59 protein-coding genes (2 of these 59 cut by a window edge) are annotated in these 57019 nt (G+C 54.1%); 26 read left to right on the top strand and 33 right to left on the bottom strand.

What is annotated here, in order from left to right; all coding sequences use genetic code 11:
• A protein-coding gene (locus DFR30_RS04860) for an acetate/propionate family kinase (protein WP_132971596.1) crosses the window boundary here: on the top strand, nucleotides 1–442 show its end. The gene continues 746 nt to the left of window position 1, outside the view; the window shows 442 of its 1188 coding nt (coding positions 747–1188); its start codon lies beyond the left edge, outside the window; it ends in the stop codon at nucleotides 440–442.
• A gap of 58 nt (nucleotides 443–500) precedes the next feature.
• On the opposite strand, the gene DFR30_RS04855 is transcribed toward DFR30_RS04860, so the two are convergent.
• Nucleotides 501–1004 (bottom strand): DUF1269 domain-containing protein, encoded by a 504-nt coding sequence (locus tag DFR30_RS04855; protein ID WP_132971595.1) that lies wholly within the window; start codon nucleotides 1002–1004, stop codon nucleotides 501–503.
• A gap of 181 nt (nucleotides 1005–1185) precedes the next feature.
• On the opposite strand from DFR30_RS04855, the gene DFR30_RS04850 reads away from it, so the two are divergent.
• From DFR30_RS04850 to DFR30_RS04820, 7 genes are all read left to right on the top strand, one after another.
• Nucleotides 1186–3567: a phosphoketolase family protein gene (locus tag DFR30_RS04850; RefSeq protein ID WP_132971594.1), complete on the top strand. Its 2382-nt coding sequence runs from the start codon at nucleotides 1186–1188 to the stop codon at nucleotides 3565–3567.
• A 12-nt stretch (nucleotides 3568–3579) separates the two neighbouring features.
• A complete protein-coding gene (locus tag DFR30_RS04845) occupies nucleotides 3580–4287 on the top strand; it encodes a 2,3-bisphosphoglycerate-dependent phosphoglycerate mutase (protein ID WP_132971593.1) in 708 nt (235 codons plus the stop codon).
• Nucleotides 4274–5212: a bifunctional enoyl-CoA hydratase/phosphate acetyltransferase gene (locus DFR30_RS04840; protein WP_132971592.1), complete on the top strand. Its 939-nt coding sequence runs from the start codon at nucleotides 4274–4276 to the stop codon at nucleotides 5210–5212. Before DFR30_RS04845 ends, DFR30_RS04840 begins: the two co-directional genes overlap by 14 nt.
• Before the next feature lie 45 nt (nucleotides 5213–5257).
• Complete coding sequence (locus tag DFR30_RS04835; RefSeq protein ID WP_132971591.1) at nucleotides 5258–6280, top strand: class I fructose-bisphosphate aldolase; 1023 nt, start codon at nucleotides 5258–5260, stop codon at nucleotides 6278–6280.
• 89 nt (nucleotides 6281–6369) lie between these two features.
• On the top strand, nucleotides 6370–6717 hold the full coding sequence (locus tag DFR30_RS04830; protein ID WP_132971590.1) for a carboxymuconolactone decarboxylase family protein: 348 nt from the start codon (nucleotides 6370–6372) through the stop codon (nucleotides 6715–6717).
• Nucleotide 6718: 1 nt separating this feature from the next.
• Entirely contained in the window at nucleotides 6719–7789 is a 1071-nt protein-coding gene (locus DFR30_RS04825; RefSeq protein ID WP_132971589.1) for a thiamine pyrophosphate-dependent enzyme, read from the top strand.
• Entirely contained in the window at nucleotides 7782–8777 is a 996-nt protein-coding gene (locus DFR30_RS04820) for an alpha-ketoacid dehydrogenase subunit beta (RefSeq protein ID WP_132971588.1), read from the top strand. Before DFR30_RS04825 ends, DFR30_RS04820 begins: the two co-directional genes overlap by 8 nt.
• Before the next feature lie 18 nt (nucleotides 8778–8795).
• Here the strand turns inward: DFR30_RS04820 and DFR30_RS04815 are convergent, their stop codons facing one another.
• The 9 genes from DFR30_RS04815 to DFR30_RS04770 all read right to left on the bottom strand — a co-directional run bounded on the left by DFR30_RS04815 (nucleotide 8796) and on the right by DFR30_RS04770 (nucleotide 17797).
• Nucleotides 8796–9566 (bottom strand): metal ABC transporter permease, encoded by a 771-nt coding sequence (locus tag DFR30_RS04815; protein ID WP_132971587.1) that lies wholly within the window; start codon nucleotides 9564–9566, stop codon nucleotides 8796–8798.
• Nucleotides 9563–10462, bottom strand: a complete 900-nt coding sequence (locus DFR30_RS04810) for a metal ABC transporter substrate-binding protein (protein ID WP_132971586.1) — start codon at nucleotides 10460–10462, stop codon at nucleotides 9563–9565. Before DFR30_RS04810 ends, DFR30_RS04815 begins: the two co-directional genes overlap by 4 nt.
• An 11-nt stretch (nucleotides 10463–10473) precedes the next feature.
• Entirely contained in the window at nucleotides 10474–11772 is a 1299-nt protein-coding gene (locus DFR30_RS04805) for a hypothetical protein (protein ID WP_132971585.1), read from the bottom strand.
• A gap of 484 nt (nucleotides 11773–12256) precedes the next feature.
• Nucleotides 12257–12904, bottom strand: coding sequence for a class I SAM-dependent methyltransferase (locus DFR30_RS04795; RefSeq protein WP_132971583.1), 648 nt, complete (start codon nucleotides 12902–12904; stop codon nucleotides 12257–12259).
• 13 nt (nucleotides 12905–12917) lie between these two features.
• Nucleotides 12918–14330 carry a dihydrolipoyl dehydrogenase family protein gene (locus DFR30_RS04790; RefSeq protein ID WP_132971582.1) on the bottom strand — a complete coding sequence of 471 codons (1413 nt, stop codon included), beginning with the start codon at nucleotides 14328–14330 and terminating at the stop codon, nucleotides 12918–12920.
• Nucleotides 14331–14348: 18 nt separating this feature from the next.
• The gene (locus tag DFR30_RS04785) at nucleotides 14349–15590 is read right to left on the bottom strand and encodes a hypothetical protein (RefSeq protein WP_132971581.1); all 1242 of its coding nucleotides are present in this window, start codon (nucleotides 15588–15590) and stop codon (nucleotides 14349–14351) included.
• A 96-nt stretch (nucleotides 15591–15686) separates the two neighbouring features.
• Nucleotides 15687–15929, bottom strand: coding sequence for an ATP-binding protein (locus DFR30_RS04780; protein ID WP_132971580.1), 243 nt, complete (start codon nucleotides 15927–15929; stop codon nucleotides 15687–15689).
• A 49-nt stretch (nucleotides 15930–15978) separates the two neighbouring features.
• The gene (locus DFR30_RS04775) at nucleotides 15979–16944 is read right to left on the bottom strand and encodes a VTT domain-containing protein (RefSeq protein WP_132971579.1); all 966 of its coding nucleotides are present in this window, start codon (nucleotides 16942–16944) and stop codon (nucleotides 15979–15981) included.
• Complete coding sequence (locus DFR30_RS04770; protein ID WP_132971578.1) at nucleotides 16937–17797, bottom strand: sterol desaturase family protein; 861 nt, start codon at nucleotides 17795–17797, stop codon at nucleotides 16937–16939. The genes DFR30_RS04775 and DFR30_RS04770 overlap by 8 nt, the downstream gene beginning before the upstream one ends.
• 116 nt (nucleotides 17798–17913) lie before the next feature.
• Here DFR30_RS04770 and DFR30_RS04765 point away from each other — a divergent pair, with 116 nt between their 5' ends.
• The 5 genes from DFR30_RS04765 to DFR30_RS04745 all read left to right on the top strand — a co-directional run bounded on the left by DFR30_RS04765 (nucleotide 17914) and on the right by DFR30_RS04745 (nucleotide 23158).
• Complete coding sequence (locus DFR30_RS04765; RefSeq protein ID WP_132971577.1) at nucleotides 17914–18582, top strand: ArsR/SmtB family transcription factor; 669 nt, start codon at nucleotides 17914–17916, stop codon at nucleotides 18580–18582.
• A gap of 109 nt (nucleotides 18583–18691) precedes the next feature.
• Nucleotides 18692–20224 carry a SulP family inorganic anion transporter gene (locus tag DFR30_RS04760; protein WP_132971576.1) on the top strand — a complete coding sequence of 511 codons (1533 nt, stop codon included), beginning with the start codon at nucleotides 18692–18694 and terminating at the stop codon, nucleotides 20222–20224.
• Between the two features lie 31 nt (nucleotides 20225–20255).
• A complete protein-coding gene (locus DFR30_RS04755) occupies nucleotides 20256–22079 on the top strand; it encodes a DEAD/DEAH box helicase (RefSeq protein WP_132971575.1) in 1824 nt (607 codons plus the stop codon).
• A gap of 195 nt (nucleotides 22080–22274) precedes the next feature.
• Nucleotides 22275–22874, top strand: a complete 600-nt coding sequence (locus DFR30_RS04750) for a sigma-70 family RNA polymerase sigma factor (protein ID WP_207891811.1) — start codon at nucleotides 22275–22277, stop codon at nucleotides 22872–22874.
• Nucleotides 22874–23158 (top strand): anti-sigma factor family protein, encoded by a 285-nt coding sequence (locus DFR30_RS04745; RefSeq protein ID WP_132971573.1) that lies wholly within the window; start codon nucleotides 22874–22876, stop codon nucleotides 23156–23158. Before DFR30_RS04750 ends, DFR30_RS04745 begins: the two co-directional genes overlap by 1 nt.
• Before the next feature lie 15 nt (nucleotides 23159–23173).
• On the opposite strand, the gene DFR30_RS04740 is transcribed toward DFR30_RS04745, so the two are convergent.
• Complete coding sequence (locus DFR30_RS04740) at nucleotides 23174–23653, bottom strand: DsrE family protein (protein WP_132971572.1); 480 nt, start codon at nucleotides 23651–23653, stop codon at nucleotides 23174–23176.
• A 282-nt stretch (nucleotides 23654–23935) separates the two neighbouring features.
• On the opposite strand from DFR30_RS04740, the gene DFR30_RS14245 reads away from it, so the two are divergent.
• Entirely contained in the window at nucleotides 23936–24127 is a 192-nt protein-coding gene (locus tag DFR30_RS14245) for a hypothetical protein (protein WP_165869093.1), read from the top strand.
• A 135-nt stretch (nucleotides 24128–24262) separates the two neighbouring features.
• Here DFR30_RS14245 and DFR30_RS04730 read toward each other — a convergent pair whose 3' ends face one another.
• Nucleotides 24263–25354, bottom strand: coding sequence for a lipid A deacylase LpxR family protein (locus DFR30_RS04730; RefSeq protein WP_165869092.1), 1092 nt, complete (start codon nucleotides 25352–25354; stop codon nucleotides 24263–24265).
• Between the two features lie 212 nt (nucleotides 25355–25566).
• On the opposite strand from DFR30_RS04730, the gene DFR30_RS04725 reads away from it, so the two are divergent.
• On the top strand, nucleotides 25567–26163 hold the full coding sequence (locus DFR30_RS04725; protein WP_207891810.1) for a cytochrome P460 family protein: 597 nt from the start codon (nucleotides 25567–25569) through the stop codon (nucleotides 26161–26163).
• Nucleotides 26164–26220: 57 nt separating this feature from the next.
• On the opposite strand, the gene DFR30_RS04720 is transcribed toward DFR30_RS04725, so the two are convergent.
• Nucleotides 26221–26640, bottom strand: a complete 420-nt coding sequence (locus DFR30_RS04720; protein ID WP_132971569.1) for a cytochrome P460 family protein — start codon at nucleotides 26638–26640, stop codon at nucleotides 26221–26223.
• A gap of 387 nt (nucleotides 26641–27027) precedes the next feature.
• Here DFR30_RS04720 and DFR30_RS04715 point away from each other — a divergent pair, with 387 nt between their 5' ends.
• From DFR30_RS04715 to DFR30_RS04700, 4 genes are all read left to right on the top strand, one after another.
• Nucleotides 27028–28656, top strand: coding sequence for an NAD-dependent malic enzyme (locus tag DFR30_RS04715; RefSeq protein WP_132971568.1), 1629 nt, complete (start codon nucleotides 27028–27030; stop codon nucleotides 28654–28656).
• Between the two features lie 19 nt (nucleotides 28657–28675).
• Entirely contained in the window at nucleotides 28676–29617 is a 942-nt protein-coding gene (locus DFR30_RS04710; protein WP_207891809.1) for an MBL fold metallo-hydrolase, read from the top strand.
• 75 nt (nucleotides 29618–29692) lie between these two features.
• Complete coding sequence (locus tag DFR30_RS04705) at nucleotides 29693–31333, top strand: acetolactate synthase large subunit (RefSeq protein ID WP_132971567.1); 1641 nt, start codon at nucleotides 29693–29695, stop codon at nucleotides 31331–31333.
• 36 nt (nucleotides 31334–31369) lie between these two features.
• Nucleotides 31370–32953 (top strand): FMN-binding glutamate synthase family protein, encoded by a 1584-nt coding sequence (locus DFR30_RS04700; RefSeq protein WP_132971566.1) that lies wholly within the window; start codon nucleotides 31370–31372, stop codon nucleotides 32951–32953.
• A gap of 9 nt (nucleotides 32954–32962) precedes the next feature.
• Here the strand turns inward: DFR30_RS04700 and DFR30_RS04695 are convergent, their stop codons facing one another.
• The 5 genes from DFR30_RS04695 to DFR30_RS04675 form a co-directional block, all read right to left on the bottom strand.
• A complete protein-coding gene (locus DFR30_RS04695) occupies nucleotides 32963–33673 on the bottom strand; it encodes an RNA polymerase sigma factor (RefSeq protein WP_132971565.1) in 711 nt (236 codons plus the stop codon).
• 124 nt (nucleotides 33674–33797) lie between these two features.
• Nucleotides 33798–34403 carry a ferritin-like domain-containing protein gene (locus DFR30_RS04690; RefSeq protein ID WP_132971564.1) on the bottom strand — a complete coding sequence of 202 codons (606 nt, stop codon included), beginning with the start codon at nucleotides 34401–34403 and terminating at the stop codon, nucleotides 33798–33800.
• Nucleotides 34404–34496: 93 nt separating this feature from the next.
• Nucleotides 34497–35633: an NAD(P)/FAD-dependent oxidoreductase gene (locus DFR30_RS04685; RefSeq protein ID WP_132971563.1), complete on the bottom strand. Its 1137-nt coding sequence runs from the start codon at nucleotides 35631–35633 to the stop codon at nucleotides 34497–34499.
• A 25-nt stretch (nucleotides 35634–35658) separates the two neighbouring features.
• A complete protein-coding gene (locus DFR30_RS04680; protein ID WP_207891808.1) occupies nucleotides 35659–36264 on the bottom strand; it encodes a Tll0287-like domain-containing protein in 606 nt (201 codons plus the stop codon).
• Nucleotides 36265–36404: 140 nt separating this feature from the next.
• The gene (locus DFR30_RS04675) at nucleotides 36405–37361 is read right to left on the bottom strand and encodes a hypothetical protein (protein ID WP_132971562.1); all 957 of its coding nucleotides are present in this window, start codon (nucleotides 37359–37361) and stop codon (nucleotides 36405–36407) included.
• Nucleotides 37362–37801: 440 nt separating this feature from the next.
• Between DFR30_RS04675 and DFR30_RS04670 the strand changes: the two genes are divergently transcribed.
• On the top strand, nucleotides 37802–38218 hold the full coding sequence (locus DFR30_RS04670) for a DUF4279 domain-containing protein (protein ID WP_165869091.1): 417 nt from the start codon (nucleotides 37802–37804) through the stop codon (nucleotides 38216–38218).
• A gap of 39 nt (nucleotides 38219–38257) precedes the next feature.
• On the opposite strand, the gene DFR30_RS14240 is transcribed toward DFR30_RS04670, so the two are convergent.
• The 8 genes from DFR30_RS14240 to DFR30_RS04635 form a co-directional block, all read right to left on the bottom strand.
• On the bottom strand, nucleotides 38258–38419 hold the full coding sequence (locus DFR30_RS14240) for a hypothetical protein (protein ID WP_165869090.1): 162 nt from the start codon (nucleotides 38417–38419) through the stop codon (nucleotides 38258–38260).
• Nucleotides 38420–38540: 121 nt separating this feature from the next.
• Nucleotides 38541–39563 carry a tetratricopeptide repeat protein gene (locus DFR30_RS04665; RefSeq protein WP_132971560.1) on the bottom strand — a complete coding sequence of 341 codons (1023 nt, stop codon included), beginning with the start codon at nucleotides 39561–39563 and terminating at the stop codon, nucleotides 38541–38543.
• On the bottom strand, nucleotides 39560–40069 hold the full coding sequence (locus DFR30_RS04660; RefSeq protein ID WP_132971559.1) for an FKBP-type peptidyl-prolyl cis-trans isomerase: 510 nt from the start codon (nucleotides 40067–40069) through the stop codon (nucleotides 39560–39562). Before DFR30_RS04660 ends, DFR30_RS04665 begins: the two co-directional genes overlap by 4 nt.
• 32 nt (nucleotides 40070–40101) lie before the next feature.
• A complete protein-coding gene (locus tag DFR30_RS04655) occupies nucleotides 40102–40455 on the bottom strand; it encodes a hypothetical protein (RefSeq protein WP_132971558.1) in 354 nt (117 codons plus the stop codon).
• Nucleotides 40456–40568: 113 nt separating this feature from the next.
• Nucleotides 40569–42434 carry an adenylyl-sulfate reductase subunit alpha gene (gene aprA / locus DFR30_RS04650; protein WP_132971557.1) on the bottom strand — a complete coding sequence of 622 codons (1866 nt, stop codon included), beginning with the start codon at nucleotides 42432–42434 and terminating at the stop codon, nucleotides 40569–40571.
• Nucleotides 42434–42916: an adenylyl-sulfate reductase subunit beta gene (gene aprB / locus DFR30_RS04645; RefSeq protein WP_132971556.1), complete on the bottom strand. Its 483-nt coding sequence runs from the start codon at nucleotides 42914–42916 to the stop codon at nucleotides 42434–42436. The genes aprA and aprB overlap by 1 nt, the downstream gene beginning before the upstream one ends.
• A 39-nt stretch (nucleotides 42917–42955) precedes the next feature.
• Nucleotides 42956–43807, bottom strand: a complete 852-nt coding sequence (locus DFR30_RS04640; protein WP_132971555.1) for an adenylyl-sulfate reductase — start codon at nucleotides 43805–43807, stop codon at nucleotides 42956–42958.
• Between the two features lie 589 nt (nucleotides 43808–44396).
• Nucleotides 44397–45119, bottom strand: coding sequence for an HPP family protein (locus DFR30_RS04635; protein WP_165869089.1), 723 nt, complete (start codon nucleotides 45117–45119; stop codon nucleotides 44397–44399).
• A 116-nt stretch (nucleotides 45120–45235) separates the two neighbouring features.
• Here DFR30_RS04635 and DFR30_RS04630 point away from each other — a divergent pair, with 116 nt between their 5' ends.
• Nucleotides 45236–46099 carry a LysR family transcriptional regulator gene (locus DFR30_RS04630; RefSeq protein ID WP_132971553.1) on the top strand — a complete coding sequence of 288 codons (864 nt, stop codon included), beginning with the start codon at nucleotides 45236–45238 and terminating at the stop codon, nucleotides 46097–46099.
• A 24-nt stretch (nucleotides 46100–46123) separates the two neighbouring features.
• Here the strand turns inward: DFR30_RS04630 and DFR30_RS04625 are convergent, their stop codons facing one another.
• The gene (locus tag DFR30_RS04625) at nucleotides 46124–46744 is read right to left on the bottom strand and encodes a TusE/DsrC/DsvC family sulfur relay protein (protein ID WP_243640679.1); all 621 of its coding nucleotides are present in this window, start codon (nucleotides 46742–46744) and stop codon (nucleotides 46124–46126) included.
• A gap of 403 nt (nucleotides 46745–47147) precedes the next feature.
• Here DFR30_RS04625 and DFR30_RS04620 point away from each other — a divergent pair, with 403 nt between their 5' ends.
• Nucleotides 47148–48077, top strand: a complete 930-nt coding sequence (locus DFR30_RS04620) for a hypothetical protein (RefSeq protein WP_243640678.1) — start codon at nucleotides 47148–47150, stop codon at nucleotides 48075–48077.
• A gap of 30 nt (nucleotides 48078–48107) precedes the next feature.
• Here the strand turns inward: DFR30_RS04620 and DFR30_RS14645 are convergent, their stop codons facing one another.
• Complete coding sequence (locus DFR30_RS14645; RefSeq protein WP_279386873.1) at nucleotides 48108–48239, bottom strand: hypothetical protein; 132 nt, start codon at nucleotides 48237–48239, stop codon at nucleotides 48108–48110.
• A 356-nt stretch (nucleotides 48240–48595) separates the two neighbouring features.
• Between DFR30_RS14645 and DFR30_RS04610 the strand changes: the two genes are divergently transcribed.
• From DFR30_RS04610 to DFR30_RS04600, 3 genes are read left to right on the top strand one after another with little or no spacing between them, the layout of a single operon-like run.
• The gene (locus DFR30_RS04610) at nucleotides 48596–50959 is read left to right on the top strand and encodes a hypothetical protein (RefSeq protein WP_132971551.1); all 2364 of its coding nucleotides are present in this window, start codon (nucleotides 48596–48598) and stop codon (nucleotides 50957–50959) included.
• 17 nt (nucleotides 50960–50976) lie between these two features.
• Entirely contained in the window at nucleotides 50977–51711 is a 735-nt protein-coding gene (locus DFR30_RS04605) for a hypothetical protein (protein ID WP_132971550.1), read from the top strand.
• 11 nt (nucleotides 51712–51722) lie between these two features.
• A complete protein-coding gene (locus DFR30_RS04600; RefSeq protein WP_132971549.1) occupies nucleotides 51723–52274 on the top strand; it encodes a hypothetical protein in 552 nt (183 codons plus the stop codon).
• 252 nt (nucleotides 52275–52526) lie between these two features.
• On the opposite strand, the gene DFR30_RS04590 is transcribed toward DFR30_RS04600, so the two are convergent.
• The 5 genes from DFR30_RS04590 to DFR30_RS04570 form a co-directional block, all read right to left on the bottom strand.
• Entirely contained in the window at nucleotides 52527–53060 is a 534-nt protein-coding gene (locus DFR30_RS04590; protein ID WP_132971548.1) for an HPP family protein, read from the bottom strand.
• Between the two features lie 49 nt (nucleotides 53061–53109).
• Complete coding sequence (locus DFR30_RS04585) at nucleotides 53110–53889, bottom strand: SDR family NAD(P)-dependent oxidoreductase (protein ID WP_132971547.1); 780 nt, start codon at nucleotides 53887–53889, stop codon at nucleotides 53110–53112.
• A 3-nt stretch (nucleotides 53890–53892) separates the two neighbouring features.
• Nucleotides 53893–54633, bottom strand: a complete 741-nt coding sequence (locus tag DFR30_RS04580; RefSeq protein ID WP_132971546.1) for a cysteine hydrolase family protein — start codon at nucleotides 54631–54633, stop codon at nucleotides 53893–53895.
• A gap of 109 nt (nucleotides 54634–54742) precedes the next feature.
• Complete coding sequence (locus DFR30_RS04575; protein WP_207891806.1) at nucleotides 54743–55735, bottom strand: alpha/beta fold hydrolase; 993 nt, start codon at nucleotides 55733–55735, stop codon at nucleotides 54743–54745.
• A gap of 94 nt (nucleotides 55736–55829) precedes the next feature.
• On the bottom strand, nucleotides 55830–56420 hold the full coding sequence (locus DFR30_RS04570) for an MlaC/ttg2D family ABC transporter substrate-binding protein (RefSeq protein WP_165869088.1): 591 nt from the start codon (nucleotides 56418–56420) through the stop codon (nucleotides 55830–55832).
• A gap of 268 nt (nucleotides 56421–56688) precedes the next feature.
• Here DFR30_RS04570 and DFR30_RS04565 point away from each other — a divergent pair, with 268 nt between their 5' ends.
• Nucleotides 56689–57019: the beginning of a sigma-54 interaction domain-containing protein gene (locus DFR30_RS04565; protein ID WP_207891805.1), read on the top strand. Its footprint extends 1163 nt past the window's final position; the window shows 331 of its 1494 coding nt (coding positions 1–331); the start codon lies at nucleotides 56689–56691; its stop codon lies beyond the right edge, outside the window.

The following is a 57019-nucleotide window of genomic DNA, read 5'->3' as shown; positions in this document are numbered from 1 at the left end:
ACTTTATCTCCTGCAACAGGGTATGACATCGCAGGCGATTTCTGACCTGCTCTACTTCGAGTCGGGTCTGCTGGGTGTATCCGGTATCAGCGACGACATGAGTACACTGCTCGACTCAAATGAAGCAAAAGCCCGCTTTGCAATTGATCTGTTTGTTCACCACACGGTACGCGCCATCGGTTCGCTGGCGGCGGCACTGGGGGGCATTGACGGGCTGGTATTCACTGCCGGTATCGGTGAACACAGCCCGAGGATACGTTCCGCCGTCGCTGCCGGTTGCAAGTGGCTAGGGCTGGAACTCGATGAAGCTGCCAATACCCGTGGCATATCATGTATCAATAAACCCGGGAGTCAGGTTGAAGCCCGTGTTATTCCCACCAATGAAGAACTGATGATTGCCCGGCATACACTTGCAACGCTGTCATTACAAGCCGGGAACTGATAGCCGAACTTGCACACCCGGGCCTGTATCGTCCTGCCGTCGCAGGGACGTACTGCTGTTACGGAAAAGCGGGGATTGTCGGCTCGGTGCCTTCGAAGTCAGCATCAGGATGGTGTTTCCTGACCAGTTCTTCAATTTCACTAACCCGGTCTTTTGGCACATCGACCATCATCAGCAGCTCGCCTTTTTCAATCGCTGACTGGAATTCCTTCACACGGGTATTATCTACATCCATACCAATCATACCACCCAGCCAGGCACCCATACCGGCACCCAGCAGGCTCATGGCCAGCAACGCACCGCCGGCAATCACGACACCTGGCATGGCAACTGCGGCCAGACCCGCCAGCACCCCGGTTGCCCCGCCCAGGGCCACACCTCGTTCCACAGCGGGAATAAAATCACTTTTTTGCAGCAGCGACGCCTCTGGCAGATCTCCCAGCGACACCCCTTCCGGTGCGATGACATGAATATGACGCTCCTCAACACGCGCCAGCAGCAATTCATCGACCACCTTATGCGCAACTTCCACATTGGGTAGAAGAAAATATAAACGTCTCATCACATGCACTCCTTTTCCGGGCTGTTTTAAAAATGTTTTTATGTATTACAGAATATACCACAGGTCGCCAACTATGCTATGGCTGTCACCCAGGTTACAGCCAGACGTAGCGGACGCGCGCAGAATTCCCGGGACGCGACAAGTGAGCGCAACTCACTACAGACAGACAGGGACATCCGGGATGATCGCATCGCATTTTACGCTAACGGACACACCACTCGACAGCCGTGAACTCGAGCTGATCGATGCCTGGTGGCGCGCCGCCAATTATCTTTCCATCGGGCAGATCTACCTGCTGGACAACCCGTTGCTCAAACAGCCCCTGTCACTTGAACACATCAAGCCCCGTCTGCTGGGGCACTGGGGCACCACGCCCGGTCTGAACATGATCTACGCCCACCTCAACCGGGTGATCCGTGTACGCGACCTGAACATGATTTATGTCACCGGCCCGGGTCACGGAGCACCGGGACTGGTAGCCAACACCTACCTAGAGGGAAGTTACAGCGAGCTGTATCCCAATATTACGCAGGACGAAGCCGGCATGAAGCGCCTGTTCAAGCAGTTCTCGTTTCCCGGCGGTATTCCCAGCCATACGGCACCGGAAACGCCCGGCTCGATCCATGAAGGGGGTGAACTGGGCTACTCATTAAGCCATGCCTACGGAGCGGCCTTTGATAACCCTGACCTGATCGTTACCTGCGTGGTCGGCGATGGTGAAGCAGAAACCGGCCCTGCCGCGACGGCCTGGCATTCCAATAAATTCCTGGATCCGCAGCGCGATGGTGCCGTACTCCCGATCCTGCATCTGAACGGCTACAAGATTGCCAACCCGACCGTCCTGGCGCGTATCAGTCGTGATGAATTGATGGACCTGTTCCGTGGCTACGGGTACACCCCGTACCTGATTGAAGGATCCGATCCTCATGCAGTACACCAGGCCATGTCTGCCACACTCGACAAGGTCATCGAGGACATCCACAGTATCCAGAAACAGGCACGTAGCGGCGACATCATGCCTCGTCCACGCTGGCCGATGATTATCCTGCGCACACCCAAGGGCTGGACCTGCCCGAAACAAGTCGATGGCCTGAAACTCGAAGACTACTGGCGTTCCCACCAGGTGCCTTTTGCACAACTGGCAGAAAAGCCGGAGCATATCCGTATCCTTGAACAGTGGATGAAAAGCTATCGACCTGAAGCCCTGTTTGACAGTAGCGGACGATTGATCGCGGAACTGGCCGACCTGTCCCCGCACGGTGAACGCCGCATGGGCAGTAACCCGCATGCCAATGGCGGACTGCTGCTACGTGATCTTAAAGTACCGGACTACCGTGATTACGCCTTTGACGTACCGACGCCCGGCGCCTCGACCGGTGAAGCCACCCGGCGTATGGGCGACTTCCTGCGCGATGTCATGACGCTGAATGCCGAACAAAACAACTTCCGCGTCATGGGACCGGATGAAACCGTTTCCAATCGTCTCGGCGCACTGCTTGAAGTCACGAACAGAACCTGGGAAGCAGAAACCTACGACTATGATGACCACCTGTCACCCGACGGCCGGGTGATGGAAATTCTTTCCGAACATACCTGCCAGGGCTGGCTGGAAGGTTATCTTCTGACCGGCAGGCACGGTCTGTTTTCCTGCTATGAGGCCTTTATCCATATTGTGGATTCCATGTTCAACCAGCATGCCAAGTGGCTCAAGGTCAGCAAGGAAATCCCGTGGCGGCGACCGATTGCTTCTCTGAACATCCTGCTTACCTCACATGTCTGGCGGCAGGATCATAACGGCTTCTCACACCAGGATCCTGGCTTTATCGACCACGTGGTGAACAAAAAGGCCGACATTGTACGTGTCTACCTGCCACCGGATGCCAATACCGCCCTGTGTATTACCCATCGTTGCCTGAACAGCCGCGACCTGGTCAACGTTATCATTGCCGGCAAGCAGCCCGAACCACAGTGGCTGAACATGGATGCCGCAATCCGGCACTGTCATGCCGGCATCGGCATCTGGGAATGGGCCAGCAATGATGCGGAAAGTAACCCCGATGTCATCATGGCCTGCGCCGGTGACGTACCGACGATAGAAACGCTTGCGGCCGTGAAGTTGCTGCGCGAACATCTTCCAGCGCTGAAGATTCGTGTCGTTAACGTCGTCGACCTGATGACATTGCAACCCAGAGAAGAACACCCGAACGGCCTCAGTGATTCCGACTTCGACACCCTGTTCAGCGCCGACAAACCGATTGTGTTCGCATTTCACGGCTATCCCTGGCTGATTCACCGCCTGACGTACCGTCGCACCAATCATCACAACCTGCACGTGCGCGGCTACAAGGAAGAAGGCACAACCACCACTCCGTTCGATATGGCCGTAATGAATGAGCTCGACCGCTTCCACCTGGTCGAGGATGTTGTCAACCGGGTCGAAGGGCTGGGTTCGAAAGGGGTCTATCTCAAACAACTCATGCGCGACAAATTGATCGAACACAAGCAGTACATTACCGATCACGGTCAGGACATGCCGGAAATCCGTAACTGGAGCTGGCAGTAGCCTGGAGATCCTGTGGGACGCCTGACACTCATACGCCATGGCCAGTCGATCTGGAACCAGCAAAACCGCTTTACCGGCTGGATCGATGTCGGGCTCAGCCAGCATGGTTCAGAGGAAGCACAGCAGGCTGCCGCGCGGCTGACCGACCAGCATTTTGACCTGGCATTCACCTCGGCACTGTTGCGCGCCCAGGACACACTGTATGAAATCCTGAAACTGAACCGGCACTGCAACCAGTATCTCCGTGTGCACGAGACAGGTAGCGAGTGGTACGAGCACTTCGTGCCGACAGAAGAGGAAAAAAAGGAATTAAAAATCTACGTCTCCGAAAAACTGAACGAACGTTATTATGGCGACCTGCAGGGACTGAACAAGGACAGGGCCCGCGAACAGTTCGGGCAGGAACAGGTACATATCTGGCGACGCAGTTATGACGTTCCGCCACCCAACGGCGAGAGCCTTGCCATGACGGCGGAACGTACACTCCCCTATTTCAATTCACATATCGTTCCGCACCTGCAACAGGGCCGGCATGTACTGGTGTCGGCGCACGGCAATTCGTTGCGCGCCATGATCATGCATATTGAAAAGATGACGCCGGCGCAGATCCTGGCTTACGAACTGAAGACCGGTACACCGCACTGTTATGATTTCGATGCGAACATGACGCTGCTTGAAAAACGCGTTCTTGAAGGAGATAACAGCCGTGAACACGCCTGAGCAGAACGCCTCGACCGGGGAACGACTGGAACGCTTTATCGAAAAGGCCAGAGCCTTCCCGCCATTAAGGACTGCGGTTGTGGATGCGGGTGAATCGCATGTCCTGGAAGGCATGCTGGAAGCACGTGAAAAGGGATTGATCGACCCGAGTCTTATCGGCCAGCCTGAGCGTATCCGGCAGATTTGCGAGACACTCGCATGCCCGCCACCGGATGAACGCGATATTCACCCGGTCAGCAGCGAGGAAGAAGCTGCCGCACTTGGCGTTGAGCTGGTATCACGCGGTGAAGCCGACGCCCTCGCCAAGGGCTGGATTCATACCGACACACTGATGCACCCGGTACTCAAAACGCTACGTGGCGGACAGCGGGTCAGTCATGTTTTTGTGGCTGATCTTCCCACCTACAGAAAGCTGCTTTTCATTACCGATGCGGCGATAAATATCACCCCGGGACTCATGGAAAAAGCTGACATTGTGCAAAACGCCGTGCACCTGGCGAGGCTGCTGGGTGTCGACACGCCAAAAGTCGCCGCCCTGTCCTCGGTTGAGGTGGTGAAACCTGCCATCCCCTCGACCATAGATGCCGCCTGCCTGAGCAAGATGGCCGAACGGGGTCAGATCCGGCACGCCATCGTGGATGGTCCGCTGGCGTTCGATAATGCCATTTCCCGGGACGCGGCCAATACCAAGCACATTGTCAGTGTCGTTGCAGGTGAGGCGGACATCCTGCTTGCACCCGATCTCGATGCCGGCAACATCCTCGCCAAGGATCTGGAGTACCTGGCCGGTGCAACACTCGCCGGTATTGTCGTCGGTGCCAGGGTGCCCATCATGCTGCCATCGCGTTCTGACCCGCCAGCGGCACGCCTGGCCTCGGCGGCTATTGCCGTACTCATGCACCACCACTGGCCAACGCCGGAATGACAGGAAACAGGTACTGATTTGAATATTGTGAACAGGAGACACGATATGGAATACCAGAGCGAACTTGAAAACACGATCAGGGATATGGTGCAAAAAGGTCGTGGCATCCTCGCCGCTGATGAAAGCTCACCGACCATTGCCAAGCGATTCAAGGCGATTAACGTTGAATCAACAGAAGAAACCCGGCGCGCCTGGCGCAGCCTGCTGGTGACAACCGAAGGCCTCGGTGAATACATCAGCGGAATCATTCTGTTTGAAGAAACCCTTGGACAGAACACACCAGACGGAAAAACCATACCGGAAGCGGCCTGGGCACAAAAGATCGTCCCCGGCATCAAGGTCGACAAGGGCAAGGTCCCGTTGGCGCTGTCACCCGGCGACCTCATCACCCAGGGGCTCGACGGTCTCGCTGATCGCCTGAAGACCTATAAAGCACAGGGTGCACGTTTCGCCAAGTGGCGCGAGGTCTACGCCATCGAAAAACATAACCCGTCACAACACGGCATCGAGGCCAACGCGGAAATGCTCGCGCGCTATGCCGCTGTCTGCCAGGCTGAGGGACTGGTGCCGATTGTCGAGCCGGAAGTCCTGATGGATGGTGATCACGACATCGACCGTCATGCGCAGGTCACAGAAGCCGTGCAACATGCGGTGTTCCACGCCCTGCACCGCCACCACGTGGCGCTTGAACTGATGATCCTGAAACCGAATATGGTACTGCCCGGCAAGGACTGCCGTCGTGCCGAGCCGGATGAAGTGGCCGAAGCCACCCTCAGGGTGCTGCGTCGCACCGTGCCGGCGGCCGTTCCAAGTATTAACTTCCTGTCCGGTGGACAGGGACCGGAAGAAGCTACCGCCAACCTGAATGCGCTGAACCGGCAAGGGGCTGACTCGCCCTGGCGGCTGAGCATTTCCTACGGACGTGCCCTGCAGCAAACGGCACTTCATGCCTGGTTGGGTAAACCGGAGAATGTCCCCGCCGCCCAGAAGGCGCTACTGGAACGCGCACGCCTGAATCACCTGGCCATGCTTGGCGAATACCGGCCCGACATGGAACCTGCCGCCTGAATCATGCGGCCGATTGTCACCCAGGTTGCATCACCGGCGCACTGCTTCACGCAGAATAACCGCTAACCGCTTTCCCGAGGAGAACCCCGATGGGCAGGATGCAGAACAAACTCGATGAGGTCATGGCGCTGACGAAATCCCTGCGCAAGGACTACCCGACTGAAACCAACGCCTTTCTTGGTTTCCTCAGCAAGGCAGAATCCGGCAAGGCACTGGGCATCCGCGACAAGGAGCTGATCAATGTTGCACTCGGCGTGGCGGCCCAGTGTGAATGGTGTATCGCCTTCCACGTCGAACAGGCCGCCAGGGCAGGTGCAAGCCGGGATGAAATCATGGAAGCCGGCTTTATGGCGGTTATCATGCACGGCGGGCCTGCCTACATGTACCTGACACCGCTGCTGGATGCGATTAATGAATTCCTGCCGGAAGCCAGCTGACATGGACAGAGATACCCTGCACCGCTTTTTATATGACATGCTACTGGCGCGTGCATTCGAAGAACGTGCTGCACAGGAATACAGCAATGGCAATATTGCCGGCTTTCTGCACCTGTACCCCGGTGAAGAAGCGGTAGCGGTCGGCGTCATCCATGCCGCAGAGCCCAGTGATTATCTGATCACCACCTACCGCGAACACGTACACGCGCTGGTGCGCGGTATCCCGGCTCGCCAGGTAATGGCGGAACTGTTCGGGCGCCGGGACGGTATCTGCAAAGGCATGGGGGGTTCCATGCACCTGTTCGACAAGCAGTGCCGCTTCATGGGGGGCTACGCTATCGTTGGCGAAACCTTCCCGGTTGCCACCGGCATAGGCTACAGCATTGCACTGCGTGATCTGCCCGAAGCTGTCATCTGCTTTTTCGGTGACGGCGCTGTCAACCAGGGCACATTCCATGAAGCACTGAACATGGCGTCACTGTGGAACCTGCCTGTGCTGTTCGTCTGTGAGAACAACCATTACCAGATCGGCACAGAAATTCATCGTCATTCCGCCGTGGTGGACGTCTACAAGCGTGCCTGCGCCTATAATATCCCGGCCGAAAAACTCGATGGCATGGATGTGATTAATGTCTACGAAGCCACACGGCACGCACTGGCAAAAATCCGTGCCGGCAATGGCCCCCAGTTGCTGGAATTTGAAACCTACCGTTTCCGCGGTCACTCGATGGCCGACGCAGGCAACTACCGACCGCGCTCGGAAGTCAGTTCCCAGGCCAGTCGCGACCCGGTAGAAACCGTTATCCATGAAGCCGGGATCGGATACCCCAGCCAGGCCGAAATTGCCGCTGCCGGGCCTGACCTGGTTGACCAGCTGGTGTGCCACGTCTCGGCCACCGGGCACTTCAATGAACAGCACATTGAAAATGTCCGGCGTGAAATCGATGACGTGGTAGAAGATGCCGTACAGTTTGCACTGTCCAGCCCGTCACCCACCCTGCAGGATGCCCGGGACAGTCTGTACTGCAATCGTCGACATGAAACCCTGCTGGAGGCATCACACCATGACTGAAAACCTGATGCTCTGGCAGGCGCTGAACCGGGCACTCGATATTGAAATGGCGAGTGATGAATCGGTGTTTACGCTCGGCGAAGACGTGGGCCTGTATGGTGGCTCCTACCGTGTAACCGAGGGACTGTATGCAAAATACGGTGAATGGCGTGTTCGCGACACACCGATCTCGGAAGGCGGGTTTACCGGCCTGGGTGTGGGTGCCGCACTCACCGGTATGCGGCCGGTGGTGGAAATCATGACCATCAACTTTGCACTACTGGCACTCGATGCCATTATCAACATGGCCGCCAAGATTCCCTTTATGTCCGGCGGACAGTTTCCCATGCCGCTGGTGATTCGTATGCCGGGCGGTGTTGCCCGGCAGCTTGCTGCACAACACTCACAGCGACTCGAGCACACCCTGATGAACGTCCCCGGCCTGCGCATTGTGGTACCCGCCACACCACAGGATGCCTGGTGGCAACTGCGCCAGGCCATTGCCAGTGATGACCCGGTCATCGTACTGGAACATGAGTTACTGTACTTTGAAAAAGGCAAACTGGATCCTGTTACACCGCCACCACCCATGCACCAGGCAATCGTACGTCGAGAAGGCACGGACCTGACCCTTGTCAGTTACTCAAGAATGGCCAACCTGGCTGTCGAGGCTGCGCAGCAACTGGCGGAACAGAACATCCAGGCCGAAGTGATCGATCTGCGCAGCCTGAGTCCGATTGACTGGGAGACTTGCGCCAGGTCGCTGCACAAGACACACAGGCTGGTGGTGGTCGAGGAAGACTGCCGGTTCGCCGGTGCAGGCGCAGAGATCGCTGCCGGCCTGACCGAACGCTGCTTTTTTGACCTGGATGCCGTACCGGTACGGGTTGCCGGACTGGACATGCCGACACCCTTCAATGCTGAACTGGAAGCGGCGAGTATTCCCCGGGTGGAGGATATTGTCTCGGCTGCGGTTCAATTGACAGGCACAGCATCCCGATCGGGTTGAAAATCATCACCCTTCCCTTCAGGCCGGCATCCGGCGCGACTGAAAGCGTGCGATAACAGCGCCGGATAACAGACCCGTGATGGCCAGCATCCACACCACGGTAGGCCCCGCCGGCCAATCGAATTTCAGCGAGCAGACCAGTCCACCGGCGTAGCCAAGCACACCCAGCAGGGTCCCCGCCACAACGGCCGGCAGGCCTTGCAATCGTCTGACCGCAACAGCCGGGATGATCAGGCTTGAAAACACCAGGTAAACACCCACCAGCTGCACCGAAGCTGTCACCGTAACGGCAAACAACAGATAGAAACGCAGACGCCCCGGTCCCAGCCAGTACCACAGCACAAGCACCGGCAGGTACACCAGGGCAACAAGCCTGAGCTGATCTATATCGACCCACAACAGTTGCCCGGTCAGCAGGTCTGCGACGTGCTCTGCACCGTGAGGATTACCGGATAACAACAGCAAGCCCCCGGTCGCCGCCATGGCAAAGGTGATACCGATCAGCGCTTCCTGCGTCTCCGGCCAGTAGCGCTCAAAACCCCGGATCAGAATGGCGCCGAGCAATGCACTGCCAGCCGCGACTGCCTGGGTTGCCCAGCCACCGACCTCCCAGCCCATCACGCCTGCCGCAATCACGCCCAGGCCGGCGATCTGTGCAACCGCGAGATCGATAAAAATGATACCGCGCTGCAACACCTCGCGCCCCAGCGGCACGTGAGTGGCGATAACCAGCACCCCTGCCAGCATCGGCATAACAATGACATCCAGATCCACCAGCGCCTGCATCATGGCACAACCGCCAGCAACCGCTGCAGCGTATCATCGTAGAGACCAAACAGATCATTGGCTTTTTCCGAGCCACCCACGGTAAACGGTAATGAAACCTCCGCAATACCGGTATGCCGGGACAACCACTTCGATGCGCGGTCGTCCTGGTAAGCGGCGTGCAGTATCGCGCTGGCCGGATGCTGCTCCAGTGTCCTGACCAGCCGCGCGAGATCGGCACTACTGGGTGGCACGCCAGGCTTCGGTTCAATCGTGGCCACCTGCTTCAGACCCAGCCACTGCTCAAGATACAGCCAGCTGTTGTGCTGCACGACAACCGCCATACCTTTAAGCGGTGCGGCCTGTTTCTCCCAGCGCGAGATAGCGGCCTGCCAACGCTGCAGGAAGTCATCGAGGTTGTTCCTGTACTGCCCGGCATGTTCCGGATCAACGACAGCGAGGCGTTGTGCAAGCAACCGGGCAACGGCTGTGAGGTTATTCGGGTTCATCTGGATATGCGGGTTACCCGAAGCATGAATATCGCCCTGGGCACGGTCCAGCCGCTGTGGTCGATCGAGTAACGTAACAGCTGACGACGCCTCCACGTACCCCGGCTGCCCGGGCAGAATCTGTGGATTATTTGCCCGCCGTAACAACAGCGGCAGCCAGCCGGCTTCGAGACCGGCGCCCGTGCATATCACCAGGTCGGCTTTACGCATACGCGAAATCAGGCTCGGTCGTGCCTGTATGTGATGCGGGTCTTGCAAGGCGTTGGTTGCCGATGACACCTTCACCTGTTCACCCGCGATCTCCCGGGTCAACGCGGCCCATTCGGGCTCGCAGGCAAACACGGAAATCGCAGCCATAACGGGGAGTGGCAAGCTGAACAGCACACCGAACCAGAGCATAAAACGCAACATGACCAACTCCTTCAGAATGGATGCGCGCCGTGCGCACCCATACTGTATATGTATTGAAGATAAAGACGATCCACCGCCCGAACATCCGAGTTGTCACGACTGTATTGCAGTCGCAATCGACTGAACTCGCTTCGCGACCAGTCCACCATCAACGACCAGGTATCCGGTGACTCGCCGAGCGGGTCCAGTGTCGTTCCGTCAAACGCCGCACCCGGGTTACCGGCGTTCAGCCACGAATAACGCAGGCCGGTGCGCCACTGCGGCATAAACTTGTAAACCGCATTGACATAACCGCCCGATTGGTCTTCGTCGTACGGCAGACTGCCGCCACCGGCAGGCCGAAAACGTCCGTCCTGGTTTTGCCAGAACAACGCACCTTCAAGTTTCGCACTGTGTCGATAGCTATTGCCGTTCGGCGCCCACTTCCAGACAGCATCGGCAATGGCCAGCCTCACATCACCATTGAACTGGCTGCCATCAACCGAGTCACGATCCTTCGCGCGCGCCGCCATCCATGAAATACCGGCCTTCCAGCTGTGACTGATACCCGCATCGCCACCGGCATGTGCAAACACATCCCAGACACCCCGGCCCTGGTGCCCCGCACCGGCGGCCGGGAAATTGTCGCCACGCAGATACTCGGCACCGAACTCCAGGAACGGGTCGGTCGGCGCCAGCCAGCGCAGCTGTACACCATCATCGAGGTATTGCCCGCCGAGAAACATGCGGTACGCCAGTGAACGATCGACAAAGTCATCGGCATGCGCATGAAACTCATTGCGGTAACCAACTGCAGAAAAGAAACGACCACCACGGAAAGTCAGATCGTAAGGTAATGCCAGACTCTGAAACCAGGCTTCTTCAACACCGACCTCGGTAGACTCGCTGGTATCCGACACCGCCAGCGTCAGGTTGCCCAGCCAGCGATCATCGATGTTGGCGGTGATATTCAGCTCGGACTCGCCGACCGAGAAACCCTCAACACCGGGATCAGACTCGCCGCCGGACATCATGCCGGGCACCCTCGCGTCATTATTTGAAGAAAAGTCTGCCAGGGTACCGGTCAACACCACACTGATAGCGGGATTGAAATCGTTGGCGCGTTCCTGCGCAACCGGAGCAACAGTAACAGGCGGTACGGAAGCCGCACTCTGCTGCTGCGTATTTTTCTCAAGTAATTCAATACGCGTTTCGAGTGCCTTGACGCGTGCCTCATAGGCTGCGCGTATATCCGATAGTTCCCGGTGCAACGCTTCAATGTCTTCTGGTGAAGCAGCCAGTACGCCAGACGCCGCAACGGCAAGCGCCATAAATACAACTCTCCTTGCAAGCATGATGGGTCTCCCAATACAAAAATCGATCAATCGCGTATGCAATGCGCCATGCGCTTACAACACGAAAAAGAAGAAACAGGAATTTGTACTAAACGACGGGAGGTGGCGCGCGGGAGCGGAAGGAAGACGAAATTTCCGGTATCGGAGAAATGTACGGTATCGTCACATCGAAGGAACACAAAACCACCACTGGAAGCACCATTCCAGTAGACGGAATAGCATGACTGGCATGAGTGGCATATACGCACAGGGCACAGTCATGACCGGACACCTGGCCGGCCTCATGCCGGTGCACAGATGCAAGCGACTGCGCACACAGGAACACCAGGATCAACGCCTGGTAAACCAGGCGGCGTCCAGCGCAGGTTTTTGCAAGTGCCATAATCATCGTCTGAATACTACACCAGTTTTTGAGTGCAAAACACAATACTACTGGCCAGCCACCGGAAGAAAGACGAGGTTATTTCCTCAACCCGACTGCCAGAAAACCACCCAGGAGAAGCGTATTCGGCGTCAATTGTTCACACCAGCGTGCTATAAGTGACCCTTGGGGAAGAAAAACAGCACTACGTAGAATAATTTCACCAGGTGTCGGTGCGAGCACAGGCACCCATGTCTTCAGAACCTCACCGGGTGTATCCCATCGAGCACCGGAATAACTGCCCTGCCCTTTTTTTCTCCGGTATAGCAGACTGTGACGGTTAAGCAACCCGAGTACACATGCACGACGGGTGACACGCCACATTTCCTGCAAGGCCGCTATCGGGTCATCAACAAAACACAGACTGGTCACGGCAGTCGTATAGTCAAATGCATTATCGGGAAATGGCAGCTCCAGAGCACTCCCTTGCAGGTAATGAACAGCTTCACCTTGCATCCCGGCAAATTCCAGTGCCTCGGGATCCGGGTCAATTCCGGTCACCGACAAACCCGGCCGGGATAAACGACGGCTAAAATAACCGGTTCCACAACCGACATCCAGCAGTGAAGCTCCAGCTTCGGGTCTGAGCAGGCTTTTCAGAAGCGTAAATTCACGTTCGGCAATCCATTGGCCACGTGGCGCGTGATACCAGGCTTCGTAGGCGGCCGGACCCGTAGTGCTTTTCATTGTGGCAACCTTTTCAGGGCACCAGGCGGTTAATCCACTTAACCAGTCGCCGGGTACCCGGGCTGAACAGTTTCTTTCCATAGAATGTATTGACTGTGCGCCGGTGGACCTGCGCCAGTGTCGGGTAGGCATGGATGGTGGCCGAAATGTCTCCGATATTGGCGCCGGTCTTCATGGCCAGCGCGATTTCATGAATCAGCTCCCCGGCATGCGGGCCGAGTATGGATGCACCGAGTATTTTTTTCTTGTGTACAACCAGCTTGGCAAGGCCGGCGGTTTCCCTGTCGGTAATCGCACGATCGATGTCCTGGAAAGGGAAGCGCAGTACTTCGGGTTCGATACCCGTGTCGCGCGCCTGCTGTTCTGTCATGCCCACCCGCGCCAGCTCAGGATCAGTATAGGTTACCCAGGGAACCACCCGGTAATCGGTTTTCTTCGGTACCCGGAAGATCGCGTTGCCGATTACGATACCGGCCTGGTATTCTGCCATGTGTGTCAGCGGGTATGGCCCGCACACATCACCGCAGGCATAGATATGTTTCTGTGAAGTCCGTTGTCGCCGGTCCACCGGAATACCCTTTTCTGTATGTACGACACCTGCCATGTCCAGACCCAGACCCTCGACCACGGGACGACGCCCGACCGCGACCAGTAATGCATCGGTTTCCAGTGTCAGCCCTTCACTGCATCCAACAAGCGTTGTATATCCGTCCCGGGAAACACGTTCGACTGTCGTAGCCACGTGTATAACCATCCCTTCCGACTCAAGCTGTGTCCGCAAGGCATCCGCCACTTCCGGGTCTTCCTGTGGCAGGAGATGTGGCAAACGTTCAACAACAGTAACCTGACTACCAAGACGCGCAAAAGCCTGCGCCATCTCCAGGCCAACCGGACCACCACCCAGCACGACCAGTCGCCGGGGCAGATCGCGTAAAGCGAACAGGTCTTCGTTGGTCAGGTAGCCCGCATCTTGCAGGCCCTCAATCGGTGGCACAAAGGGTTGTGATCCGGTTGCAATTACAAACCGCCTGCCCCGGATCACCTGGTCATTGACCTGTACCTTGCGGGGATTAATGAACGCGGCCATGCCAAACAGCACTTCGCAACCGTAACTTCTGAAACGTTCCGGGTCATCGTGTACCTGGATGCGCTCGATTACAGACTGCACATGATCGGCCACCTTACCAAGGTCCACATCCGCTTCGCAGGCCGGCAAGCCGAATTCGGGACCGCGACGCATCAGCGATGCAACCCGGGCGGCATGGATAAGTGTCTTGCTGGGCACACAGCCGTAGTGCAGGCAGTCGCCACCCAGCTTGTCGGCTTTTTCAATCAGTGTGACTTTCAGCCCGAGCTGCGCCGCTACGCTGGCAACCACAAGCCCGCCGGCGCCGCCGCCAAGAATAACCAGATCACGTGCTTTCATCCTTGTCCCCCTTGTGATTCAACCGGCGCCCGGAGAAAGTCTTTCGCGAAAGACTTCAAATTCGATTGGCTCGCTGTTCTTATAGCCGATTCGCTTGCGTCGACGTTCATTCAGCAAATGGTACCGCACAACAGCTTCAACAACTGCCGGTTTATGCTGACCGTCTTCGGGGACCGACAAGGTATAACTTCGGGGTTGCCAGCGCGGCAAACGGGTATCCCAAAGGTCAACAATGAAGGGGCGCCACATAACCGTGCGCTTGATTGTATGTTTTTCTACCTTCAAAACCCGGCTTGCAGTGTCCAGAACACGCAGCTCAATACTCAGGTAGCGGTCGGGTGTCCCGGTGGGAATATAGTGTGCCGCACCGGTATTGGTGATGGTCAAAACAAATTGTTGTTCACCGGCCTGTTTGTCCGCTTCTTCAAACCTGACCTCCAGCCCCTGCCTGACCATCGCCGGCTCATGGCCACCACGCCATAAATGCTGCCGTGTCGGGCGCACCTTCCCACCTTCCACCAGGGGGCGTTCAAGCAGTGGCATGTGGCACTGCACACAACCCAGCGAACGGGTATCGGTCATCGTCACCTCGCCGGTATTGCCAGTGATCTTATCTAGTGGCATTGACCTGGATTCCGCCGGCGTCAGTCCATTAAGGGTGCTGGAACGAATCTCGGCCACTGTTCCGCAAGGCGGGAAACGGAAGAAGGTATCCCAGCGATCACCTTCCACAATGTGACAACGCACACACACCTGATTTGGATCTTCCAGTTTCTTTACCGGGTGAGGTGCATCGGTATTCCCCAGTACACCCACGATTTTTCCCTCCCGATAATGACAGGCGGCACAGGTCACACCTTCGTGCTGAAGCCCGGGATCAAAATCTGCATTGTCCACCAAAACCGGATCCCACTTGTCCTTGTCGCGGTATCCCAATATCCGGTGCGGCTGCTGACGGTCGAGCGGCGTATGGCACAACCTGCAAATATGTTGCGATTCATCAAACTGCCAGTCAGCCTGGAAATAAGGATCAGTCCAGGCCTGGCTATGGATCGTGGTACGCCACTCCTCATGGAAAGCCGGATGACAAACGGCACAATCGCCTGCACTCAATGCGCCCAGCACCGGCGGTGCTTGTGTGGTATCGACCGGCCAGGCAAAGCGATCATCGACGACAAAGATATTCAGCGGCCGGATAAAGCGCCAGGCCAGGAAGATGGCCAGCAACAAAACCGGCAACACATAAAACGCTCTCTTCATAATTAAAAAACCCCGTCATTGCAATGCCTTGACCCGCAAGTGCAAGGTATCGTAATAACGGGTAGTAGAGACATTTTTGATGACGGCCAAATGCAACTAGAAGCTTGCCATGACTGCTTTCTCGTCACACTTCCTGATCTCCGCGAGTAATGATTGCGAGTTAACTGCCTCGGGGTTATACGCTACTACCAGGGCATGCGGATGGTCTTCCTCGTTAAAATGTACCGAGACCACACCGTCTTTTGCCCTCAGTCCTTCCTCGATCTGGCCTTTGCACTCAGGTGTCGCATCAGGATGCAGGTGAACCACAATGTCAGCAATGCTAATGTCAGTATTCATAACAACCTCCTTTGGATAACTCACACGACCTGCACACAGTCGCTTGTCGTCAAACCACGGGCAGGCCTGCATCTATCCACTTTGTCATGCCTCCGCGCACCACGTGCACGTCAGCAAAGCCTTCCTCTGCCAACAGCAGTTCCGCCTTTGCGGAACGTTTGTCGGTTCGGCATACAATGGCGACCGGGCGCTCAAGGTAATCACCCAGTTCATCCATACGCTGTTCAAGTTCTTCGACCGGGATATTGACGGCCCCCTCGATATGACCTTGCTCACCGACAAAATCACCGGCGGTCCGCACGTCGAGTACCAGCAAATCCTTGCGGGTATCACGCATCTGTTTGAAGGTTTCTGTGTCGATCATGGGACCACTGCGCAAACTGGCAATCAGGCGCGGTAAAAATGCAACGACGGCCAGCAAGGCCAGTGCCATGAGGCCTTTCTGGATCATTCCCTCGCCCCCGGCAACGGCTTCACGCCCGGCATAACCCAGGTAGGTGAAGGCAACCGCGGCCGGCAACATAAACACGGCCGTCGCCAGGATGTAATGTGACAATCGCAACCGCGTAAGGCCCAGTGCGTAATTCAACAGGTTGAACGGGAATAAAGGCACCAGGCGCACAAAGGCAACAAACCGCCAGCCCTCGCCTTCAACGCCGTTGATCAACTGTTTCACTCGACCGCCAGCTTTTTCAGCCACCCAGTCCGAAGCCAGGTAACGTGCAATCAGAAAGGCCAGGGTAGCACCGAGGGTGGCGCCTGCCAGGTTATAAACCGTACCCAGTACAGGACCAAATAATGCGCCACCCGCCAGGGTAAGCACCGAGCCGGGAAGAAACAGCACAGCAGCCAGCGCGTAAGCCAGCATGAACAACAAAGGTGCTACCGGCCCGGCGTCATGCACCCAGGCCTCCAGTGCTGCGCCATCGAAGCGGTCGCGGTAAATTACGGCCAGTGTAATCGCAGCAACAAGCCCGACAAACAGGGCAATGCGCATAAGGTGATTGTTATTCATGATTGTCTTTCCATTCGCGGCGATTGATTGCGTAACCCTGTACCTTGCCCACAAAGGGAATCGCCAGCATACCCGGCAGCCAGCTGCACCACTTGTCATCGCGGAAGGTACGGATGCCAATCGTCATACCTTCATGCCCGGCACGTGGCTGAGCGCGGTAAGTGCCGAACAAACGGTCCCACCAGGGCAGGTTGAAACCGAAATTACTGTTGGTTTCATCGTCTTCGACAGAATGATGTACGCGATGCATGTCCGGTGTAACAACGATAAGCCGAAGAAAACGATCAACTGTTTCAGGAAGGCGCACATTACCGTGATTAAACATGGCGGTGGCGTTCAACAGCACTTCAAAAACGACGACAGCCACGATCGGCGGTCCCAGTAGCATGATCACGGCAAACTTGATAAGCATGGAGAGCAGTATTTCGAGGGTATGGAAGCGTGCACCTGTGGTGACGTCATAATCCAGGTCGGCATGATGTACGCGGTGGAAACGCCACAGCAGCGGGACGGCATGCACCATCACATGCTGTAACCAGATAAAGAAATCCATCACCACCACGGAAGCCAGCACGGCCACCCAGAAAGGGGCATCGATATAGTTGAACAGACCCCAGCCCTGCTCACGGGCAAACACCGCCATGCCTACTGCCGCCGCAGGGAACACCAGACGCAGGATAAAGCTGTTGAAAAAAACCAGCCCCAGGTTATTGGCCCAGCGCACAGCTTTGGACGTCTTCAACTGCCGACGAGGTGAGATCATTTCCCACAACGCCATGACCGCGAAGATGCCGAGAAAGAAACCCAGCCGGATCGGTACTTCGTTGGCCATAATGAAATCGTTCAGATTCATGGACACTTGCCCTCTGGTCTTGCAGATTGCCCCCAACCGGCCACCTGCTATAATTCATTTTAGATGCAAACTATTCAATAGATTAGTTGAATAATATATTAATCGATGCCGGGATTATGTCAAGCCACAACTTCAAACATGATTTATTTGTCCAGTTCGCCCGGGTCGGCAAGGCTTTGAGCAATGCCAACCGACTGGAATTGCTGGAATATATTGCCCAAGGCGAGCGTAGCGTGGATGAACTGGCCAAAGTGTCGGGCCTGACCGTCGCCAACACCTCGCAGCACCTCCAGCAGCTACGCCAGGCGGGTCTGGTGCGCTGCCGCAAGGAAGGGCTGAAGGTGTTCTATACCCTGAGCGGCGATGACGTGATCGGCCTTCTCGATGCCCTGCGCGGTGTCGCTGAACGCCATGTGGCCGATGTGGAAAAACTGGTCAATACTTACCTGACCGTCAAGGATGAACTGGAACCCCTGCCCCGCCAGGAACTCCTCGAACGCGTGCGGGATGGCCTGGTCACGGTGCTGGATGTCCGGCCGCCCGAAGAATATGCCGCTGGACACGTTGCTGGCGCGATCAACGTTCCGCTCTCCGAGCTGGAAGATCACCTCATGGCGCTTAACCCTGACCAGGAAATTGTAGCCTATTGCCGTGGCCCGCACTGTGTACTCGCCTATGACGCCGTTGCGCGTTTAAGAGAGAGGGGTTTGAAGGCACGACGCCTGGAAGACGGTTACCCGGAATGGAAGACTGCTGGCCTGCCCGTCAAGACGGGCTCAAGCTGACCAGGGTCTGGAACATCCCATTCACGCCGGCTCTTTTGTTTAGCGGCTCTTAATATGCTAATATTGTCGGCTTTTCCGCCGTTGATTTCCCATGCCTTAGAGGGCGTCCATGCTTTTTAACTTCGAATGCACCGAAAGGGGCTGCCCCAAGAACGATATCCTGTCCGGCCTGACCGTCGCCCTGGCGCTGGTGCCCGAGGCGGTGGCATTTGCTTTTGTGGCCGGTGTCGCACCACTGGTCGGACTGTATGCGGCTTTCATGGTCGGACTGATTACCGCAGTGATTGGTGGCCGACCAGGGATGATCTCCGGTGCAACCGGTGCACTCGCCGTAGTCATGGTCAGCCTGGTGGCCCGGCATGGTGTCGAATACCTGTTCGCTGCTGTCGTGCTGATGGGCGTTATACAGATCAGCGTCGGTCTGTTAAGGCTCGGCAAGTTTATTCGTATCGTGCCGCACCCGGTCATGCTGGGTTTCGTCAACGGCCTTGCGATTGTCATTTTTCTTGCCCAGCTGAACAACTTCAAAATCGAGGATCAGGCCGGCAACCTTCAGTGGATGCAGGGTCCAGCACTGTGGATCATGCTGGGCCTGGTTGCGCTGACCATGCTCATCATCAAGTACCTGCCGAAACTGACCACGGCTGTACCTTCATCGCTGGCAGCCATTGTGACCGTTTCCCTGCTGGTAATCTTCGTCGGCCTGGATAGCCGCACCGTGGGTGACCTGGCGTCGATTGCCGGTAGCCTGCCGGAGTTTCACCTCCCGATGGTGCCGTTCAACCTGGAAACACTGAGAATTATTCTGCCCTACTCGGTTATTCTTGCTGCCATCGGCCTGATCGAATCCCTGCTGACCATGAGCCTGATCGACGAACTCACCGAAACCCGCGGCCAGGGCAACCGTGAGTGCATCGGCCAGGGCGTAGCCAACAGTGTCACGGGGCTGTTTGGTGGTATGGGCGGTTGCGCCATGATCGGCCAGAGCATTATCAATATTAATTCCGGGGGACGTGGCCGGCTGTCCGGCATCAGCGCCGCACTGTTCCTGTTGCTGTTTATCCTGTTTGCCTCGGGCCTGATCGAAAAAATCCCGCTTGCGGCCCTGACCGGTGTGATGTTCATGGTCGTTATCAGCACCTTTGAATGGTCAAGCCTGCGTATTATCCGCAAAATCCCGGCCAGTGATGCGTTTGTGCTGGTACTGGTATCCGCCGTCACCGTTATATCGGACCTGGCGATCGCTGTGGTTGTTGGCGTGATTGTGTCCGCGCTGGTGTTTGCCTGGGAACATGCCAAACACATACGCGTCGATAGCCATATTGACGAAAACGGCTCGAAAGTCTACGAACTGCATGGCCAGCTGTTTTTTGCCTCGGTCAAGAATTTCCAGGACTTTTTCAATATCAGGGAAGACCCTGATGACGTTATTATCGACTTCCAGCATTCGCGCGTCATGGATCACTCGGCAATCGATGCCATCGACTCGCTGGCCGAACGCTACCTGAATGCCGGAAAAACCCTTCACCTGCGCCACCTTAGCCCGGAATGTGTCAAGGTCCTGCACAAAGCCGGCGACCTGGTAGAAGTAAACGTTATGGAAGATCCGCGCTATCATATAGCGGTAGACGAACTCGCCTGACGCTTTCGACCGGACCACGGGAATACAGACAATGTCAGATTCAAAACACGCCACCAGTTTTTCCGAACTGGATCTTGCCCCCGCACTGCTCAAGGCCATTGAAGATGTGGGTTATGAGCAGCCCTCACCCATCCAGGCGGAAAGCATTCCGGTCCTCCTGGAAGGCAAGGACCTGCTCGGCCAGGCACAGACAGGTACGGGCAAAACCGCCGCCTTTGCACTGCCGCTACTGTCACGCCTGGACCTGAAGCGCCGTGAGCCACAGCTACTGGTTCTGGCGCCGACCCGCGAACTGGCCATACAGGTGGCGGAAGCTTTCCAGACCTACGCGCGCCACATGAAAGATTTCCACGTACTGCCGATCTACGGCGGCCAGTCGTATGAAATACAACTGCGTCAGCTACGCCGTGGCGTACACGTGGTCGTCGGCACCCCGGGGCGCGTGATGGACCACATGCGTAGCGGCAAGCTGAAACTCAACAGCCTGCAGGCCCTGGTGCTCGATGAAGCCGATGAAATGCTGCGCATGGGCTTTATCGATGATGTGAAATGGGTGCTGGAACAAACCCCGGACACCCGCCAGATCGCACTCTTCTCCGCCACCATGCCGAAGGAAATCCGCAAGGTTGCCGAACAGCACCTGAACAAGCCGACCATTATCAAGGTGGCACAGAAAACCGCAACGGCAGAAACCATCCGGCAGCGTTACTGGCCGGTCAGCGGCCTGCACAAGCTCGATGCGCTGACCCGTATACTGGAAGTCGAGAACTTCGACGCCATGCTGGTGTTCGTACGCACCAAGACCGCGACTGCAGAACTGGCTGAAAAGCTGGAAGCGCGTGGCCACGCCTGTGCCGCACTGAACGGTGATATCGCACAGAACATGCGTGAACGCATTGTCGAGCGCCTGAAGAAAGGCCAGCTCGATATTCTGGTTGCCACTGACGTGGTCGCACGTGGCCTTGACGTCAAGCGCATCAGCCATGTCATTAACTACGATATTCCTACCGATGTGGAAGCCTACATTCACCGCATCGGCCGAACCGGTCGTGCCGGCAAGACCGGCGATGCGATCCTGTTTGTATCGCAGCGCGAGAAACGCTTGCTGCGCTCCATCGAAAAGACCACGCGGCAGCCCATCGAACCGATGCAGATGCCAACGGCAAAAGACATCAACCAGCAGCGCATGCTGCGTTTCAAACAACGCGTTCGTGAAAGCCTTGCCGACGACAAAAACGAGCTTTACTACCAGCTGCTGACCGAGGTCCAGGAAGAAGAAGGCGCCGAGCCACTGGAAATTGCAGCCGCACTGGCCGGACTGCTGCAGGGCGATGAACCCTTGCTGCTTTCGGAAAAAGCACTCCGCCCCGTACGCGAAGAACGTGGGGAGCGCGGCAGATCGAGAGACGAGAAGCGTGCCCAGAAGCGAAACAAAAGTGCCGGCTCAGGCAAAGCGCTGACTTTAAAAGGCCATCCTGAAGTCGAGATGCTGCGCTTCCGCATCGAAGTAGGTTATCAGCACGACGTAAAACCGGGTAACATCGTCGGCGCCATCGCCAACGAAGCTGACCTGGACAGCGAGTACATTGGTCATATCGAAATCTTCGAAGATCATTCAACCGTTGACCTGCCAGCCGACATGCCGAAAGAGACCTTCTTTGCACTGAAGAAGACACGTGTCTGCCAGCATCGCATGAATATCAGCGTGGCCGGAGAAGCAAAACCCGAAGGAAAGCGTAAACCGCTGTCCTTCAAGTCAAAGAAACAATCAAAGACCAGGGCCAGGAAGTGCGCAGGAACAAATACAAAACCGGGGAAAAAAGTCTCCAGGAAAAAGCAGGCCGGGAAACGCTGATTTTCGGAGAAACGTGGCAATGAAGTGCTAACCAGCACACCTTGCGTAGCAAGGTAGCATGAAAATTACTATCCGGTAGACTCGTTCGGGTAATCTGCCAATATCTTCCCGAAGGAACCATCTGTGCCATATATTGGTCGGATAGTTACTTGCTGCAACCCGGGACAGATATTCCCAACTGTCATGAACACTGACGTGAACAGCCTCACTGCAGTAGAACTCGACCCCTCACGCTGGCTGGAGGAATACGGCGACATGCTGTTCCGCTACGCACTGGGCCGGCTCAACGATACAAGTCATGCGGAAGATATGGTGCAGGAAACCCTTGTGGCGGCGCTTCAGTCGCGTACGAGCTACTCAGGCCTGGCGTCAGAAAAAACCTGGCTCGTTGGTATCCTGAAGCACAAGATCGTTGACTTTATCCGCAAGCAAATACGGGAAACGACTGTTGATGATATAAGTGCATTGTACGATGCAACAGTGGAAAACGAGATGGACAACCTGTTTGACGCACGCGGTCACTGGGTCTGCCCACCCCGGGATTGGGGTAATCCGGACAAGGATCTGTATAACCACCAGTTCCTTGAAATTTTCGAAGCATGCATGCGTCATCTAAAACCCGCACTTGCACAGGTCTTCACGCTCAGGGAGCTCTCTGGCCTGTCAAATGAAGAAATCTGTAATAAACTCAACATCACCGCGACCAACTGTAGCGTCATGCTGTACCGCGCCCGTATGGGTCTCAGGCGTTGTATCGATGTACAGTGGCCCTGTGACAAGACCCAGGATACCTGATGAAGCTGTCCTGCAAAGACATATGTTTTATGGTGTCGGAATCGCATGACCGTAAGCTCACGCTACGTGAACGGATCAGCGTGAAAACCCATCTTCTCATGTGTAATGCCTGTAAACGTATGGCGCGGCAGCTGGAACTGTTACGTGCCGCGTCGCAACGCTACGGATCTGCTGATAAAGAAGGTACATCCCGTCCAGAACGTCAGACACTGTCAAAAGAAGCCAGCGCCCGCATACTTTCACGACTACGTGACAATACTAATGATCATGCCAACGACGATTAGACCGGAATATTTCACCTACTGCATATAGGCGTGCCCTTCTGAAAACTGAAGGCGCACAATCTCCGCATCACCCATTGGCACCAGCTCAACAAACCCCTGTATATCTTTCGGCTTTAGCCCCTGCCCTTCGGCAGCAAGCTTGCACATCTTGATCTGTATGACATCACCCACTGTCAGACTTTGTGCCCGGGTTTGCAGGTCTTTATATTTCTCATAATTATTTATAGCGAAAAACCGGGGTGAAAGTCCGTGCAACACAATAACGATCGATTGTTCAAATGGATCTGCGCCAGTAGTATTACTCAGGTAACTCACACGATCCAGCACATGCAGCAGTTCATCGACATCGCCCGTTGTAACATCGTAAACAACCTTCATCGGCTCATACTCGGTGGGAGTCACCTTCGCATGCCCCCAGGGGAACTGCTGCGCGGCCATAACCAGGGATGCAGAAAGACTTAAACAAACTATAAACAGGATTTTCGTATAGCGCATAAAAACTCCTTTTGTGGCGAAATACTGAATGCATTACCAGCGCCATAAAGACGCTTTATGGATGATTAATATTCCTGGGCAATATATCAATATCTCCCTGAATCCAGGGAGCCTCTGATTATTATGCGTGCAACAGCGGGGTTGCCCATGATCTTGAGCAGTGCAATTAGTCGCTACAGCACCTCATTTCTTACAGTGACCAGCACGGTATATTTTTGTAATACATTTTGTACCCGGACCGACAAACAGGTGAGCATGAATTATAAGCTACAGGAGAATACGATGATTTCGCAACGATCAAATCAACGAGGTTTTGCCATGGCCGCCATGTTTATCGCAGTATTGGCTGCGGGACTGGTTTCTCTTAATGTAAAGACGAAAGATGGCATAACAGTTGCCAATGCCATAGGAATTGATTTTGGAAAACAGACAGAATTTTCCACCTTCGAGGCAGATAGTATCGAGAGTCAATAAATGGAAGCGAATACCTGTCGCTACCCGGCAAGAGCGGTTAACCGGCAACAGGGTACGCAATACGCACATCCGGAGTTGCTGTCAGGCCTCCTGTCCCCTGGAATCATTACAATCCATGGATTAGTCACCAGGAGGCTACAGCTTCCACTCTATGCTTAAAGCGCCCAGCTCGCCCCGCCCTTCAACCTCCGTAGCGCGACTTGTATCAACGGTATCCGTCGGGAACATTAGATTAAAACTCGCCGACCAGTTTGCTCTCTGGTAGTGCAGGCCAACTATGGCCAGGCCAACAAGATCTTTCTTGTCAACACTGTGGCTATCCCTGAACGTATTACCGTCCAGAAAGATGTCATGCAAGACACCTGTGCCACGTAGAACGAGCGAGCCGTATAAAGCCGCCTTGTGTGGGTTCGGCAATTTCAATGTACCTTTATAGTTCATTCCAAAACCTGCGGATTCAGGAATATAGACAAACCCTCCGGGCATATTACGACCAAACCGCATTTCGACGGAAGTACTCACCCGGGTCGTCAGGTTGCCCAGGCAGACATTACCGTTAATTGCCGAGTCAAACGACAGACCCGCAGGATTACCAACATGTGACAGCTTCCGCTTGCGCATATAATTTACATTAATAATTGGTTCATTCTCGAGCTGGTTATCCCAGCCCCTGGGGCTGGTAATACCGATAAGCTTGTGAGTGCCTTTCTGTGCCTGCTCGGCCAGTGATGCAGGCCCAACGACCCCTCCGACCAACTCGAAGCCACTGAACTCCTTATCGTTAAAGCCATACCAGCTTGCAGAGAACACCAGCGCTCCTGCATAAGGTACGTCTTCCTTGATAAGGTCTCGCCGCTTCAGGTCGACAGGGGTTTGTGTAATCTGGCCAAGCGCGAAACTCGTGCGATATACCCTTCCATCGGCAGTCAGTGTCGGTATCGCTGCCCCAAACCGTCTGACAACACCAGGAACATCTTCCAGTTTGTCCCAACTATCGGCCACCGCCGTATGCTTCTGAATCGACCACGATCCGGACACTTCCTGATCGGTTCCAAAATAGAAATCATTGATAAATTCAAAACGGTAAGAAGAATTTCCGGCTCCATTCGATGCAGCCGCATTACTGAATACAGATCCTGATGCGATAAAAATCAGGCCCAGGCAAGCCGATCCTGTCAGGAACATTTTATACATCACATGCCGTGGCGACGGTGTAAGCCGTTTCATGAGGCATCCTTCGAAACACGCGTTCTGCTCAATTAGTAGTCGTATTTGCCGTGCAATTGTTACGGATGGCGGTGGCATTAAATCTATTTGAAACCAGATACGACTGAGTTATAACGTTGCCATTACGATATGTTGAAATAGCTGTAATAAATCATCCCCTCGCACGACAAACTAACGGTTATCGATTCCCTCATAGAATAAAGGATCAGAAAATGAAACTGACACGAAAAGGTTGGCGCAGCGTCGCATTCCCGTTATTAACGTTACTCGGCGCTGTCACGCTGTACGGATGCCAGACGACGATGCAAACCATGGGAATGGGCCCACCAATGGGTTCTTCGACAGATGTTGCCGATTCACAAGATTTGTGGAAAGCACTGCAAAGCGCGCATCTGGTCGGGCCACAAGCTGAAAAATCAAGCCCTTACATGGGTACTCCTCCTCACGGTAAAGTGCTGGAAACCTTACATCAACAGATCAGTGTGAACGGCCATAGCGGAATAGCTATCGTAAAGCGAAACTATAATGGCCCTGACGTCTCGATCAGCAACGTCGATGCCAATCGCGCCAAATACCTGAAAGCGGTAACGGTAATGTTCAAGCGCGAAGCCGGTTACGACCCCGAAGACAAGGACTGGTTCTGGGCAAAATACACACCGGATGGCGGCCTGCACGTGAAAGAAAAAATGGGCATGAAGATCAAGCTGGCCGGTCGTGTCGCGAAAGGTAAACCCGAAGGCTGCATCAGTTGTCATCGGGGTGCGCCAGGCGGTGACTTTGTCTTTGCCAACGGCATTCAGGTCCGCTAGCACCTGCATTTTCGTAACACAGTGCAGGCGGGGGCTTTATCACCTCCGCCTGCCGATCTATGGAACCGTAATGTCCGGATAGAAAATATAGTCACCACCACCGGCGGAACTGTGGCAGTAAATACACCCGCGATTTTTATCCGGGGTCGAGCCTTTCATCAGTCTGCCTGCCATCGCGACTTTCATACCCATCTTGCGCATGACAACCAGTTTTCCGTCAGGCTGGTACTGCGCCCAGAACCAGTCCTTGTCTTCCGGGTCGTAGCCGGCTTCACGCTTGAACATGACACTGATTGAAACAAGGTATTTCGCACGGTCTTTTTCCACGTCTGCCACACTGATATGACTTCCTTCATAATTTTTCTTGACCACGACAAAGCCTCTGTGGCCAGCGACCTCAACCATTCCGGAATCCACTTCCAGCACCCAGCCGTGGGGTCTGGCGGCACCGATGAAGGGCTTCAGGACTTTAGCCACCCTGCCCACCCTGTGCTCCTGTACCAGAACAGACCACAGCTGCCGGGCGTATTCAATATCATCCGCTGTACCGGCAGGCCTGTGTATCAGACTGGTACAGGAAACCATCAGTGCTACAAAAATAACGCCCGAAAGGGTCTGTGTAAGCAGGGCAGGCATGCGAGATAGTTCAGACGTTGACATGGCAACTGAATGTACTTGGTAATTCAACCGGATGGAAGTCACTTTACCCGCAATCGGCGCTTTCATTACCCTCCAGCGCAAGGCTGGCGCGTGACGACTGAATCCGGTACCTTCGAGCACGAGTGGTTGAACTCGAAGATGTTCCAGTAGCCCACTGAGTTACGCCGCAACAGCGCATGGATAGCAAGAGGAACAATAACCATCATGCACGCTAAAACGAATACCCGCCAACCGGTTGGCCGCGAACTGCTGGATAACGCAGAACTCAACAAGGGCACGGCATTTACCGCACAGGAACGTGAACAGTATGGCCTTCGCGGCCTGTTGCCCGCCACTATTTTCACCCAGGAAGTACAACTGGTCAGGGTTTTGGGCAACCTGCACCGAAAAGACTCCGATATCGAACGCTACATCTTTCTCATGGCGCTGCTTGGACGTAACGAGCGCCTGTTTTACCGGTTGCTGATCGAAAATATCGAAGAACTCATGCCCATCGTCTATACACCGACGGTAGGCCAGGCCTGTCAGGAGTTCGCGCACATCTTCCGGCAACCACGCGGATTTTATATCACCCCTGGCGACCGCGGCCATATCGAGGGAATGCTGGCAAACTGGCCGGAGCGTGATGTCCGTCTGATCGTGGTGACCGACGGTCAACGCATCCTTGGCCTTGGTGACCTGGGCGCCAACGGTATGGGTATTCCGATAGGCAAGCTGTCACTGTATTCGGCGTGTGCCGGTATACCTCCAAGGCAATGCATGCCCGTATTACTGGATGTAGGGACCGGTAACGAATCGCTGCGCGATGACCCGTTGTATCTCGGTGTCAAGCAGCCCCGCCTGACCGGCGAAGCCTATACCTCGCTGGTTGATGAATTTGTCGATGCTGTACAAAAGGTCTTCCCCAGGGTGCTGATCCAGTTTGAGGACTTCCTCACGCCCAATGCCTATAGCCTGTTGCAACGCTATCGTGATCGTGTGCGCTGCTTTAACGACGATATCCAGGGTACAGCGGCTATGGCGCTGGCCGGAGTACTGGCCTCCTGCAGAATCACCGGCACACCATTTTCCGATCTGCGTATTATGTTTCTGGGTGCGGGCTCTGCAGCCACGGGTATTGCCGAACTGATACAGGCTGCCCTGCAGGAAGCAGGACTTTCCGGTGAAGCCGCGCGTGATCGACTCTGGTTTGTCGATCAATCCGGGCTTGTGGTGGCGGATCGCGATGATCTTGCGCCGCACATCGTGCCCTATGCGCGAAATGCACCCCGGACAGACTTCGAAGCTGCCATCCGGATGGCACAACCGCAGGTACTGATTGGCGCTACCGGCGCTCCCGGCACCTTCACCGAAGACGTTGTGAAACGAATGTCGGAGATCAACGAAAGACCCGTGATATTTGCCCTGTCCAATCCGACTTCCAGGGCCGAATGCACCGCTGAGCAAGCCTACCGGTGGAGTGACGGCCGCACCGTTTTCGCCAGCGGCAGTCCTTTCCCCGGCGTCGATTATCAGGGCCACACCCTGCGCCCGGGCCAGGGGAATAATGCCTATGTATTCCCCGGCATCGGCCTCGGCGTCATCGCCTGCAATGCCAGCCGGGTTAGCGAAGACATGTTCCTGGATGCCGCGCGCGTGCTGGCGGACTCAGTCTCCGCGACCGACCTGGAATCCGGTGCCGTCTATCCACCGTTGGCACAGATTCGAACCATCTCTCTGGACATTGCAACAGCGGTTGCCGAACGCGCCTATGAACAGAACCTCGCCCGTGAGCCCCGGCCAAAAGACCTGAGGGCAGCCATAGAGGAACTGATGTACGACCCGACTTACTAGCTAAAACGGTAGTAGAGGATTGACGATCAACACCATCAGAAAACAATACACCGGACTGATAGCGACACTGCTGTTGATCGCGCCGATCGTGAATCCGGTCCAGGCCAGCTGTAACGCCAAGGCTGTGCAGCTGCAGGTGCTGGGTTCCGGCGGACCGGAAATCATGCAGGACAGCCGTGCCTCCAGCAGCTACCTGGTGTGGTTGAATGGCAAGGCCCGTCTGCTGGTAGATGCCGGTGGCGGCAGCGCGCTTCACTTTGGCAAAAGCGGTGCCGTATTCAGTGACCTGGACGCCATTGTGTTCACCCATTTTCATGTAGACCACAGTGCCGACCTGCCGGCAATGGTCAAGTCATCCTATTTTGGGGAGCGTACGCGAGACCTGCCCCTGTTCGGACCTGACGGAAACAGACTGATGCCATCCGCCCGGGATTTTATTCAGGACCTGTTCGGCCCACAGCACGGGGCTTTTCGTTACCTGAGCGACTTTATCGATGACACGCAACCGAGTGCCTACAAACTTGTTGCGGCTGACATAGCCGCTGCCGGGAAACACACATGGTCCGGCTTTCGGAATGAACGCTTGCAACTGTCGGCCATTCCCGTGCATCACGGCCCTGTGCCCGCGCTGGCCTGGCGGGTCGATATCGCAGGTCATTCGATCACCTTTTCCGGTGACATGAACGGTGACAACCATACACTGGGGAAGCTCGCCAAAAACTCGGATATCCTGGTCGCTCACAACGCCATCCCTGAAAGCGCAACCGGCGTGGCGCGAAACCTTCACATGCCGCCATCGGTTATCGGTGCAATTGCTTCAGGTGCCGGCGTAAAACAGCTTGTACTGTCACACCGCATGCGCAGGACGCTGGGCAATGAGGCACAAACCCTCGCTATCATACAGCGCGAATACAAGGGACCTGTTGCGTTCGCTGACGATATGGAATGCTTTCGGCCATGAGTAACACACGATGCAAAAATAACCGCCTGGCACCCATCATTAATCCTTCTGTTAATACTGACAAGGTGAAATAGCATGTCTAACGCTGCACAACTCTTCATACGATGCCTGGAGAATGAAGGTGTCGACAAGATTTTCGGAATCCCCGGCGAAGAAAACCTGGACATCATGGAAGCGCTGCGCGACAGCACAATTGAATTCATCACCGTCAGACATGAACAGGCTGCCGCCTTTATGGCCGATGTGCACGGGCGCCTGACAGGCCGGGCCGGCGTTTGCCTGGCGACGCTTGGGCCCGGCGCAACCAACCTGATCACCGGATTTACCGATGCCAATATGGATCGCTCACCCGTGGTTGCCATTGCCGGACAGGGTGCGACAACCCGCATGCACAAGGAAAGCCACCAGGTACTGGACCTGGTCAGCCTGTTTGAGCCTATCTCGAAATACAGCGCGGAAGTTCTGGAGCCTGAAATAATTCCCGAACTGGTGCGCAAGGCATTTAAAGATGCGCAGGCAGAAAAGCCAGGCGGCGCTTTCATCAGTTTTCCCGAAAATATTGCCGCTTCGGACATCGCCGATGATGTTTCTCCCCTCAAAGTACAAAGTCCGCTAATGCCGGCTGCACCTGAAGCGAAAATCAGGCAAGCCGCACAGATTATCGATTCGGCAAGATTTCCGCTGATCATGGCGGGCAATGGTGTTATTCGAAATCATGCAAGCAATGCATTGGTGACCTTTGCGGAAAAACTGAATATTCCCGTCACCCAGACCTTTATGGCGAAGGGCTGCATGCCTTTCTCGCACCCGCTGTCGCTCGGCAGTGTCGGCCTTCAGGCGCACGACTATGTTGCTTGTGGTTTTGACCGGGCAGATGTAGTCATCTGCATTGGTTATGACATGGTCGAATATCACCCGTATTTGTGGCACCCGAACAAAGACAAGAAAATCATTCATATTGATCTGAGCTACGCTGAAGTCGATGCGCACTATATTCTGGAAGCAGGTGTGCTGGGTGATATCTCGGATTCACTGACACGCATTGCCGCGCACGCCGGCAAGACACACGCCGGTAAAACCGAAAACCTCAAAGGCATCATCATGGAGGAGCTGGATGATTACGCCAGCGATGATCATTACCCGATAAAGCCCCAGAAGATTCTTTTCGATACACGGCAGGTCATGGGCGATGAGGATATCCTTATCTCTGACGTGGGCGCGCACAAAATGTGGATTGCACGACTGTACCGCGCGGAGAAACCCAACACCTGCATCATCTCGAATGGCTTTGCCTCCATGGGAATCGGGGTGCCAGGCGCCATTGCGGCCAAGATGGCCTTCCCGGACAAAAATGTACTGACCATCACCGGTGATGCCGGGTTTATGATGAACTCACAGGAAATCGAAACCGCATTACGCTACCAGGTTCCGATCGTGATCATGATCTGGAATGACAGTGAATACGGCCTCATAAAGTGGCACCAGGAACGGCGTTTTGGCCACTCCAATAATATCAGCTTCAATAACCCCGATTTTGTGAAATACGCCGAATCCTTTGGCGCAAAAGGCTACCGTGTCGAGAAAACCCAGGACCTGCAAGCCACGCTTGAAAAAGCCTTTGCAGATAAAACTGTCGTTATCGTCGACGTTCCCGTTGATTACTCCGAGAACATGAAACTGACCGAAAAACTGGGACAGCTCGTTTGTCCCGTGTAACCAACAGATGCTGTCCTGTAACCTGGATAACCCAATATGCTTGTACGTAACCAGTTCAAACTACTTTCGATAATAGTCCCCCTCGCCACGCTGGTACTGGCCCGCTTCTGGCCACCCGCCTGGTGGTTATTCGCTATTATCCTGCCCTTGATCGCGCTGGGTATTTACGACCTGCTTCAGCGCAAACATACGATTCTGCGCATCTACCCCGTCATTGGTCACATGCGCTTTATATTTGAGTACATACGCCCCGAGATCCAGCAATATTTCGTTGAATCCGACACCAACGGACAACCGGTTAACCGTGAGTTCAGGGCGCTGGTCTACCAGCGCGCCAAGGGCGTGCGTGATACACGACCGTTTGGCACCGTGTTCGATGTTTATCGTAATGGCTACGAATGGGTCAATCATTCTCTTGCACCAAAAGCGGTGCACGAAAAAAATCCGAGAGTCCTTTTTGGCAGTCCGGACTGCCTTCAGCCCTACGCAGCGTCACCACTGAATATCTCTGCCATGAGTTTTGGCGCATTAAGCAAAAATGCCATTATGGCCCTGAATAAAGGCGCCAGAATTGACGGCTTTGCACACAACAGCGGTGAGGGTGGCCTCAGCCCCTATCATCTCAGGCATGGTGGCGACCTGATCTGGCAAATCGGCACGGGCTATTTCGGCTGCCGCAACGCCAATGGCGAATTTGACGAGGCGTTATTTACGGAAAAAGCCGGCCTTGAAGTTGTGAAGATGATCGAGATCAAACTCTCGCAGGGCGCCAAGCCTGGGCATGGTGGCATACTGCCTGCGGTTAAACTGACCCAGGAAATTGCTGATATCCGGCATGTTCCCATGGGCCAGGATGTGGTGTCTCCTCCCGCGCACACCGCCTTTTCAACACCGACCGGTTTACTTGAATTTGTTGCCCGCTTACGCGAGCTCTCCGGGGGGAAACCGGTCGGGTTCAAACTCTGTATTGGACGAAAAAGCGAATTTCTGTCGATTTGCAAGGCAATGCTCGAAACGGGTATTGCACCGGATTTTATTACGGTCGATGGCGCAGAAGGCGGTACCGGCGCTGCGCCCATTGAGCTGACCAATTCCGTTGGCACACCTTTACGCGATGGCCTGATTTTTATCCATAACGCCCTGATCGGAACCGGTCTGCGCGACAGGATTCGCATTATCGCCTCGGGCAAGGTCATGTCTGCCTTTCACATGCTTCGACTGATGGCACTGGGTGCGGATACCATAAACTCGGCGCGCGCCATGATGTTCGCCCTCGGTTGCATCCAGTCGCGGCACTGTAACCAGGACACCTGCCCGACCGGGGTGGCCACACAGAACCCGGCCCGCTACAAGGCGCTTGATGTTGAGGATAAATCAGTCCGTGTAGCGAATTACCATGCTTCCATGATTAAAAACCTGACGGAACTGGTGGCTGCAGCCGGCCTGGATAGTCTGAATGAACTCAGGCCCTGGCATATCAATCGGCGTGTGGATGGAACAGAAACCCGGAACTATGCCGAACTCTACCCCTGCATCAGCAACGGCAGCCTGCTCTCGGATTCAGGTAGAGAGGGATGCTGGCAAACCGACTGGAACGAAGCATCGGCAAATCATTGGTAGACACAAGCGCTATCCCTGTACCGCGCTCATTGCCAGCCTGTTCAGCACGTTCATCACCATGGCATCACAGCGCTTGCCGGCAAATTCGTAAACCTGAAGGCCAGCAGCCTCCATGTACTGGTTCAGTATTTCCTGCATGAGACCTCTTGCCCGATGGTAGCGGGTTTTGACGGTGGCTTCTTTAATACCCAGACTTTCAGACGTCTCCCTGACATTCAGTTGTTGTATGGCTCGCAAGACAAATACTGTGCGAAAATCAGCCGGCAACTGGTCCACGGCTGCTTCGAGCAGCAGACCAAGCTCACCGTTTGCGGCCACACTGGCCGGATCCGTACGACTTGCAGCCATTTGATCATCTGACTGATGATCTTCCATGTTCATGGAACTGCTGTGCTTTTCATACTTCCGGTCTTTACGCTTGATCATGAGTGCCTCGTTAACAGCTATCCGCGTGAGCCAGGCAGCGAAACTTCCGGTTGGCGCATAATGCTCAAGCTTGTAAAAAGCGGAAACATAGGCCTCCTGAACGGCATCCTGCGCAGCATCGTCATCCCGCAGAATACTGCGCGCTACACGGTATAGCCGCTGGTTATAGCGCCGCATAATGATTTCATAAGCCTGCGCATCACCCCCACGTACCCGTTCAATAGCGACCTCGTCAGGTGCAGACAGCCAGGAGGCCCGGTCTGCACCGCTGAATTCAGCTACGGACTCCCGCATACAGTTCTCCCCATGAGGATGGTCTCTCGCAAATACGGTCACTGTTCTCTGCGCTCCATACCCTGGCGATATATTGCACCCGTCCCTTCAGAGCAGGTAACAAGTGCACGGATAGCCATATCATTCACGAAAAGAATGCACCAGGTACCGGTTCCATGCCCAGCGCCTGTCGCAGAACCGCCCAGTGCATGGCTTCATCAGCCAGAATGCTGGCTGCGGCCAGGGACAGATCGCGGTTATCAAACTTCGGTATTGCGCCTGCATAGGCGGTCACGGCGCCACGTTCCAGGCCGGCGGCAAACTTCAACACATCAGCCTGGGTGTTGAGCTGACTGACCGGAAAATCGTATGAAGCCGGAGGCTCTACCGGCTCACCACCGAGTCCGCGAACCGTCGAGGCCAGTACATCCCTGTGCGCCTTGTGGTGCCCCTGGAACGTTACAGCAACCTTGAGTACAGCTGGCTCAAGCAGCCCACTCCCGGCACCCACTCCGTAGGCTGCGATCGCCTCACGCTCGGCACCCAGCGCAGTATTAAGGATATGAATATCACTGGCAACCTGTGCGTCTGAGGCGCCACCGGCAAGCACCCGACCTGAACAACCGGCAAGCATGGCGACTGCTGTGCCGGACAATGCGACGTTCATCGAGCTAAACAGAAAATCCCGTCTGGGGTTATTGACTTTATTCTCTGCGCGCGGGACACGGTTTATAGGGTTGGTTGACTTCATCTTGTTCTCCTGCAATATGAATAGGTACAACATAAATGCTGCACACAGGCAGAAGGTTCCCGGATCTGGAAATATTCGTCGAAGACTGGACAATTACGAAAGATCCCGCAGGTAAATGCGTTCGAACAGGCTTTTCGCCCAGTGCATGACACGCATGGCCGGTAAAACCAGGGCACGTTTCTTGTTGCGAAATACCAGTATGCCTTTATCCAGCGTATCAACAATGCACACCAGTTCCGGTTTGAATGTGGCCTGTGCCACCCTGCCCGCCAGTTCCGCAACGATATTTTCAGCCGCTGCCTTTGCCTGCAGGTCTGCAAGGTGCGCCTGCCTGGGCATCCAGTCGGGACCCGGGAAACTGCCCGCGTCACCAGCAACATAAACACGCTCGAAACCATCGACACGACAGTTTGCTTCTGCCTGCACAAACCCGCCGGGTGACTGCGGCAAGGGAGTGACTGCAATCCATGCCGGTCCTGTCATTCCGGGCATGAACAACGTCAGGTCGGAGTACACCTCACCGCCTTCGGTGACCACCTTGTCTTTCTCGAAACGCAGGAGCTTGTGGCCAAGATGCGTTTCGATATCGCGTTTTTTCATTTCCGAAAGCAGGCCCTCAACGGCTTTTTCCCCGAGCCGCTTGCCCGGCTGCGGTGCCGGATTGAAAAACACCAGCCTGAACGCGTCACGCTTGCCTTGCTGGCGTAGCCAGGTATCCAGGCCGAACAGCAACTCGAACATCGGGCCACCACGCATGGCCGAGGGTTCCTTGGGGTTACCGCCAAACCCCAATGCTACAGTGCCGCTATCCATAGCCTGTAGCCGATCGCGTATCGCTTCGGCAGCCGGTATGCCTTCACAAATGGTCAGCGCATGCTCAATGCCGGGCAACTTCTTGATGAAGCGACCACCGGTAGCGATCAGCAACGCATCATTTCTGACCTCACCTTCCGTCGTATTCAGTACGCGCCCTTCATCGGACAACCCGGTCGCCTGCCCCTGGTGATAGCTGACATTGAGTTTGCTTAACAGCGGGAGAATATCAAAGCGCAGGTCACTGCCCTTGCGCAGACCGAAAGGCACCCAGATCAGGCTCGGCAGGTAAATAAATTCAGGCTGGGGCGCGACCAGTGTCAGCCGTGCCTCAGGCAGGCGTTTGCGCAGCTTGCGTAATGCAGTAAGCGCCGCGAAACCTGCACCTGCCACTGTAATGTCCGGTGTGCTGCTCATATCGCACCTCCTCGTGAAGCGGTTATCAGTCTTCAAGTGGTTGCTTGATACTGACCGCACCGCGCAGATCACCGGGTTTGTAGCCAACCGCCTTGTCGTGTGGATACATGACGTTCAATCGTTCGCGAACCGGTTGGGCAATTTGTGCCGTGCTGCCGTGGCAAACCATACACTGTGGCGCTGTCCCGATGGCTTTCATGTAGCGCAGTGATTTACCAGCCGGCTCTTCAACCACCTCATAGTGTGTCATGCCGGAATATTTTTCACCCTGTGCGGCGCGCTTTTCGAATGACTGCAAAACGCGCTGCTCCCAGGCGTCCGGCATACCAAGCATCGGATTGCGCACTCGCGTACCGACGCGTGTCACTTTCCAGCCTTTCTTCAGCGAGATGTCATTGGCTATCTTTGGTGCAGCATCCCGGCAGACCGACATGGCAGCGACCGGTCCACCAGACTGCATTTCATGCTTCATGGTCCCGCCGAGCTGTTTCAGAAAGGCGGCCGCCGTAGTGTTAGCCTCATCAATGCGAGCTTGTATATCAGCATCAGGTGCAAGATTCCCTGCCAGAGTGAACGTGCTGGCTGTTATCAATGCGGTGACTGCCAGTAAACCCCGAACATTAATCTTCATGTCTTTTCTCCTGCCATGTGTGAGTCATTGAGCTCATTGAATATATCAACCGGCCACCAGCCAGATTCATCCCGGGTTATGTGGGTCGAACATGTTGAAGGCTAGGCACTTTTCAAGCGCTGAACCCTCATGCACCAGAATTACTCCAGCAGATTGTAGTTCTCGCCCTGGTTGGTGTTGACGTTGGGGTCATATAACGCGTCATCGGTCTGAATCGACATACTGGAATCGTTCGGATTGACGTAATTATAGTCATGGTAGCCCTCCACCTGGTACTGCGTGCCAGTATTCGGATCGGTCATTTGCCGGCGCTCGTGGATGGAATCCACGTATTGCTGCTGCGACCGGTCCGATGCTGCGTTGCGATCCTGCCAGGCCTTGAAGCTTCTGTCGCTGGTATCCATGTTGTTCTGGTGGATCTGCTGCTGGCGCATGTTGAAAGCTCGCTGACGTGCGTTTTTGTTGTTCAGAAATTGCATGTGCTGCGAATTAAGGCCCTGCACGTAGGCCGGGTCATACTTGCTTGAGCGTACGAAGCGGAAGAACTCGTCCCGTATTTCCTTGAAAGCGTTTCTACGGGATGCCGGTATCGAAACACCGTAATAGTCCACCATTGACATCGGAGCACCGTTATTCGGGATAACGCCGACCACGAACACAGCCGTGCCAATCGTTTTTTCCTCCTGGTCTTCAAAGTCAAATGCATAGCTGGCAGCCTGCTGACCTTGTTTGTAAAGCAGCTGGCTGTCCAATTGCAGCTGGTGTTGTGTAATTTCCGGCACCCGGTAGCGCCGGGTAACCACCGCTTTGTTCTGTGCAGTTGTCTGTTCAACTATATTGTTGACAAGCTGCTCGGGGCCGATCGTGTACGGGGAGGATTTGAGGGCCCCCCTGTGGTACACCACACCATCAGGGTTTTTACAGAAGGCCGTCGGATCGTCCGGAACCTTGATGAAGCATTTGAAGTTCGACGGCACATGCCAGTAGGATGAATTCACCCCGGAATCTTTCAGCGTGACGACCTGGTACTTGTCGGCAAGAGCGACACTGGTCAGTAGAGGGCATAGCAGAAAACAAACAAGCCCGGGAATCTTCATGATTCTTCTCCTCGTATGTTGATCTTGCTGAAATAAGCGCCAGGTTCACTAAACGCAAACCTGGGACAACACACCTTACCCGACCGCTTGTTTTCGCTGTCGTGGCTCAATGTTTTCTCTGTTGTTCATTATAGTCACACGCCGGCCATCCTGGTTGCAGATCCCTCTGCGAAGCTCGTGCGACCCGGTGAGTTGTGCGACGAAGGCAGCCGCAAAAGTCCCGCACGAGTTGTGCCGAGCCTGAACAGCGGTTAGAGAAATCCTGTATCTTATTGTATTTATTTGCGTAATTATATATTTCCGTTGACAATTTTGCATAACAATGCGCAACCGACTCTCGTATTGACTGCGCAGAAGTAGTCTGTGGTTGCCTGTGCTTGTTAAACCTATGCGCTATAATCACTCGCACATATTTACAATCAATTGATCAGGGAAATATTTTGGCTTCCAATAAAGCAAGGGCCTACTTCGCGCTTAGCGGCTATCATTTCAACCCCGATAACATCACTCAACTGCTTGGCATAGAACCCACGACAGTCGATGCTTCAGGTGCACGCAGTGGACTGGATAAACCCGTGATCAGTTCATGGGAGTTATCAACGGAAACGATGACTGATGATGTTGATGTTTATGAATTGACGAACGAACTTATCAAGCAGATTGAACCGGCCAGGGAAAAGATTCTTGAAGTGATAAAAAGCCACAACCTGTCGCCCAGAATTGGCGTGGTCATGGTTTTGTCAGTCGATAAAAACGAAACAGCACCCGATGTTGGTTTCGGCGCCAGAACGATTCGTTTTCTGGCAGATATTGGTGCTTTTATTAATGTGGATTACCAGCTTTCTGAGCGCCTGTAGTAGCCGCGCGACCCTTGCAGGTACGCGCGGCTGAATGTCTCAGGGCTTCTTGGGGGTCTTGTAAGGCACTTCTTTCTGGAAAGATTCCCAGGTGGTTTTATAGCCAACGTAGCCTTTTTCATTAGCCGCCATCTGAGTGGTTGTCAGATAACGTGACTTACCTTCAGGAACCTTGGGTCGGGTTTTTGGTGCATCGCTCATAGTCATAACTCCTAAATGGTTGAAACGAGAGGAATATAAACAGGTTTGTCAGCTCCTCCCACTTAACTGACATAAACAACAAAATCTGACGCCCTTCTGTTTCCCGACAAATCTGCCAGTACTAATCGACGGTGCCAGGGCACTTTGCCTTACTAATTTGTTCCTCGCAATGCTTTAAACACAGGGGTTGAAGAGCATGCGGAAAACATTCGATAATCAATTCAAATTCATCAGCCACTTCATCGGTGAGTGACGCATCTTTTGTTAACTCAGCCAGCACGCTTCGAGCAGTCGACTTGTTTACCCGGCATAGCACGGCAAGATGAATGGGGAGTTGCTGCTCCATGCAGACTGTCAATGCCGTCTCATACGATCTTATGGCTTCTTCAAGGCGTTCCGCATTTTCTTCTGATTCAGCCAAATGGTGCAGTACTGCACCACAGTTATTGTGTGTGGCGGCCAGCTCGAAAGCGTTATTATCAGCATCGAACTCTGCGATTGCATTTTTATAGGCGACCACGGACTTTTGAAAAGTTCGGTTACCTTTTAAAAACCTGCCATACGTGTGGAACGTTGCACCCAGTTGATGCATGGCCGATGCCCATTCCTCAGGCGTCTCTTTTCGAGACCATACCAACAAGGCACTGGTATAAGCATCACTGGATTCTTTCAATAATTTCGCGTTATCCAGCTGCCGGCCCAGGGCCTGCTTTGCGGTTCCCAGGTTATTTTGGGTTGCGGCCCAGTCGAGTGGCGACTCTTCCTGGTTAAACACTTCCAGCGCATTGTTAAAACACTGAATAGCTTTTTCATACAATTCAACATCTCTCAGCTGTTGCCCCTGTGCCGCAAGAATATTGCCAAGACTGTTCCGGGCCTCAGCCCAGGCTAATGGCGCCTGCTCGCGATATTCATCTGTCAGGTTTGCCTCAAGTGCCTCACGCGCGCTGTCAAGAACATTGGAACTGAAGCGATGCTGTTCATAATTTCCCCGCGTATAAAGAAAATTATCAGCGGCAGTTACGCTGGTATCCGGCGCAGCAACGTCAGCCAGAGCGTCACCAAGCCTGGCTATTGTATTTGCTATCGAGAGTTCCAGGGCCTTATTGACCGGGTAAAACAGGTAAGTATTAGAGAATTTCATTTTGCCCGACTGAGAACCTCATTTATGTCCGGATCGGCATCAACAGCTCCGCCAAGGTCAATTTCTTCCTCGGTAGCTTCACGTATATTCAACACTTCCAACGTGAAAATAACGTCTCTGCCACACAGTGGATTATTTCCATCGACGGTTAATGTTTTATCATCGAAACGGGTGACGATAAAATTTCTGGGCTCACCCTTTTCATTTTCCATGGTAATGGTCATACCGATCTCTCGATACTCTTCAGGTACATTTTCGATATGGTCGGTAAATACAAGTGATTCGTCTCTCTCACCATATAGCAGCCTGGTATCGACAGGCACCTCGATGACATCACCGACCTTTTTACCATCCAGTTGTTTTGTCACCTGCTCAGACAGAACATCATTCACACCGTGAACATAGCCCAGAGGGAAATCAACAGTAACGAGTACATCACCGGTTTTTTGATCGATGACCTTGTAATTCAGTTCAACGAATTTCTCGTTTTGTATTGTATCTGACATGACTAGCAAAACCTGTTATCGATAAAGCTGCCCTAGAACAGCGTAGCACCAAAGATTTTCACCTTGTCCTTTTCATAACCCAGCACCAGTCTGCCCAGCCATTCACCCTCTTTCTTGGTATGTCTTTGCTTATACAAAACCGTTACATGTTCACCACGGCGTATCATGCCAAGATATTCGTAATCTTCAGCCAGGTTTTTTGTCAATTCACTTCTTGCAAACTGTTTACCCATCTCGATTTCATTTGCACCCATCAGCATGGCGGTTGCGAAATTGCGGGTGAAAGCACCGTAGTTTTGTTCATTCGAGTATTTAACAAGATCAGCCCACATCGGGTGTGCCAGTGCCAATATCTCTTCATCTGTTTTTTCAATAATATTCGTCATTCTACTGCTCGTTTAAACCATAGATAGAAAGAAAAAAAGACCAACAAATAATATGTTGGTCTTTTTTTTGAGACAAGCAAAAATCATCGTTGATTTTTTACTCAGCCAATACCCTATTCATCGCCTACCAGGTGATAAAGGGGTGCTTTCTCCATAGTGTACTCACCTGTTTTGCGATCACGATGAGAAACTGTCAGTACGTGCCAGTTTTGATCATCCAGCTTCATCGCATCACCACGGTAGTAGTAACCAGGCCAACGTGTTTCCTTACGGAACAAAGTATGCTGGAACACACTTTCAGAAGTCCGAACACGGTGATGTAATTCCCATGCACGCAACAGCTCGTGTATATCTTCTGCCGCAATTTTCTCCATATCTTCCTCAAGCAGTTTCATCTTCTTGAGACCGATCTGGAGCAGTTTTTCGTTGGTCATATAGTTGACACCAAAACCACCACAATACTCATCCATCAGTTTCTGCAAACGATCCAGACCCTGTCTTGGATTAATAAAGTTTGGATTAACCGAGCCAGCAACGACTTCGTTGCTATAAACCCTATGGGTTTCCAATGGTTTGTAGATTCTGGTCTTAAGGTCTTCAATCTGCTTTTCAGAGACCCGAATGCCTTCAGCTTTACCATCATCAATATATTTACAGGCCGCTTTGGCAGCCAGACGACCTTCAGTGAAAGAACCTGATGAGAATGCGTGAGGTGTACCACCGACCGCATCACCTGCACCAAACAGACCTTCAACGGTGGTCATACGGTTATAGCCCCAGAAGTATTCATCAGGGGAAACATCTTCCGGACCTGAGCACCAGGCGCCACAACCGGTGGCATGTGAACCCATGACGTAGGGCTCGGAAGTCGTTAATTCAGGGTTTTCGTACTTGGGATCAACGTCTGTTGCCGCCCAAAGTACCGCCTGACCAACGGTCATACCCAGGAAGTTGTGCCAGCCGATCTCTTCAAGATGAGGATCCTGGAAGGCTTCCATGGTGACCATGTGGATAGGACCACGACCGGCATTCACCTCAGAGATAAAGGCATGGTTACGCAAGCAGGTCGGAATTGGCTTATGCGACAAATGCTGACCTTCGGTATCCAGGTATTCTTTACCGACCATTTCGGTCAGCTTCGGGAACCACTTGGATTCATACTCTTCACCCAGACCATTTTGGGTATACGTTTTGAGGTGGAGGAAGTACGCGCCGACAGGGCCGTAACCGTCTTTGAATCGAGCCAGTACGATACGGTTTTCCATCTGTGTCATCTTCGCGCCTGCTTCGATCATCAGACCGTATGCAGAGCCAGATGACCATGGGGCATACCAGACACGACCCGCACCTTCACCGACTGAGCGTGGCTTGAAGATGTTGGAAGCACCACCGGCACCACAGATAACGGTCTTGGACTTGAATACGTGGTAGTTACCCGTACGCACATTGAAGCCAACAGCGCCCGCGACGCGGTTCTCTTTGCCATCGTCCATTAGCAGATGGGTTACGCAGATACGGTTAAACACCTTATCCGCTGATTTTTTCGCGGCTTCTGCAACAATCGGCTTGTATGATTCACCGTGAATCATAATCTGCCAGCGCCCTTCACGCATGTAGGTGCCCTTCTTGGGGTCCTTCATCAACGGCAGGCCCCACTCTTCGAACTGGTGAACCGCGGAGTCAACGTGACGCGCCATATCAAAAGCCAGATCCTCACGCACCATGCCCATCAGATCCATACGTGCATAACGGACGTGATCTTCCGGGTTATTTTCACCCCAGCGTGTACCCATGTAGCAGTTGATCGCATAAAGACCCTGGGCTACTGCACCAGAACGATCGATGTTGGCTTTTTCCGCAATGACAATCTTTTTGTCCTTGCCCCAGTATCTTGCTTCAAATGCAGCACCGGTACCACCGAGGCCCGCACCTGCAACCAGGACGTCGATATCGTCTTCAATAATAGTTTTGTAGGCCATTAGTAGTACACCCCTTCTTTCAATTTCAGGCCATTTGACTCAAGCGTGTGCAAGCCACCTTCATCCATGCGGATATACTTGGGCTCGTTGAACAATAGCTCACTGTCACGCATTTCGTTACCTGGCGATGCTTCACTAGCTAGCTGAGGAATGGCTGTGCCCCAGGGCTTGGTTGTGATAGGCGCTAAAAGCTCCATGTCTTTTTTGCCGTTGCGGAACTTGATGCGCCACGCAATGGTGCCTTTTTCCTCGTCACGGAGAACACGAACACTGTGACCCAGAGGAGCAAAGTCAGCATAGCCACGTACGTCAATTGCCTGATGAGGGCAGGCTTTTACGCAGGAGTAACATTCCCAGCACATGTTAGGTTCAATGTTGTAAGCACGACGAAGCGTTTTATCGATGTGCATGATGTCAGATGGGCAGATATCAACGCACTGGCCACAACCATCACAACGAGTCATATATACAAAAGTTGGCATAATATATTCTCTCTTTCCTTAAAGAATCGTAACTGAATTTTAGTAGTGGTTTGGTGGCTCACGCTTGATACCAAGCCCCATGTAAGGCGGGTTCTTACCCATGTATTGCGGGATATCCGGGAATTTTGCCTGTACTGCAGGATCTGTCAGATCGTAATCAGCAGGTAAATTTTCCCTTGAACCATCTGCCTTGGTAACACGCTTTTGAAAGGCGGCGGCAGGCTTGAAGAACATATGTGCGAACTTGGACCATAGAACGGTACTAAAGACTGTCGTGCTCGAGATGACGAACAAAACGAAGAACAAGGTCGACCATCCGGCAATGCCGTTCGACTGTGTATAGGACCAGATCAAAGCGAACGTCGCGGTTGCGAGAAGCGAGACAATAAACAAATCCGCACGTTCGAAGCGATACCACCGAAGGCCTTCCGCAGACACATCAACGCGGATAAAAAACCAGAACCAGTATCCACCAATAGCCAGCATCAGTGCGCCGATGTGCCACAGTTCCGGCAGGATGGCTGGCGTGGGCGTCGCCGGCGTCGGATAGGCAAAAATCATGATGGCTGATGTAACGATAAAAATAATGAAGCCATACATGGTCAGAAGGTGGGAGAGCCTGCGTTTTACGTTGCAGAATTCACCGGAAGTCAGGACTTCATTAGCCAGCACCCGAACGGCAATCGCTGCCTTTTCACCCGTGCCTACAGACCGCTTCGCGTTCTTTTTCGCTTTTTTCGCATTCTCAAAAAAATACTGCGCGCTTTTCTTGTGGATCATATCAAGCACGGTGCCGCCTATGACCATCAGCACCATCAAAATGACGTATGCCTGCATAACAGAGGCTGGTATAGACGCCGAAAGCTCAGAAAAGGGATTGCTCGTGAACATTAAATTATCCTCAGAATTGTTATCTCAAAAACTGTTACGCGATTATTGTGAACCACTCTACCCACGGTATTACCACCTCAAGTCCACGCTCTGACCCGACGTCCGTACCAAGACAGTCCCAATGAACAGGCGTTGACTGCCTAGGATATCACAAGCGGGCAATTTTCTGAAAGTGGCAGATTTAAAAATTATCACCCGAAACCGCTGACTTAAGACTGACGCCGAAACACCAAATGCCAATCCAGATTAGTGTTGGTAAAAACAGGGTAATTACCGTCTCCGGAGACCCGCGCAGCCCAGGGAGGACAAGAAAAATAGCGACGAACAGTAAAACCGTTGACCGCTTGAAGTCATTTTATAAATTATGAAGCGCTTGTGACGTTTCTCGTCGCGCTGCGCACGCCCCGGCTCGAATTCCCGACTGCCTGGTTCGCAGATACATCTCCAGACCCATACAACCACATGAAAACAAACATAAATCAAGAGTATTAATGCCCGACAAATTTCCGCCAGGTGGCACGCCATCAACGTACTGAATCAGCTCTGTGCCAATACGGCTAAAAAATTACTGGAATGCAACCTGCTTCTGCTACCCGTGGTCGTACCCCTGAGGCCGCGCGCCAGATTCTACATGCCGCCGGGTCGCCAGCTTATAGATTTTCAGCAGATCCTCCTCGGTAACATCGACAAAAGTATCAATGTGACTCAGGGCATAAACGAAGTCTTCGTGATTGATCGGCTCATACCCCTTGACGACCGGTCCGGGCGCGGCGCGCTTCAAATGCAGATGAACCGGATAACGGCGCCATTTGAACAACCCGTTAAAGGCGATAGCGACAAGCAGTATGGTGATCGTATTAAGCAGGATGGGCGCGTATTCATAGGCGTAACCCAACTGATGCAGTTTCTCCGACCCGATCACGGCAGCCAGCGCGGTTGCACCGACGGGGGGATGGATGCAGCGCGCAAAGTACATGGCGCCGATAGCCAGACCGACACTGGCAGACGCTGCCACCGCGTAGTCCGGTATCCATTGCCAGCACGCGACGCCAATCACTGCGGATATTGCGTGCCCGCCCAGTACGTTCCAGGGTTGTGAGAAAGGCGCATGTGGCGCGGCAAAGAGCAGCACAGCGCTCGCCCCCATGGACGGCACGATCATTACCGAAACTGCCGGGTCCAGCAGCCACTGGCTGGTCATGAAAATAGCGAAAATACCGAGAAAACCTCCCAGCGTGGAGAGCAATTTCTCACGGACATTTATTTTTTGACGGCTAAAACCGATCAGATCCAGAAACTCTGCAAGGTTCATGAATGCTCCTTTTAGCTGAAGTTTTGCATCATAGTAGTGCAGTCTATAGGTGACTAATGAAATATATTTCATGATAATATCGGAATTTTCGATATATAGGGCATGAATGCATCAGGATGGATATCGACCAGGCTCGCACTTTTCTTGCGATTGCAGCCCATGGCAGTTTCCTGGAGGCAGCCCGGCGCCTGCATGTCACCCAATCGACCGTCAGCGCCCGCATCCAGAACCTGGAAGATGAACTGGGTGCCAGGCTGTTTGTGCGCAACCGGGCCGGGGCCAGCCTGACACCGGCCGGGCAACGCTTTCTGCAACATGCCAAGACCCTGGTGCTGACCGTGGAACAGGCGCGCCATGACGTGGGATTGCCCAGCCGTTTCAGCGCCAGCCTGCGGGTTGGGGGACGTATCGCCTTGTGGGAGGACTTCCTGCCGTCCTGGGTTGGCTGGATGCGCCGAACCGCACCGGACGTTTCTATCCGCAGCGAGATCGGGTTCGAGGAAGACCTGATGAGGCGACTGATCGAAGGCACACTCGATATCGGGCTGATGTACACGCCGAGCCACGCGCCGGGCCTGATCGTGGAACGCCTGTTCGACGAGACACTGGTCATGGTCAGCACGCATCCTGATACACGCTGGCCAGGTGAGGACTACATTTACGTGGAATGGGGCCCGGGCTTTTATGCCAGGCATCTTGAAAGCTATCCCGACCTTGAACGGCCGGCGCAGGTCGTCAACATCGGCTGGCTGGGTATTCAGCTCATCCTGGCAAACGGGGGCTCCTGTTTCCTGCCAGTCCGTATGGCCCGCTCCTTCATTCAGGCCGGCCGCCTGTTTCGTGTGGCTGACGCCCCCGAATTTCTGCATCCCGCCTATATGGTGTTCCCGCGCGAGGCGGACAGTGAGGTGTTACAGTCGGGCCTTGCCGGATTGCGTGAACTCGCGCTACAGGAACAGACCAGCGGCTCCGTTACCTGACGGGTCGTCCTTCCTCAACCTGCATCAATGTTCGCCCTTGGTACGCAGCAGTCCGGCAAGGCGGTTGCCCTGTTTCTGCGGACCGCCAACAGGAAATAGCGTATGCAGATAACGATTGGAGCCACGCTCCGCATCCCAGAGCTTACGAAAATGTTTGATCATGTCACGGACACTGGCCTGGTGACCGTGTTCAGCGTAGTGCTTACGTAGAAACCGGATAACCTCCCAGTGCTCGCCAGTGAGCGTCAGCCCCTCACGCGCAGCCTGAACTTTTGCAAATGCCTCCGACCAGTCGGCGGGATTCACCAGATAGCCCTCACTGTCGGTCAGAATCGTTCGACCTTCCACCTCAACGGGGCAAGTCGTCATGCCCGGGTAGGCATTACTGCCGGCCGGAAATTCACCCGGTGCACCGGTCGACTCATTGGCCGACTCGGTGACAGACCACAACGCCACGGGAATTTCACCCTCAAGGCGACCGTGATAGCGCTCCACGCCCGAGACCAGCACCTTGCCACTGCCCGGCGGCAAATCGAAATGCGCGACCCCGGTCCGATCGGTCGGTATCGGCCCGGTCTCAACACCATCCGCATCCATTTGAATCACCACCGGCGTACGCTTCAGGGGTTCATTCGTGAATTTCATAAACACTCGCACGGCAATCATTGCTTCACCTCGAAAGAAAAACCTCTTTTCAAACAGCCGCTACCTGCTTACGGTATCGAGCTACTTTGTCGTGCGTGACTATAGGTCGCGTCAGGCTATTCGAATAATGATATTTATTGAATGCTGTTATCGTTTTTTTCGATACATGTTAGCGGCAGGCCGGATACTTAGCGGGATGTTGCGGTATACCCATCTTGCACCCGAGCATTTGAGACGTATTGCGCACCTGGAAAGATTCGAAGAATAACCTATTAATGGTACAACTTAATATCCTGGGTTAAATACAACACAAAAACCGATGAAGAGCGTGTAGAACATGGCTGTGCCCTCAGAAAAACTGGCCCGATCGCTGGAAGCTTTGAAAGCGCTTCAGGATCTTGGCGTGGTCGCTATCCGCTCAAGTGACCTGGGACGTACCGACCGGGAACGCCTTGTTAAGAACGGCTTTCTACAGCCCGTCATGAAAGGGTGGTACATCCCGTCCCGCCCTGATGAGGTGGCCGGGGAAAGCACCGCCTGGTATGCCTCATTCCGGGATTTTTGCGCTTCATATCTGAACGAGCGGTTTGGCACAAACTGGTGCCTGTCTCCAGAGCCGTCCCTGCAACTGCACGCCGGTAACCGCACCGTACCGCGCCAGCTTTTAGTCCGTTCGCCGAAGAGTGATAACAAGATCACAGAACTCCCCCATGGCACGTCACTCTTGACTGTCAGGTACAGCATGCCGGACAAGCGGGACATAGAAACAAAAAATGGCATGAACCTGTATGCCCTGCTGCCAGCCCTGATTGAATGCACGCCCAGATTATTTCAACAAAACCCGACCGATATTCGCGCTGCACTTTCCATTATTTCTGATGCCTCTGAAATCCTTGCAAGACTCCTTGAAGGTGGACATACCACCATTGCCGGGCGGCTGGCTGGCGCCTTTCGCAATATGGGGCGTGATCGCACGGCAGACGATATTGTGGCAACGATGCGCGCCGCCGATTATGACGTGCGCGAATCTGATCCATTTGAAACAAAACAGCCTGTCATCCCCGGCTGTTCGGTTTGTACTGGGGCATTTCATGTTTGTATATATCCACCCTTATATGGATGGCAATGGACGCACTTGGGACGGTTTTTAATGAATGTTATGCTGGCCGCCGGCGGCTATCCGTGGACGGTCATTCCTGTAGAGGAACGCGACGCCTATATGAAAGCACTCGAAGCCGCCAGCAGCACTGAGGATATTGCGCCTTTCACTGACTTTCTTGCTACGCTGGTCAGCGCCAACCTTGAAGGAAAACCAGGGCCAACAGTGCCCTGAGCGCCTTGTTCGCCGTTAGCATTTTAGTCGCTAACTGGCAGCCTGTGACAATGATTCGGCTACGGTGTGCAGCCGCTTGTCCCGTGTCCACAACCGGGCGGTGCCTTCCAGCGCCACGGCGGCCAGCAAATGCGCATCAATATAACCGACTCCCTGCCCCATCAGTTTATGCTGCTCAATGAAATGTAATGTCTCATCCTCGATGACGTGGGTCGTGCAACCACGATACGGGTTTTCAGCTCATAGCAAACCTTCCCCTGATTCGTCAGTGACAGGCGTTTCTCTGAAATGGCCGGGCGGGTACAGGTAAGCCGCCGGCGACGATTGAGTGGGAGTGACCTGATAGCGACAGACAAGCTAACAGGTTTACTTCGTGCGTAAACACACCTTCAATAACTGATTTGCCACCTCATACAGGTGATCGTTATACTTTCCTTCAGTCTGAAAAAATAACAAGCATGGACGCGGTTGCCACACAGGTTATCCTGGCGTCATAACAACAATTCGGGGGATCCTGTATGTCAAATCTGCTGGCACCAGCACGGGTGTTTGTTCTGTTCATTGTGCCTGTCCTGTTCTCTCTGATGGCTCAGGCCGAATCCGACACACTCCCGAAAACGGAAATTGAACAGGCCATCCGCCAACAACTGGATGCCGCCTACGAATTGCGCGAGTGGTCCCACAGCCTGATCAAGCAGGTACGAAAAGGCCCCGTCAGCATCAATCAACTGGCGCTGGAAGTCATCGTCGAGCTGAAAGAACCCTTATACAGGCGGACTGGCCAGCAACACGATGGCAAGCAGCTGGTGCGCCAGACCCGGCCAAAGGGTGAGCGCATTGTGCTGAAGGGTCAGGCTGTGGTGGCCGATACCGGCGGCCTCGGTGCCAATCAGATACAGGTGGTTCTGAGTCCTGGTGCCGAGAATGAAGCAGGCTTGCCACTGGGCAGCTACCCGGCGGGTTTTGTCATTGTCGACAACGAAGCGGAGGCAGCGTCACTCGCTCCAGCCACGCCCGTGAACTCACAAGCGAAAGCTTCTAAACCCGCTCTGGCAGGTCCCGTTCAACAGCTCCTGGGTATGTTCGGTGACCAGAAGGCTATCTGGGGCGAGGAGACCTGGGGTGCCTATAAGGGGTCGCCTGTGGTGCTGCGCGCACTCAAACAGACGGGTGATCACTCGCTGGAAGGCATCATTGATTACCCGAATCAGGGACTGAGCAATCCCTTCGTCCTCATGGGGCCTGCCGGGAGCCTGACGTTGCAGATCAAGCCCGCCAGCCCCGCCGGCAAGGGTGTGCCTCGTACACTGTACCGTGTGTCGCTGGAGGACGATCAACTGGTGGCGCGACGCGGGCCTGTTATTCCCTTAAGCCGCTCGAAGAGCGAATTATTGAGGCAGACTTTTGAGCGCGAACGCGCGCCCTGGCAGTTCGAGGGGGATAAATCCGACTATGCACAGCTGGGTAATATGCTGATCAATGTGAATACCCTGGAACGGGTTAGCGATGGTTGGGGAATCCAGCCACTGGCGCAGGTGACGAACCTGCCGGGCCGCTTCTGGCCTATGCAGACTAACTACCAGTTGACCTCGGCACCTTTCGGCGCTTACCGCGCCAGCGACGTGCATACCGAGGATCCCAAACGCGTATCGTTCAACCCGTTGGCAGGTATCAGTGCGCCAACCTGGGTAGCGTCAGACTTGTCGCGCTATGTCAGCCTGAAACAAGGTGATGTCTGGGCCGGCACACTGGATTGGCAGGCTGGTACTGCCAGTGCACCCCAAAATCTGACCGGCATCGGTGTGCTGAATAATCTCAAGCCCTTTGCATGGTGTGAACAACACGTGTTCTTTTTCAATCCGCAGGCGTCAGACAAACCCATCCTGCGCGTTAACACGCAATCCGGCGAGCTGAAGGAAATGTCCGAAAGCAAGGCGCTTCATCACTCGGCCCAGGGCAGTCCTGACGGCTGTTTTCTTTTCACCAGTGACGGGCGCATGGTGCATTCAGCGCAAGGTGCCAAAAGTAACCTGTATGTCGCCGACCTTCGCAGTCTTGAGACTTTTACTCTGGATGCCAGCTTTGACGGTCGACATTATGTCGGCACACAAAAACAGCCCGCCTTGGCGCAGGCAATCATGGTCCAGTCATGGGTCGGGCGGGGCTTGTTCTGGAGTTCACGGCAGTTCGGCTGGTTCGATCTCACCAATCGGAAGCGTATCAGTCCACATGACTTTGCCGGGGTCGTCAAGGATTTGCCTTATAGTATAAGGCCACTCGATATGTTGCCGATTCCCGGTGATCGTCATATAGAAGTGAGTTATACCGGGTTCTTGCAATCAACAGACGCGCAGAAAGATAAGCAGATCAAAAAACGCTACCGGCTCGAACGTGTAACGGGTAAGGCGATTTCCTTACCTCTGTTCGGTGACGTGGCAAGCAGGCAGGGCGTTGTCTGGGTCGATGAGAACCGTTATGTCTATCCGATCCGTAAAGGTGGATTGAACGAGCTAGGTACCTGGCTCTATGATATTCGCAGCAAAAAACTCACGCGTCTCAGCCACTTTTACGCAGACGAGAAAATTCATGCGCAGAACCGTGCTTTTGCCTCGGCGGCGCAGGCTGTCTGGTCGACGCCCTTGTATCATGACGCAAGTTATCTTGTGTTGCCGGACAAGAACCGCATCCTGTTCAGTGTAATGCGGGGTAATTTACAGGAACTGGTCAGTGTCTCGCTGGATGGAAAAGAGCTGGCCCGCAAGCCAGTGCCTGCCAGCGGCATGACGCAAAGCAATGCCGGTTTCCGACTGCGGCGTCTGCACCCTTATGACATCAGTCTGCCTTTTGTACAGCGAGGCGCTGTTCAAAGTGCCCGACAGTAAGCCGTGGAGCCTGATACATGAATCATTTTTATTCACATACCCGTCTGTTAAGTAACAAGGAGAAACACATGCACCGAACTCACGGTAATTCTGATTTTTTACAGGTGTTCGCTATGGTGATATGCCTTTCGCTGCTGCTTGTGCCACAGATGTCATCTGCCGGGGGGCTCGGAGATTTATTTCCCAGTGACATCGTCGATAAAATCAAGTCCACGGACCTTAAGGATATTTTCCGGCCTTCCGACAAAAGTGAAAAGACATCTGATACTGCACCCAAGCAAGACAGCGCTCCTCCTGCGGCAACCGTCGCAGAGACGACGGTAGAACCCGTTAAAGCTTCAACGCCTCCTCCTGCTGTTGCTGCCAGTCCTGCGGTAGCGAAGGAAGCCGAGGAGGTTAAGGCCTGGTGTTATAAAAAAGCCTCGGTGCGGATTCAAAATGATTGCGAATGTGTCGCCCGCAAGTTTCAGGATGGGCTCCTGGCAGAGACGAAGGGAAACAAAGAGAGTCTGCGGAGTCTGATACTCGACAAGAACCAGTGCCCGAATGCCAAGGGGTTCCGAGAGTTTAAATACAAGCAATGCGTCCAGCACAACGCGTTTAATCAAGATACGGGGGGGCATGACCCGGAGGCCTATTGCCAATGCTACGGCAGGCGGAATGCAGAAATACTCGTTTCCAACAAGGGACGCAGGGTTAAAACTGACTTCAAAGCCAGAATGTACTGCAAGAAGCCAGAAGCCTACAAGTAACAGGAGGATATATGCAAAAAATTATCAGATACCTAACCTCGGCTTGCCTGTTCTTTGCAGGCTACGTATCGACCGGCGTGGTATATGCCGATGCATCGTCCATGCAAGCACTTGCCGATGATGCTGTAGGGAAAGCCAGGGAGTGCAGTCAGGCTTCTGCTATGAACCGTAAAACAGGCCAGTATAATAATACACTGGTCGACGAATGTAGCCTTGCCTGCAGCAGGGCATATCAAGGCCTGTCAGGTAGCAATAGAAAACCGCCAAGCCAAGAGCAGCAACTGGCCCAGATGGAACGTTGCAAACGGGCCTACAACAACTACAAATCGCCAGAAACCGCATCCGTCGAAGACGAAATCACCATGCCCACGACCGTAGAGGAAATGGCTACGCGGATGTCTGCCATGAAACGCGAAGGCAGAACCAAAAACGACCCTTGCGTAGATGGGGTGAAGGGGATCCGCCATCGACAACTTGGTCTCGAACAGGCGAAGCTCTTTTGGAACAGGTGTGTTCAACGTTACAAGATGGACATGAAAATGCGCAGGGCTACTGGCGGCTAAAGCGACCAGGTGTAATCACCTGATGGAGCAACGTGCGTTGTTCCAGGCACTCCCGGATCATCAGGCCCGTATGTGCCTGTACAAGGTCAATACGGGCTGTCGGGAACAGGAGGCCTGCCAGCTGCGCCGGGATTGGGAAATCCAGGTACCGGAACTGAACACCTCGGTGTTCATCATTCCGGGGAAGAAGGTCAAAACGGGAGGACCGGTTGGCGGTATTGAACCGAATTGCCAAATCTGTGGTGGAAATGCTCAGCCCTGTTTGGTTGTCGGATAGACAACGCTGGGCGGAAGACGGTGAAACAACCACGCGATCATTATCAGTGCCAGGCCGCCGAACGCGACAGGAAATCCCAGATACACCCAGCCCGGGTTGTCGAAGAACACCACCAGCGGGTCTGCCCCCGCGGGCGGATGCGTCACCCGCAGGACCGCCATCGCTGCAATCGCCAACCCCACCGCCAGCCCCAGGCTCCACCATTCCACGGGCAACATCATATGCAACAGGAGCCCGATGGCTGTTGACACCAGGTGCCCACCGATGACGTTTGCCGGCTGAGAGAGTGGGCTATTGGGTACGGAGAACAACAGCACACAGGTCGCCCCGAATGGCGCCATGAGTAACGGGTTTCCAGTGACATGACTCAGCCATGCTACGGCACCAATCGCGAGTAACCCGCCCAGGCCGGCCTTCACTACGACGGACAAGGGCTGGCCTGGCTGGTGACGGAACAGCAAGCCGTTCAGGAACGTATGTTTGCGGTTTGTTCTTGTCTCACGTCTCATGACGACAAGTCTCCTTTTCCGGATAGTCGAACATCAAGATCTCTCCCTGTCACTCATTCACGTGCCGACCTGCAGTCACTCCACCGTCCACCGGTAGTACCACACCAGTGATCCAGTCCGCCTGTGAGCCAGCCAGAAAAAGAATGGCTGAGGCCACATCTCCAGGTTGCCCATTACGCCCAAGCGGATGAAAATCATTAAACTGCGGCAGCACTGTCCTGACTTCCTCATCACTCATAAACGTGTTGTAGACCGGCGTCTCCACCACAGCGGGGGCTACGGCATTCACGCGGATACGGTCTGCTGCAAATTCGATGGCCAGGTTCCTGGTCAGGGCATGGACACCTGCCTTGGCAGCCGAGTACGCACTGGACGGCGTGGCGCCTATCGCCTGGCTGGCCCACATCGAGCCGGTGTTGACGATCGCACCACCGCCACGCTTTTGCATTTCAGGAATGGCCGCTTGAGAGGCATGGAATGTGCCGCCAAGAATTATGCTTACATAGTCGTTGTAGTCCTCCACAGTATGATCAAGAAAGGGGGTTGGCTTGAAAATACCGGCATTGTTTACAAGAATATCGACACCTCCGAAGCACTGAACGGCTACCCGAACCAACCGGCCAGCCGTTTCCGGCTTACCGATATCGCCCACCAGATAAGCCACGCGCTTACCCGTTGGGTCAAGTTCTGTGATCGCTTCCTGCAATTTAATCTCACGCCGACCATTCAGGATGACGTTGGCACCACATTCCAGAAAGGCACGTGCAGTTTCCCGCCCGATACCGGTGGCACCGCCCGTGATAAGGACTACTTTGTTTGAAAATTCCATGACTCAGTTTCCTCGTATTGCCTGCGCAGCTTCTTTGGTCGTCCATACCGTGTTGGCTATGTAGCGGAAATTCACTAGCGCAGCGGCATAACCATCACCTTCCTCGACCTGCGCAGCAGCTGTTGCGTCCTCCACGACAGCCACTTCGAAGCCCTGCTCAATCAACTCCCGCATGTGTGACTCGGTGCAAAGATTGGCGGACATGCCGGCCAGGATGACCTTGTCAATACCGCGCTTGCGCAGTTGCAGAACAAGATCGTTGGTCTCCGGTCCGTAGACCTTGTGTGGACTGGTCACGACGGTCTTGCCATCTTCGATGTAGGGCTTGTATCGTTCCAGCCAGTCGGCACCGGAACCCTCGAATCCCTCCACGCTCAGAGCATCCTTGCGGTCGAACATGCCGATGTTGTGCATCAGCTTCTCGAGTGCACCCTCGAACTGCCAGCCGTGGTCGTGGGGAAAGTAGTAGTGAGGGGAAATAAACACCGGGATGCCGTTGGCCTTCGCGCTCTTGAGCAATGTCTCGATATTCTCGACCGTGTTGTTCGCGGTCACACTCTTGCCGACTACACCCCACGTCACACCCTTGGGGCTCAGGAAATCGTTTTGTGGATCGGTTATGACAAGTGCCGTGCGACCTTTTTCAACATGCAGTCCCGGATCGGGCAACGCTGCGTGTGTCATACCGGAAATTGCCTGCGAAAGAATCAGTAGCGATGCAGTAATAGCGGTCTTTATGTTCATGTTCGGATCTCCCTGGTTTCGGTCAAACTATTCGGATAACCTGAAGGTGTAATGTTCAGGGAGCCTGCAAACTTCCGCGGGCTCCCTGACACGCTGACGACCGCGCGACCTACCTCACCAGTGCAACCTGTTGGTTCAGGAACCGCCGTATAGCATTGGCAATCACCTGGCCATCTTCTTCAAGCGCAAAATGCCCGGTATCCAGCAAGTGGAACTCGAGGTTTTTCAAATCACGTTTGTAGGGATGCGCACCCTCTGCCGGGAAGATGTAGTCGTTCTTTCCCCAGACAATCAGGGTCGGTGGCTGATGTTTGCGGAAGTAGGCCTGCCATGCCGGATAGTGCGGCACGTTACTCTGGTAGTCGTAGAAAAGCGCAAGCTGGATATCAGGATTACCTTCCCGCGTCAGGTGCCGCAGGTCGACATTCCAGTTATCCGGACTGATCGCTGCTTCATTCCTGACACCATGGGTGTATTGCCACTTCACACCGTCCGGTGCAATAAACCCGGCCAGGGGCTGCGCATTCTCGGGCGTGCGATCTTTCCAGTACTTGCGGATCGGGTCCCAAAATTCACGCAGCCCTTCTACGTACGCATTGCCGTTCTGCACGATCAGTGAATCGATCCGTTCAGGATGCTTCACCGCCAAACGAAAACCGACCGGTGCACCGTAATCCATTAAATACAGGCTGTAGCGTTTCAGGCCCAGTTTATCAACGAATTTCTGCGTAATATTCGCCAGGTTGTCGAATGTGTAATCAAACTCATCCACACCCGGCTGTGCACTGTTTCCAAAACCGGGATAGTCAGGCGCAACCACGTGAAAGCGGTCCGACAGCGCCGGCATCAGGTTACGAAACATGTGGGATGAAGTCGGAAACCCGTGTAGTAACAGGATCACAGGTGCATTCACCGGACCCGACTCTCGGTAAAATATCTCCACGCCATCGATATTGATGGTCTTGTGCAGTGTTTGTGTGGTGGCTACCTCGACATGTTGATCCGTCGCCAACGTTGATTGATTGGCTGCATGGGTAAATCCCGTGGCAACCAGCGCCACAACCAGTAGTGCTTTTGAAAATATAATTGATGTCTTCATCATGGTGTCTCCTCTTGTGTATGGTTTGCCTCAAGCGGCATTCCGGCCGTTTTCACTGAAATCGCAAGAATAATGTCGAGAATGTGTACCTCAGCGATTATTGATTCAGGACTGCAAGATGTCTGATTAATCCATCCATTCCATTGGTACGTATTTCCCGGTTGAAGCTGGTTCTGTAATTGAGAACCAAACTGATACCCTCGACTTTCATGTCGTAAATCTTCCAGCCACTTTTTGCCTGATACAGGCTGTAGTCGATTTCAATCGATGGGCCGCCAGATCGTTCAACCGTCGCCCGGACGGCCGCACGTTTCCCGACTGTTTTCGCATTCAGTGCCTGGTAGGTAATCCCTCGACCGGAGTACTCGGCTAGTGCGGTTGAGTAGGTCCGAATCAGTAGTTGCTTGAATTCACCTGTGAACCGTTGTTGCTGGTCGATACTTGCCACTCGCCAGTGTTTACCAATCGCCAGGCGTGATAGCTTCCTGAAATCAATGTTGGGCGCAATGTTCTCTTCAACCAGTACAAACAACCTCTCAAGGTTCGTCTTGATCTCTGGATCCGCGTCAAGCCTGGCCAACACGTGCTCTGTGGTTGTGCGGATCAAGTCAATTGGTGCCTCACTGGTCGCATGTGTCATGACCGGAAAGAACAACAGAATCAAAATAACGCCATACCTCTTCATCATGATCTCTCTCATATTGGATGTATTGTCAGCGAGCTCTCTACTTGCTCACTTCTTCCTTTTCACTATGCGTGCCAACTTATTGAGTATTGGTAACTGCTTGTATAAACAATAATTACTGTGTTTCATGGGCATGACGGTTGTTACGAATAATCGCGAATAACGAAATCTCGTTGTGTAATTCACGAGATCAAACTATGCTCAATCGAGCGGAACAAGCCTGTAGATGGAAAGGCAGGGCCTGTCAGGATTAGCCAGGAGTACCCGGAACATGGAAGCAGGAAAATCATCATCTCAGTCACAAACCGAGCTGGAGCAAATCAAACAACTGCATGACCTGATTCTTCAGGCGGCCGGTGAAGGTCTCTATGGCCTCGATTGTGAAGGTAAGACGACCTTCGTCAATCCTGCCGCCGCACGCATGCTTGGGTGGGAAACAGACGCGCTTATTGGTCAACCCATGCATTCACTGCACCACCACACCAGGGCTGACGGCTCACCATTTCCCAGGGAGGAATGCCCTATCTATGCTGCCTTCAAGGATGGCATCGTGCATCACGTGGAAGATGAAGTCTTCTGGCGCAAGGACGGCAGCAGCTTTC

Source organism: Thiogranum longum (genome assembly GCF_004339085.1).
Taxonomy (GTDB): Bacteria; Pseudomonadota; Gammaproteobacteria; order DSM-19610; family DSM-19610; genus Thiogranum; species Thiogranum longum.
This window is presented reverse-complemented; position numbering and strand designations above follow the sequence as displayed.

Bases quoted from the DNA above. Each gene is read 5' to 3' on its own strand.
- DFR30_RS04810 (WP_132971586.1), bottom strand. From the start codon at position 10,462: ATGTTGCGTTTTATGCTCTGGTTCGGTGTGCTGTTCAGCTTGCCACTC.
- DFR30_RS04850 (WP_132971594.1), top strand. From the start codon at position 1,186: ATGATCGCATCGCATTTTACGCTAACGGACACACCACTCGACAGCCGT.
- DFR30_RS04680 (WP_207891808.1), bottom strand. From the start codon at position 36,264: ATGAAGATTAATGTTCGGGGTTTACTGGCAGTCACCGCATTGATAACA.
- DFR30_RS04855 (WP_132971595.1), bottom strand. From the start codon at position 1,004: ATGAGACGTTTATATTTTCTTCTACCCAATGTGGAAGTTGCGCATAAG.
- DFR30_RS04755 (WP_132971575.1), top strand. From the start codon at position 20,256: ATGTCAGATTCAAAACACGCCACCAGTTTTTCCGAACTGGATCTTGCC.
- DFR30_RS04640 (WP_132971555.1), bottom strand. From the start codon at position 43,807: ATGTTCACGAGCAATCCCTTTTCTGAGCTTTCGGCGTCTATACCAGCC.
- DFR30_RS04820 (WP_132971588.1), top strand. From the start codon at position 7,782: ATGACTGAAAACCTGATGCTCTGGCAGGCGCTGAACCGGGCACTCGAT.
- DFR30_RS04740 (WP_132971572.1), bottom strand. From the start codon at position 23,653: ATGCGCTATACGAAAATCCTGTTTATAGTTTGTTTAAGTCTTTCTGCA.
- DFR30_RS04795 (WP_132971583.1), bottom strand. From the start codon at position 12,904: ATGAAAAGCACTACGGGTCCGGCCGCCTACGAAGCCTGGTATCACGCG.
- DFR30_RS14245 (WP_165869093.1), top strand. From the start codon at position 23,936: ATGATTTCGCAACGATCAAATCAACGAGGTTTTGCCATGGCCGCCATG.
- DFR30_RS04825 (WP_132971589.1), top strand. From the start codon at position 6,719: ATGGACAGAGATACCCTGCACCGCTTTTTATATGACATGCTACTGGCG.
- DFR30_RS04785 (WP_132971581.1), bottom strand. From the start codon at position 15,590: ATGAAGAGAGCGTTTTATGTGTTGCCGGTTTTGTTGCTGGCCATCTTC.
- DFR30_RS04815 (WP_132971587.1), bottom strand. From the start codon at position 9,566: ATGATGCAGGCGCTGGTGGATCTGGATGTCATTGTTATGCCGATGCTG.
- DFR30_RS04695 (WP_132971565.1), bottom strand. From the start codon at position 33,673: ATGCGGGAGTCCGTAGCTGAATTCAGCGGTGCAGACCGGGCCTCCTGG.
- DFR30_RS04790 (WP_132971582.1), bottom strand. From the start codon at position 14,330: ATGAAAGCACGTGATCTGGTTATTCTTGGCGGCGGCGCCGGCGGGCTT.
- DFR30_RS04635 (WP_165869089.1), bottom strand. From the start codon at position 45,119: ATGAACCTTGCAGAGTTTCTGGATCTGATCGGTTTTAGCCGTCAAAAA.
- DFR30_RS04725 (WP_207891810.1), top strand. From the start codon at position 25,567: ATGAAACTGACACGAAAAGGTTGGCGCAGCGTCGCATTCCCGTTATTA.
- DFR30_RS04600 (WP_132971549.1), top strand. From the start codon at position 51,723: ATGCAAAAAATTATCAGATACCTAACCTCGGCTTGCCTGTTCTTTGCA.
- DFR30_RS04605 (WP_132971550.1), top strand. From the start codon at position 50,977: ATGAATCATTTTTATTCACATACCCGTCTGTTAAGTAACAAGGAGAAA.
- DFR30_RS04775 (WP_132971579.1), bottom strand. From the start codon at position 16,944: ATGAATAACAATCACCTTATGCGCATTGCCCTGTTTGTCGGGCTTGTT.
- DFR30_RS04610 (WP_132971551.1), top strand. From the start codon at position 48,596: ATGTCAAATCTGCTGGCACCAGCACGGGTGTTTGTTCTGTTCATTGTG.
- DFR30_RS04575 (WP_207891806.1), bottom strand. From the start codon at position 55,735: ATGATGAAGACATCAATTATATTTTCAAAAGCACTACTGGTTGTGGCG.
- aprB (WP_132971556.1), bottom strand. From the start codon at position 42,916: ATGCCAACTTTTGTATATATGACTCGTTGTGATGGTTGTGGCCAGTGC.
- DFR30_RS04700 (WP_132971566.1), top strand. From the start codon at position 31,370: ATGCTTGTACGTAACCAGTTCAAACTACTTTCGATAATAGTCCCCCTC.
- DFR30_RS04655 (WP_132971558.1), bottom strand. From the start codon at position 40,455: ATGACGAATATTATTGAAAAAACAGATGAAGAGATATTGGCACTGGCA.
- DFR30_RS14240 (WP_165869090.1), bottom strand. From the start codon at position 38,419: ATGAGCGATGCACCAAAAACCCGACCCAAGGTTCCTGAAGGTAAGTCA.
- DFR30_RS04585 (WP_132971547.1), bottom strand. From the start codon at position 53,889: ATGGAATTTTCAAACAAAGTAGTCCTTATCACGGGCGGTGCCACCGGT.
- DFR30_RS04770 (WP_132971578.1), bottom strand. From the start codon at position 17,797: ATGAATCTGAACGATTTCATTATGGCCAACGAAGTACCGATCCGGCTG.
- DFR30_RS04630 (WP_132971553.1), top strand. From the start codon at position 45,236: ATGGATATCGACCAGGCTCGCACTTTTCTTGCGATTGCAGCCCATGGC.
- DFR30_RS04570 (WP_165869088.1), bottom strand. From the start codon at position 56,420: ATGATGAAGAGGTATGGCGTTATTTTGATTCTGTTGTTCTTTCCGGTC.
- DFR30_RS04835 (WP_132971591.1), top strand. From the start codon at position 5,258: ATGGAATACCAGAGCGAACTTGAAAACACGATCAGGGATATGGTGCAA.
- aprA (WP_132971557.1), bottom strand. From the start codon at position 42,434: ATGGCCTACAAAACTATTATTGAAGACGATATCGACGTCCTGGTTGCA.
- DFR30_RS04830 (WP_132971590.1), top strand. From the start codon at position 6,370: ATGGGCAGGATGCAGAACAAACTCGATGAGGTCATGGCGCTGACGAAA.
- DFR30_RS04660 (WP_132971559.1), bottom strand. From the start codon at position 40,069: ATGTCAGATACAATACAAAACGAGAAATTCGTTGAACTGAATTACAAG.
- DFR30_RS14645 (WP_279386873.1), bottom strand. From the start codon at position 48,239: ATGGGGCAGGGAGTCGGTTATATTGATGCGCATTTGCTGGCCGCCGTG.
- DFR30_RS04665 (WP_132971560.1), bottom strand. From the start codon at position 39,563: ATGAAATTCTCTAATACTTACCTGTTTTACCCGGTCAATAAGGCCCTG.
- DFR30_RS04625 (WP_243640679.1), bottom strand. From the start codon at position 46,744: ATGAAATTCACGAATGAACCCCTGAAGCGTACGCCGGTGGTGATTCAA.
- DFR30_RS04675 (WP_132971562.1), bottom strand. From the start codon at position 37,361: ATGAAGATTCCCGGGCTTGTTTGTTTTCTGCTATGCCCTCTACTGACC.
- DFR30_RS04580 (WP_132971546.1), bottom strand. From the start codon at position 54,633: ATGAACATAAAGACCGCTATTACTGCATCGCTACTGATTCTTTCGCAG.
- DFR30_RS04690 (WP_132971564.1), bottom strand. From the start codon at position 34,403: ATGAAGTCAACCAACCCTATAAACCGTGTCCCGCGCGCAGAGAATAAA.
- DFR30_RS04805 (WP_132971585.1), bottom strand. From the start codon at position 11,772: ATGGCGCTTGCCGTTGCGGCGTCTGGCGTACTGGCTGCTTCACCAGAA.
- DFR30_RS04590 (WP_132971548.1), bottom strand. From the start codon at position 53,060: ATGAGACGTGAGACAAGAACAAACCGCAAACATACGTTCCTGAACGGC.
- DFR30_RS04685 (WP_132971563.1), bottom strand. From the start codon at position 35,633: ATGAGCAGCACACCGGACATTACAGTGGCAGGTGCAGGTTTCGCGGCG.
- DFR30_RS04765 (WP_132971577.1), top strand. From the start codon at position 17,914: ATGTCAAGCCACAACTTCAAACATGATTTATTTGTCCAGTTCGCCCGG.
- DFR30_RS04745 (WP_132971573.1), top strand. From the start codon at position 22,874: ATGAAGCTGTCCTGCAAAGACATATGTTTTATGGTGTCGGAATCGCAT.
- DFR30_RS04705 (WP_132971567.1), top strand. From the start codon at position 29,693: ATGTCTAACGCTGCACAACTCTTCATACGATGCCTGGAGAATGAAGGT.
- DFR30_RS04715 (WP_132971568.1), top strand. From the start codon at position 27,028: ATGCACGCTAAAACGAATACCCGCCAACCGGTTGGCCGCGAACTGCTG.
- DFR30_RS04780 (WP_132971580.1), bottom strand. From the start codon at position 15,929: ATGAATACTGACATTAGCATTGCTGACATTGTGGTTCACCTGCATCCT.
- DFR30_RS04760 (WP_132971576.1), top strand. From the start codon at position 18,692: ATGCTTTTTAACTTCGAATGCACCGAAAGGGGCTGCCCCAAGAACGAT.
- DFR30_RS04730 (WP_165869092.1), bottom strand. From the start codon at position 25,354: ATGAAACGGCTTACACCGTCGCCACGGCATGTGATGTATAAAATGTTC.